Origin of the sequence: Microcoleus sp. Pol10D4 (genome assembly GCF_036701555.1) — a bacterium.
In the GTDB taxonomy this organism is placed as follows: Bacteria; Cyanobacteriota; Cyanobacteriia; order Cyanobacteriales; family Microcoleaceae; genus Microcoleus.
In genome coordinates this window covers 1-42,162 of the sequence record NZ_JAUBRA010000062.1, presented here as the reverse complement: position 1 = coordinate 42,162, position 42,162 = coordinate 1, and the positions used below count along the sequence as shown (strand labels likewise).

The 42,162-nt window shown below is 44.7% G+C and carries 36 protein-coding genes; 11 read left to right on the top strand and 25 right to left on the bottom strand.

What is annotated here, in order from left to right:
* Positions 1-92: 92 nt before the first annotated feature.
* Positions 93-674, bottom strand: coding sequence for a 5-formyltetrahydrofolate cyclo-ligase (locus QUA36_RS24560; protein WP_333459387.1), 582 nt, complete (start codon positions 672-674; stop codon positions 93-95).
* A 190-nt stretch (positions 675-864) separates the two neighbouring features.
* Positions 865-2,262: an NB-ARC domain-containing protein gene (locus QUA36_RS24555; protein ID WP_333459386.1), complete on the bottom strand. Its 1,398-nt coding sequence runs from the start codon at positions 2,260-2,262 to the stop codon at positions 865-867.
* 226 nt (positions 2,263-2,488) lie between these two features.
* Here QUA36_RS24555 and QUA36_RS24550 point away from each other — a divergent pair, with 226 nt between their 5' ends.
* Both QUA36_RS24550 and QUA36_RS24545 read left to right on the top strand, forming a co-directional pair.
* Positions 2,489-2,617 carry a hypothetical protein gene (locus tag QUA36_RS24550; RefSeq protein WP_333459385.1) on the top strand — a complete coding sequence of 43 codons (129 nt, stop codon included), beginning with the start codon at positions 2,489-2,491 and terminating at the stop codon, positions 2,615-2,617.
* A gap of 150 nt (positions 2,618-2,767) precedes the next feature.
* Positions 2,768-3,085 (top strand): hypothetical protein, encoded by a 318-nt coding sequence (locus tag QUA36_RS24545; protein WP_333459384.1) that lies wholly within the window; start codon positions 2,768-2,770, stop codon positions 3,083-3,085.
* A 209-nt stretch (positions 3,086-3,294) separates the two neighbouring features.
* Here the strand turns inward: QUA36_RS24545 and QUA36_RS24540 are convergent, their stop codons facing one another.
* A complete protein-coding gene (locus tag QUA36_RS24540; RefSeq protein WP_333167378.1) occupies positions 3,295-3,897 on the bottom strand; it encodes a thioredoxin family protein in 603 nt (200 codons plus the stop codon).
* 178 nt (positions 3,898-4,075) lie between these two features.
* On the opposite strand from QUA36_RS24540, the gene QUA36_RS24535 reads away from it, so the two are divergent.
* Complete coding sequence (locus tag QUA36_RS24535; protein ID WP_190741019.1) at positions 4,076-4,480, top strand: NIL domain-containing protein; 405 nt, start codon at positions 4,076-4,078, stop codon at positions 4,478-4,480.
* A 65-nt stretch (positions 4,481-4,545) separates the two neighbouring features.
* A complete protein-coding gene (locus QUA36_RS24530) occupies positions 4,546-4,989 on the top strand; it encodes a hypothetical protein (protein WP_333167376.1) in 444 nt (147 codons plus the stop codon).
* A gap of 101 nt (positions 4,990-5,090) precedes the next feature.
* On the opposite strand, the gene QUA36_RS24525 is transcribed toward QUA36_RS24530, so the two are convergent.
* The 6 genes from QUA36_RS24525 to QUA36_RS24500 form a co-directional block, all read right to left on the bottom strand.
* Positions 5,091-5,222, bottom strand: coding sequence for a hypothetical protein (locus QUA36_RS24525; protein ID WP_333453840.1), 132 nt, complete (start codon positions 5,220-5,222; stop codon positions 5,091-5,093).
* A 725-nt stretch (positions 5,223-5,947) separates the two neighbouring features.
* The gene (locus QUA36_RS24520) at positions 5,948-6,499 is read right to left on the bottom strand and encodes a shikimate kinase (RefSeq protein ID WP_333167372.1); all 552 of its coding nucleotides are present in this window, start codon (positions 6,497-6,499) and stop codon (positions 5,948-5,950) included.
* Between the two features lie 22 nt (positions 6,500-6,521).
* A complete protein-coding gene (locus QUA36_RS24515) occupies positions 6,522-7,406 on the bottom strand; it encodes a LapA family protein (RefSeq protein ID WP_333459383.1) in 885 nt (294 codons plus the stop codon).
* A 115-nt stretch (positions 7,407-7,521) separates the two neighbouring features.
* A complete protein-coding gene (locus tag QUA36_RS24510; protein ID WP_333167368.1) occupies positions 7,522-8,145 on the bottom strand; it encodes a flavin prenyltransferase UbiX in 624 nt (207 codons plus the stop codon).
* Positions 8,146-8,566: 421 nt separating this feature from the next.
* Positions 8,567-10,933 carry a ribonuclease R family protein gene (locus QUA36_RS24505; RefSeq protein ID WP_333459382.1) on the bottom strand — a complete coding sequence of 789 codons (2,367 nt, stop codon included), beginning with the start codon at positions 10,931-10,933 and terminating at the stop codon, positions 8,567-8,569.
* A 245-nt stretch (positions 10,934-11,178) separates the two neighbouring features.
* On the bottom strand, positions 11,179-11,427 hold the full coding sequence (locus tag QUA36_RS24500; RefSeq protein WP_242718600.1) for a hypothetical protein: 249 nt from the start codon (positions 11,425-11,427) through the stop codon (positions 11,179-11,181).
* 385 nt (positions 11,428-11,812) lie between these two features.
* Here QUA36_RS24500 and QUA36_RS24495 point away from each other — a divergent pair, with 385 nt between their 5' ends.
* Complete coding sequence (locus QUA36_RS24495; protein ID WP_333459381.1) at positions 11,813-12,811, top strand: hypothetical protein; 999 nt, start codon at positions 11,813-11,815, stop codon at positions 12,809-12,811.
* Between the two features lie 214 nt (positions 12,812-13,025).
* Here the strand turns inward: QUA36_RS24495 and clpP are convergent, their stop codons facing one another.
* From clpP to QUA36_RS24455, 8 genes are all read right to left on the bottom strand, one after another.
* Entirely contained in the window at positions 13,026-13,658 is a 633-nt protein-coding gene (gene clpP, locus QUA36_RS24490; RefSeq protein ID WP_333077590.1) for an ATP-dependent Clp endopeptidase proteolytic subunit ClpP, read from the bottom strand.
* A gap of 36 nt (positions 13,659-13,694) precedes the next feature.
* Entirely contained in the window at positions 13,695-13,835 is a 141-nt protein-coding gene (locus QUA36_RS24485) for a hypothetical protein (RefSeq protein ID WP_333459380.1), read from the bottom strand.
* A gap of 9 nt (positions 13,836-13,844) precedes the next feature.
* Positions 13,845-14,132 (bottom strand): DUF433 domain-containing protein, encoded by a 288-nt coding sequence (locus tag QUA36_RS24480; RefSeq protein WP_333459379.1) that lies wholly within the window; start codon positions 14,130-14,132, stop codon positions 13,845-13,847.
* Between the two features lie 45 nt (positions 14,133-14,177).
* Positions 14,178-14,513, bottom strand: coding sequence for a hypothetical protein (locus QUA36_RS24475; protein WP_333057897.1), 336 nt, complete (start codon positions 14,511-14,513; stop codon positions 14,178-14,180).
* A gap of 18 nt (positions 14,514-14,531) precedes the next feature.
* A complete protein-coding gene (locus tag QUA36_RS24470; RefSeq protein ID WP_333108395.1) occupies positions 14,532-14,906 on the bottom strand; it encodes a hypothetical protein in 375 nt (124 codons plus the stop codon).
* Between the two features lie 109 nt (positions 14,907-15,015).
* Positions 15,016-16,236, bottom strand: a complete 1,221-nt coding sequence (locus QUA36_RS24465) for a heparan-alpha-glucosaminide N-acetyltransferase domain-containing protein (RefSeq protein WP_333459388.1) — start codon at positions 16,234-16,236, stop codon at positions 15,016-15,018.
* A gap of 82 nt (positions 16,237-16,318) precedes the next feature.
* Positions 16,319-17,731, bottom strand: a complete 1,413-nt coding sequence (locus QUA36_RS24460) for an adenylate/guanylate cyclase domain-containing protein (protein ID WP_333459378.1) — start codon at positions 17,729-17,731, stop codon at positions 16,319-16,321.
* A gap of 48 nt (positions 17,732-17,779) precedes the next feature.
* Positions 17,780-23,308: an ATP-binding sensor histidine kinase gene (locus QUA36_RS24455; protein ID WP_333459377.1), complete on the bottom strand. Its 5,529-nt coding sequence runs from the start codon at positions 23,306-23,308 to the stop codon at positions 17,780-17,782.
* A 366-nt stretch (positions 23,309-23,674) separates the two neighbouring features.
* Between QUA36_RS24455 and QUA36_RS24450 the strand changes: the two genes are divergently transcribed.
* Positions 23,675-24,556 (top strand): Cof-type HAD-IIB family hydrolase, encoded by an 882-nt coding sequence (locus QUA36_RS24450; protein ID WP_333459376.1) that lies wholly within the window; start codon positions 23,675-23,677, stop codon positions 24,554-24,556.
* A 606-nt stretch (positions 24,557-25,162) separates the two neighbouring features.
* Here QUA36_RS24450 and QUA36_RS24445 read toward each other — a convergent pair.
* The 4 genes from QUA36_RS24445 to QUA36_RS24430 all read right to left on the bottom strand — a co-directional run bounded on the left by QUA36_RS24445 (position 25,163) and on the right by QUA36_RS24430 (position 34,322).
* Positions 25,163-26,053 (bottom strand): alpha/beta fold hydrolase, encoded by an 891-nt coding sequence (locus tag QUA36_RS24445; protein WP_333362746.1) that lies wholly within the window; start codon positions 26,051-26,053, stop codon positions 25,163-25,165.
* A gap of 214 nt (positions 26,054-26,267) precedes the next feature.
* Positions 26,268-28,295, bottom strand: coding sequence for an adenylate/guanylate cyclase domain-containing protein (locus tag QUA36_RS24440; RefSeq protein ID WP_333459375.1), 2,028 nt, complete (start codon positions 28,293-28,295; stop codon positions 26,268-26,270).
* Positions 28,261-32,961 carry a response regulator gene (locus QUA36_RS24435; RefSeq protein WP_333459374.1) on the bottom strand — a complete coding sequence of 1,567 codons (4,701 nt, stop codon included), beginning with the start codon at positions 32,959-32,961 and terminating at the stop codon, positions 28,261-28,263. Before QUA36_RS24435 ends, QUA36_RS24440 begins: the two co-directional genes overlap by 35 nt.
* Before the next feature lie 851 nt (positions 32,962-33,812).
* Entirely contained in the window at positions 33,813-34,322 is a 510-nt protein-coding gene (locus tag QUA36_RS24430; RefSeq protein WP_333459373.1) for a hypothetical protein, read from the bottom strand.
* Positions 34,323-34,399: 77 nt separating this feature from the next.
* Here QUA36_RS24430 and QUA36_RS24425 point away from each other — a divergent pair, with 77 nt between their 5' ends.
* Positions 34,400-35,317, top strand: a complete 918-nt coding sequence (locus tag QUA36_RS24425) for a histone deacetylase (RefSeq protein WP_333459372.1) — start codon at positions 34,400-34,402, stop codon at positions 35,315-35,317.
* 34 nt (positions 35,318-35,351) lie between these two features.
* On the opposite strand, the gene QUA36_RS31435 is transcribed toward QUA36_RS24425, so the two are convergent.
* From QUA36_RS31435 to QUA36_RS24415, 3 genes are read right to left on the bottom strand one after another with little or no spacing between them, the layout of a single operon-like run.
* Positions 35,352-35,612: a transposase gene (locus QUA36_RS31435; RefSeq protein ID WP_445301452.1), complete on the bottom strand. Its 261-nt coding sequence runs from the start codon at positions 35,610-35,612 to the stop codon at positions 35,352-35,354.
* Complete coding sequence (locus tag QUA36_RS24420; RefSeq protein WP_333459371.1) at positions 35,608-35,949, bottom strand: transposase; 342 nt, start codon at positions 35,947-35,949, stop codon at positions 35,608-35,610. The genes QUA36_RS31435 and QUA36_RS24420 overlap by 5 nt, the downstream gene beginning before the upstream one ends.
* The gene (locus QUA36_RS24415; protein WP_333459370.1) at positions 35,946-36,299 is read right to left on the bottom strand and encodes an IS630 transposase-related protein; all 354 of its coding nucleotides are present in this window, start codon (positions 36,297-36,299) and stop codon (positions 35,946-35,948) included. The genes QUA36_RS24420 and QUA36_RS24415 overlap by 4 nt, the downstream gene beginning before the upstream one ends.
* 342 nt (positions 36,300-36,641) lie before the next feature.
* Between QUA36_RS24415 and QUA36_RS24410 the strand changes: the two genes are divergently transcribed.
* From QUA36_RS24410 to QUA36_RS24395, 4 genes are all read left to right on the top strand, one after another.
* Positions 36,642-37,925, top strand: a complete 1,284-nt coding sequence (locus QUA36_RS24410; protein ID WP_333459369.1) for a glycosyltransferase — start codon at positions 36,642-36,644, stop codon at positions 37,923-37,925.
* A gap of 213 nt (positions 37,926-38,138) precedes the next feature.
* Positions 38,139-39,149: a glycosyltransferase family 2 protein gene (locus tag QUA36_RS24405; RefSeq protein WP_333459368.1), complete on the top strand. Its 1,011-nt coding sequence runs from the start codon at positions 38,139-38,141 to the stop codon at positions 39,147-39,149.
* A gap of 195 nt (positions 39,150-39,344) precedes the next feature.
* Positions 39,345-39,926, top strand: coding sequence for a serine acetyltransferase (locus tag QUA36_RS24400; protein ID WP_333459367.1), 582 nt, complete (start codon positions 39,345-39,347; stop codon positions 39,924-39,926).
* Between the two features lie 144 nt (positions 39,927-40,070).
* Entirely contained in the window at positions 40,071-40,586 is a 516-nt protein-coding gene (locus QUA36_RS24395) for a serine acetyltransferase (protein ID WP_333164677.1), read from the top strand.
* A 187-nt stretch (positions 40,587-40,773) separates the two neighbouring features.
* Here the strand turns inward: QUA36_RS24395 and QUA36_RS24390 are convergent, their stop codons facing one another.
* Positions 40,774-41,493 carry a glycosyltransferase family 4 protein gene (locus QUA36_RS24390; RefSeq protein ID WP_333459366.1) on the bottom strand — a complete coding sequence of 240 codons (720 nt, stop codon included), beginning with the start codon at positions 41,491-41,493 and terminating at the stop codon, positions 40,774-40,776.
* Positions 41,494-42,162 lie beyond the last annotated feature (669 nt).

Here is a 42,162-nt window from a genome sequence, read left to right as displayed (position 1 = left end):
CCTGGCACATCTCTTGATGAAATTATTCGTGCTTATTGTGCAGTCTAGTGTCTCATACTTATTTGAAATGACTATAATTTCTCGATCGACCTTTAAGATTTTTGCTGTATTATTTCTAAACCGTTCTCTGTGCAAATTCCGTGCAGCGGTTTGTCCCAGGAGTCAACTGGTAGCTGGGCGAGCAAGGCAAATTCAAAGATAATGCCGATCGCAATTTTTGATTCCCACTCAGCTAAACTGAGCATTCGATCGTAATAGCCGCCGCCGTAGCCCAAGCGATAGCCGCGAACATCGCAGCCTACTGAGGGTACGAGCATTAAATCTACTTCTGAGTGGTCTATTTTAGGAGCATCGGGCAGGGGTTCGAGTATGCCATAAGCTCCAGTATGTAAAGCATCTCCTGGCTGCCAGATGTGCCAGGATAGCTCTTTGCCGACACAGCGGGGAAATCCCCATTTGCGGGGAGTTACAAATAGGGGACTTAAATCTGGTTCTTGGCGACAACAGAAGTAGGCGAGGATTGTTTTTGCTTGGGTGAATAAGGGCGACTTTTGCAGGTGATTGCAGATGCGATCGCTCTTTTGTCTCCATTCTTGTGCTGATAGGGATTTGCGGGTGTTGAGGAGCGATTTTCTTAATTCGGTTTTAGTTAATGAAGGTTCAGCAGTATTCATATTTGCGATCGAATCTATCGTTTGAGTTCCAGTCCGACAGAGGTTTTCAACCGCTGTCTCACAGCGAAAGTCCTCTAAAAGAGGACTACAATTAATTGCGTTTTCATCACATTCTGTAGTCGTTTTAACCGACTTTAGCTTTGAGGCAGGGGTTGAAACCCCTGCCGGACTGCCGGACTGTCGGAAAGTATCAACAAACTGGATTTGATATTACATATTGTCTCACCACAGGACAAACGCTGAATAGCGTTTCATTTTCCTGTTCTTCTATTTCAACTAGCGATCGCCTCCCCAAAGATTGCAGCCCATTGAATAAGTCGGAGGGCGATAAATCGGCATCTTGTAGCAATTGCTCTATTGAAACTGAATTTGCTTCGCGACTGAGGCGGCTGATGAGTTTTTTCTCTAATTCTGACAAACGATTTATCTGCGGGTGCAATGTTGCTGCCAATTCTTCCCCTAAGAAGAGCATATCATATTTCAAAAATTCTGCAACCCTACCTCGGAATATTTCTTGAATGGTGGTGGCGACTATTTTCAACCACAATGGATTGCCTTGATAGGAGTTAATTAGGTTTTCCCATGTTTCGGGATTGAGTAAACTTTTTTGTCGGAAAATTTCGGCGGCTGCTGTACCTATGCCTTTGAGTTGTAAGCTGCGAACTGGTGATTTTTCTCCTTTTAAGGCGGTAATTTCTCTGGGTGGTTCCCAACTATTGAGGATTAAACAACTGTTGTGGGTTGTTTCTCCGATTTGTCTGAATAGGATGCTGTAATTTTCGCATTCTGGGCGGTAATTTCCTGCTAATTGTCCGCTGCTGAGAATGGTTTGCACGTCGTCGATGATAATGAGACAGCGGTTTTTTCGCAGAAATTCCATTAACAGGGAAAGTCGATCGGGAATGCTGGTAGGGAGTTCGATTTCGGGTTTATTTGAGAGAAATTCTAGGAGATTTTTTAGGGTAGTTTCTAAGGGTGGGGAGTGGCGGAGACTTCGCCAGATGACGTATTCAAAGTTATGCTGAATTTTTTGGATGAGGTGGAGGGAAAGTGCGGTTTTGCCAATACCGCTAATTCCTAATATTGCTGCGAGGGTGCACTTTTCTTGGACGATCCATTTTTCCAGGGTGGCGAGTTCGGATGTGCGATCGCACAAGGATGAAATATGAGGTGCGTCTGTTAAGTCTAGTCGGGTTTGGGGTTGGGAGGTGTCTGAGGTGGGGGTTGAGGGCGATCGGGTTTTGGGCCTTTCTGAAGCTTGGGTATCTGTACAAACATTGACGTTACCAATGTGTAGAAAATCATTCCCAAAATTTGATGATACGATGAATAATTGCCGTCTCTCAAGTGCCGCTCGTAAATTCGATGGAGTAACTTCTTCACCTAATACATTTGATAAACGCTTCCATAATTTTGAAGCTACATTCCTGACGTGACCTTCGCTACAATGGGATGTTTCTGCGATTTGAGAGTATTTTTGACCTTCCCATACACCCCCCAAGATAGCTTCTTGCAGATCCTCCAAATGTTCTCCCGTCTTAGCGAAAACCAGGTCATCGGCAAATCTCAAGACTTCTTTAACGTCCATCGGTGACTTAAGTTTAGGGGTTTGGCCTATTATACCTGCTATTTTATGACATTTTATGACATGGATGGCAACATTTGACTTTTTTTGAGAGTTAGCGTCAGGTACAACAACTTACATTGTCTGACGTTTTATGACTGGACATCGCTGTGAATATAATGATATTATTCAAAGATAAGCGATAATTTTCCGCTAATAAACTATAGCAAAACATTAGATTATTAAGCTCATGGCTAACGAATCCAAAAAAGAACCCAAGCTGAAATGTTCGCTGTCGCAAGAACAAAAGGAGATAGTCAAAGAGGTTGCTGATGTCATTGATAAGCATCGAAGAATTGTGAGAAAAATAACGGGTTAAAGCTAATAAATAGTTGTTTTTTTGCCTCGTATCGATATGAGAAATGATTTGAGTGGGTTGGAAATAATCCGACTATTTTTTGAACTGCTTTTTCAGCTAGTTGACTAAGAGTATTGATTTGTAGATATTTGATCCTAAAAGGAAAGAATCATGGATGCACTCGTAGCAGCAATCACACAAATTTTAGATTACATTCACACCCAAGGCCCAGACGCGATCGCGCAGCTAACGGCACTACTCGAAGCTCTCAAAGTGGGATCTGTTTCTGTTGCGGCTCTGTTTGGCTTAATTGCTAACGGACCCGCTGTTATTGAATTTCTTAGCCAGGTGATAGCTTTAATCAGTTCAGGTGCTGGTGTTACGGAAATAGCCACAGCGATCGGCTCCTTGGCAGGCTCACTGGGATTATCTATTGAGGCTGTCATCCATATCTTACAAATGATCGGCGCTTTCTTGCTGGCATTTTAAATATATCAAAAGCGATCGCCCTTCCTTAACTGAGGCGCGATCGCTCTCGGCGTTGCTTAATCAGGATATCAAAAAAATAAGTTGAAAATCCCCAAGCTTTGTCGATACTGGTTTCTATGACTGGCATAATTAGCATTTCATACCGTAAATCAGCAACGCCTCTTATTCCTACTGACTACTGACTAATGACTACTGACTAATGACTTCATTTACTGTACTTGAGAGCCGTGGGCGCGGGGGTCGGAGCTACTTGTTTTCACAGGCCCTGTGGGGGGAGTAAAATTAGAAACTTGACCACCAGCTTGGGCGTGTGGCAGAGGTTTTCCTGCAATTAAAGCTTCTAAGTTAGCTTCCATAATACTGCGCGGCATTTCGCCCATCGTTTCCGCAACGGCGCTGCCTTTATCGTTCAAATAGACAAAGTGCGGAATGCCATCTACTCGATATTTGGTGATTTCTGGCAGCCATTTGTCATTGTCTACATTCAGCATCACAAAATTCATCGGTTCGGCATATTTCTGTTTGATTTCGCTCAGATCCTTAGCCATTGCCTGACAGCTACCGCACCAATTAGCATAAAATTCCATGAGTGTCGGTTTGCCGTTTACCAAAGCTGTTTCTAATGGCGTTGAAGCTTTTGCCATGTCGGTGAGACTGCTTGACGGCGTTTGGGTTTGCAGCCCGAAGAAGATGGATATTGAAAGGGCGATCGCAGTTAACACGATCAATAAGTTTCTGAGGCGCGTGGCGACTTTTGTTTCAGGATTTTTGGCGGCGGGGGCGACAGTTGATTTGGGTGAATTCTGGGTCATAAAATAAATTGCGCTTTGATGTCTATGTTTTTATTTTAAATAATAGATTCAGATTATACCACATTTTGAGATAATCAGACCCATCTCATAAAAATTTGTGCTAAAGGCAGTAATTAGATTAAGTGCGCTAAAACAGAAGATAACAAAGATTGTTTGTAAATTACCGAGGACTTGCAGGGTGAAAAAACGGGTAACACTGACGTTTCCCCAACGATCGATCCAAATGCCTGTCACCTATCGACTGGCAAAGGATTTTAATGTTGCAGCGAACATTATCCGTGCTCAGGTGGCTCCCAATCAAGTGGGCAAACTGGTGCTAGAGTTATCAGGGGACATCGACCAACTAGAAGCGGCGATCGACTGGATGCGATCGCAAAACATAGGCGTTTCCCTAGCCAGTCGGGAAATACTCATAGACGAAGATATCTGCGTTGACTGCGGTTTGTGTACGGGGGTTTGTCCGACAGAAGCCTTGACCCTTGACCCAGAAAGCTTTAAACTAAGTTTTGCTCGATCGCGGTGTATCGTTTGCGAGCAGTGCATCCCTACCTGTCCGGTGCAAGCTATTTCTACTAACCTCTAGCCCCTGTACAAACTCCTCTGGATCATGATCTTTTTTTTGCAGGATTCTCCTAATTTTGCCATTGGATGAAAAAAAACTCTTGGGTTTCCCTAATTCTACTTTTTGTTACTTATTTCACTTTGGGCTGGAAATTATCTGAGTTTGATGTTCCCCCGCACCTGACTTGGTTTCTAGCCATAGCTTCAATTTTAGTGTTGGCTGTCGCCTTATCGTTCCCTTTGAGAGACATAAAAGCCTTAATTGTGCGGTGGTTTTCAAGTGATATCGGTGCTTTTCTTTCTATTATTGTAGGAGCTTTTGTGGCAGTGGTAGTTTTTACCTGGATGCACCTTTTTGCTACTTGTTTACTCTTGATTTCAGCCGGAGCTTTGGCAAGACTCGATATTCAAATATCTGGTTGGAAAGATTGGCGGGCTTTTGCGCTATTAGCTACCATTTCTTTAGCAGGTGTGGGACTGGGTGGAGCGATAGAGTTTTGGTCAAAGACAGGCAGGCTCGTATTCTCTTAATTGAGAACGGGAAATTCATCCAACCAAATTCTATAATTCGCAACGGATATTTAGCCGAAAACTATCAGATCGCCCATCAATGAAATACAGCTTATTTTTGTTCAATCCCCCACCCCCGGATTAATGCCCCGTTCCGCGCCGTAATCATAGCAGTTTTCCAGCCTCGTGAGGTACAGCATCTCAATTGCCGATTCCCCGTTGCGCGTTACTAATTCCCAATTACTAATTACCAATTACCACTTACCGACAAACCTGGAGTAGAAGTGAAAACCCCTAGGGCAGTATTGAACTGTAGCGACTGTTGCTCAAAATGTTATTGCCAAGAGCCCGCAAGTCCCGCAGCCAAAAACTTATCGCAATAAAAAAGCAGCTTTAGGGAGCTGCTAGTCAGAATGCATGAGGTATTGTTTTTAGAATAGGACAGGTTGAATTAGATCGGTGCTGGGTTACATTTTTTGATACGGGAGAGTTGATGAGTGAATGGACGATCGTAAAATCGTCACATAGCAGGGTAGCATTTATGCTAAATTTCCCGACAATCAAGTTAGCGTTTAACTGTCCTTGCGCCCTACAGCCCTTCAGCGGTGGGGCCATTTTATTTTTAGGGAGAACTCAATAGTCGGCTTTAACGCATCAGATGAGTCTGCCATTAGTTCTTGTATAAAATCTCCGCATCGCCACATCCTCATAATTATAAAAGTTACGCATCACATCCAGTCAAACCCGGTGGATTGCAAAATATTCGGTGGTTAAACGGACACACTTAGACAAAAACCAGTATTTTCACCGAAGTCCTACGATTTTAGATTTTAGATTTTAGATTTTAGATTTTAGATTTTGGGAATGAGTGATGAAGCTTGTGGTTTGGATCTTGCGTAGGGTCGCATTATTTTTGGGAACTTGTATCAAAAGTCCTCACAAACCTGTTATTTTCTCAGCAACTCGGTTTCTGAATGTATCAATTGAGCTCAGGCCCGGTTTCTGGTTTGATAACTTTTTGGATTTCCTCGATCGCCCTATTCGCCACTGTTTCAGGCCTTTCACCCACACCAGCATACACTCGGACATCTGCTTGAGTGTAGAAACGCTCTCGCTCTTTAAAAAGGCTTTGCAGCTTAGATTTGATCTCGCCCTCCTGCAGAAGGGGTCGAGCGGTGTCCGAACGCAGTCGATCGTACAGTTGATCTACAGGCACATCCAGCCAAACTACTACACCGTAGTGCAAGTAACCCCAATTCATCGATCGCGTCACAATGCCGCCGCCCGTAGCCACGACCGAATTTTGATACGCAGACAACTCACCGAGGACTTTAGTTTCTAGTTCCCGAAAAGCCTCTTCCCCTTCTCGATCGAAAATCTCAGCAATTGACTGATTAGCAACTCGAACAATTAGTTCATCAGTATCAAAAAAACGGTATTTTAATTTTCTTGCCAAAATCCGCCCCACCGTTGTTTTTCCCGCACCCATCATCCCGACAAGATAGATATTTACTCCCCTCAACCCATCCACTGCCACATCCTCCGATATTTTTCTATTTTTTCAGGTTAATCGAGCCGTCACTGGGGCTATCCTCGTCATCAAACTCATCACCCTCATCCAATCCCCAATCATCCTCTGCTTCTGCCAGAGGATTTATTGGTGGTTCATCAGCGGGTTTAGGAATCTCCCCTCCCAGAGGAACCAGCACTCGATACTCCGCATCGTATACAGACTCAGTTTGCCCCACCCCAGACTGGCTCGGATCTCGATAGCCGTAAGAGTATACTGAGCCAGCCCAAGACTTGCTTTTCGGTTCCTGCTGAGCTTCGTAAGCCCTCGGATTTGCCGCTGGAACATCATTTACCTGCGGTTGATCGGGAAAATCGCGATCGTCCCCCCAATCGTCATCACCCCCTTGAGAGCCGGATTTTGAGCCATCTGAGACCCAATCATCCTCATCGTCTGCCGCTGCATAAGTCCCCGGTTGAGCGTAATTCTTCCCCCCATCAGGGTTCGGAGTTTCTTGTAGGAAAGTCCGGGTACTGTAATCCGCCGACGTGCCGTACTCAGTTCGGTAGGAACCAGCAGCCTGAGTTTGGCTATTTTCCCTATTTAGATCGGGGTCAATTTCCAGCTTTCTAGGAGGTGGAGGCGGCGTGTAAGGCGTTCTCATGTCCTCTGGGAAAGTATCGGGACGGCTGCGACTGGATCGGCCGGTGCGGTCTCGCCTTGGAGATAGATAATTTGAAAAAGCGAGCAAACCAGAAATCAATAAAGACGTGATAGCTCCCACCGCCATGCTCAGCAGAATCCAGATAGATAAAGGCAAAGCAGGCGATCGAACACCCAAAAACACCAGCGATAAAGCCGGCTCCACATTTTGCAGGGCAAAAATAGTTAGCCCTACCACAATTACTAGCAAAAATACAGGTCGCATATTAAAAATATTGGTAATTGGTAATTGCTAATTGCTAATTGGGAATTGCTAATTCAAACTAACAAATCATCAATAACAAATAACAAACTGTCAACTGTCAACTGTCAACTGTCAACTAACTCCCTTCTTCTTCCTTCCAGCGTTTGAGAGGAACGCAATCAATCCCCAACTGGTCTAAAGCGCGAGCCACCACAAAGTCTACCAAATCTTCAATAGTTTGCGGATTGTGATACCAAGCAGGAATCGCTGGTACAATTCTAGCTCCAGCTTCCGCCAAGGTAGTCAAATTCCGCAGGTGAATCAAGCTAAAAGGCGTTTCGCGAGGCACGAGTACCAATTTTCGCCCTTCCTTGAGCTGAACGTCGGCCGCCCTTTCGAGCAAATCCGAGCTCAAGCCAGCCGCCAACTTGCCTAGTGTACTCATGCTACAGGGAATAATCATCATCCCTTGGGTACGAAAGGAGCCACTAGCAATATTAGCACCGACATCTTGCCAGGGATGGCATCGGAGTTTACCCATTGTGGGTACTCCTGCTTGTTCCCGCCAGAATTCCTCTTGTAGCGTCGGTTCTGCGGGCATTCGAGTGTTCTGTTCGCTTTGCCAAACCATGTAAGTAGATTTCGATGCTACCAGTTCGATCGCGCGATCGGCTTCCAACAAATATTTCAATGTTCGCACCGCATAAATCAGTCCCGATGCTCCAGTAACTCCTACGATTAGGGGGTAGTTATTCGTCATTAGTTATTTGTTAGTTGTGGGTTGACTGTTGACTGTTGACTGTTGTTAGTAATTAGTTGTTATATCAAATTTGTTAGCATCAGAATTCTTCCTATATCTCTTTTCGACCTCTGCGTGAATCATCGTCAATCCATTGTTATCTGCGGTTAATACATTCTCTTTTTTTTACCGCAGATATAGGCAAGCAAATTAACACAGATTCACGCAGATAAGTTATATAAATTCTGGTTGCACCGTCCGTGATTGTTGACTGTTGGCTGGATTTGACGCCCGACGATGCTATCGGATTTGATATTAGTCCTTAATTATTAATTGATGATTGCTGAGTATAGTTTCCCGCCCACTTCTTAATACTTAGTTGCTAGACAATGACAACTAAGTATTGATAAAAGTTAACAGTCAACTGTCAACTGTCAACAAATTATTCATCATCATCAAAAGCTTGGCTGCCGCCACCAACTGCAACTAAATCAATTTGCTGGCGGTAGTAGTCAACACTTTTGACTTGAACTTCTACCCGATCGCCCAAACGGTACTGATTGCGGTTTTTGCGGCCCACCAGAGTTTGCTGGCGCGATCGATATTCGTACCAGTCATCCTTGAGCGAAGAAACGTGTACCAATCCCTCAACTCGCAGGATGTCGCTCTCCGGTGGCCGCACCTCTATTTCCACAAAGAAACCGTAAGACTGCACGCCTGTAATCAAACCCTGGAAAGTTTGCCCGGTGCGTTCTTTCATCAATCCGGTTTTCTTCAATCCCTGCAAATCGCTTTCGGCATCCTCAGCAACTCTTTCGCGTTCGGTTAGGTGTACTACTACCGATGCAAACTCTGTCTCAAATTCGTGGTGCAAATCTGGGGGGAGAACATTCCAAGTAATTTGACCGTGACAGGAAGAATGGTGCAAGTCAACTTTTTCCTTAGCCCGTGTTGTGCGGCTGCTGCGGCCTTGCTCGAACACCGCTTGCAACACCCGCAGCACCAGCAAATCGGCGTAGCGCGAAAGCGGCGAAGTGCAGCGCGTGTAACCCTCTGACAGCCCCAAACCGAAGTGCGGTTTGGGAGTTGTGCTGTAAACAGCGGGCTTCATGGTGTCTTCAAGCAGGTAGGTGAGAACTCTTTCAGACTTCAGGCCGGCAAACTGCTGGGTAAATCGCTGAAAGTCCAAGGGCAAAACTTCTTCTTCGGTTTCGAGATACAGTTCGCCTCCGAGGTTGTTGGAGAGTTTGATGAACTCTTGAATGTCTGCCGGGTCGGGCATCGGCTGGACGCGGTAAATTGCTGGGACTCCCAAGGCTTGCAGGTGGGTGGCGACAGCTTGGTTGGCGAGTACGACCAACTCGGAGACAGCCGACTGAGCGGGGGGAGCCGTTGCAAAAGCTCCTAATTCGCCTTCGTCGTCGAAGTGAGAGTTAGCATCGGGCAAATTTAGTTCAAAAGCTCCTCGCTTGAGCCTTGTCTGTCTGGCAGCCTGTGAGGCGGCACCGAGTTGATCTAGGAAAGGACGGAGGGCGGAGGATAAAGGGTGCTCTTCGGCATCGCCTGGTTCGAGAATTGCTTGAGCTTGCTCGTAGGTGAGGTGGTAGTCAATTTGAATGACGCTGGCTTGAATCTCGTATTCTAGGAGTTCTCCTGATTCATCTAGGGTGAGCAGTATGCTGAAGGCCAGCCGTTCGCTGTCAGGCAGCAGGGAGCAGCGCTCGTTGAGGGTTTCTGGCAGTACGGCGATGATTTTTTCTCCCAGATGGGCGGCGGTTCCTCGCTTGCGGGCTTCGCGGTCGATCGGGGTTTCTGGCTGCACGTACTCGGCGGCGTCGCTGATGTGGATTCCTATTTGCCAGCGGCCGGGCTTCAGGGTTTCGATCGACAAAGCGCGTTCCACGGGCGGATCGGACAGGAATGATGTCGGATCAAACTCGTTTTCGCCTCCTCCTTCGGAGAGATTTTCCTCCGGGGCTTGAGTGGCATCCTTTTCGCTGTTGCTTGTTCCCGGTTCGTTTTTGCTGAAGCTAACAGTCAGAATGTTACGCAAATCTAGGCGTTTTTTGATGTCGGTTTTTTTGACTTTGCTCGGCAAATTTTCGGCTGCTTTGATGACGGCGGCGGGGAACGATCGCGGCAAGTCGTGTTTGCAGCATACGATGTCGAGGTCGTCAGCGGCTTCGGCGTCGGAACCGAGTACCTGTACTACTTTGCCGACTGGGCGATGGGTGCCGAGGGGGTAGCGTTTGACTTCGACGTGTACTAGGTGGTCGATCGCCTCTTGGAGATTTGTGCCGTTTGCGAGCAAGTCTAGTTCAAACAACAGGCGATCGTCCAGGGGGATTGCTCTGTAGCTGACGCGGCCGGTGGGGGTGGCGGTTTGCTTGACTCGCGCTAGTACCGAGGGGTTGGCGCGTTCGAGGATGAGCATGACTTCGCCTTCGGGCGATCGGCGGCGACTACCTTCTTTGATAATTTTGACTAAGACTCGATCGCCATTCCAAGCTGTCGAGAGATGACTTTCCCGCACATAAACGTCTTCTGAGCCTTCGGCGTCTTGAATTGCAAAGCAAAATCCTTTGCTCGAACAGCGCAGTTTTGCTTCTACTACGTCGTCTTCAGCTACTCGGCGATAGCGGCCTTTGTCTTTGACTAATATGCCAATTTTCTCTAGGGCTTCTAATGCGATTTGAAGTTTGAGTTGACTGGTGGCGTCGTTGCAGTCGAGTTTTTTCTCCAATGCTTTAGGAGCCACTAATTTGTCTTCTGTAAAATTTGCCAGCAGTGCAGCGATAGAAAATTCCATGTAGCGATCGATCCTCTTGTTTCCAGCAATTAGTCTAAATTTTGGCGAAATCAGCCGCGCCCCCTCGGGCACTCGTAGTGCCTGCTTCCCAACAAATGCGCGGGTTGATAGGTGGAGACGCGAGCACAGCCACCTTGTTTCATCGCGAGGTTTTTTTGAGATTCTCTCCCGACACCGGCTTGGTGCTAATTGTCTGCTGTCTGTCTTTAACTGACTGCTGACGGTGCAGACAACTGTCCCGCACGCTATTCCCCAATACAATTTTTTAGCGTTGGTTTGTTTGCTTTTAGGTCAGCAGCGCCGAGCACTTCGCGAATTAGAAAGCCCCTGTCTGTTCTTAAAAGATGGCTCGATACTGAAAGCGACGGCTTGAGTCGAGGATGAGCCGATGGAGGGATGGAGAGGGATAAAATTTGCATTTCTTCCTTCTGCCTTGTTCCTTCTGCCTTGTTCCTTCTTCCTTTTGAAGTGCCTCTTGCTTCTTGCTTTAGCAAAGAATTTACCGGATCTTTAAGGCAAAATTGCTAGTAGCTCGCTGCTGCGATGCCCCTGTTTTTTTGCACGCTATCTGTCCTTGCGGACAGAGGTGCAACGAGCGGGTCGGGAGCAATCTGTGCTGTAGAAAGTGCAGGTACGCAAACCGGAGACTTTTACTACTTTTGCTTAGTTGCTGTGTCATCTCCTATAGGTAGAAATGACGCCCGATGCTTGTTAGCTTAAACCGCTGGATGTGGGATGGGGTTTAGTGGCGTGAAAGGTTGCGCGGATGACTCACCTTTAATTTATTGTATGTTGAATAGGTGCTTTCAGAAAATTGTTTTCTCAGGGCTGTACTACACTTAAGTCATAAGCCCCTTCTGGTTTCGGGGTCAAAAAATTATGTTTGCTGAATTTCGCGCCCTTTATCCCGCTGGACAGTTAATTTGTGAGTTGCTGACTGTTCATCACGGTAAGTTTGTTGTTCGCTGTCTGGTTCAGGTTGACGGCAAAACTCTGGCTACGGCTATGTCGGCTGCTGAGTCTGTTGAGGATGCCGAAGACCGCGCCCGGTTGCGAGCGATCGCTGTCCTTGGATCTGCTGCGCCCGATCGTGCGATCGCGACTGTTGATCCGGCTCCGGTTGCTCCGGTTGCTCCGGTTGCTTCGGTTGCTGCTGTTCCCCCTCCTCCTGCCGTTTCCCCGGCTGCTGCTGTTCCCCCTCCCCCTCCTCCTGCGGTTCCGGTTCCTGTTGGGCCGACAAGTGTTCCTCTTCCGGTTCTAGAAATGCCTGTTGCCGACGAAGTGCCTGATACACATCAAAGCAATTTTGTCAAGACTGAAGCGAAATTAAATGAAGAGCCGATCGCACCTGTACCGGAACCGTTGCCGCCAACGGTCGATCGGACGGAGGCTACTGGATTTGTACCGAAGCAGTTAGACTCGGACGCTTGGCTTTCTTCTAGCTACGGCGAACCGATCACTGAACTGGAGATGCCGACTTCTAGCCAAAGTGAACTGCTACAGGGTGCCGCCGAAGTCAGGGAATTGCAACCGATCGCAGTGGGAATCCCCAGCGATTCGATCGAGGATAATTCTGATACGATCGCCCAAATAGACGCCATCCTCAAACGGCTGCGATGGAAAAAACCACAGGAAACCCAGTGTCTGGAACACAATTACGGCAAGTCGTCGCAGAGAGAGCTTTCTAGCGAAGAGTTAGTAGATTTCCTAGAATATCTGGAAATCTATAGCAGAACCACTGAGGAAATCCAGCGGCTGGGCTGGACTGCCAACCAAGGAAAAGATCATCTCAAACAAGCTTATGGCAAAGAAGCGCGCCATTTCTTAAATCAAGTAGAATTGCTCGACTTCCTGCAATATCTCGAATCTTTGCCCTAGTAATTATGTAGGGTTTCTAGGTGTGATGTTTTTGGAGAAAAAGCTAAATATAGCAGTTTTCAATTGTATGAAATACAGTAAGGACTTAACTATGACGCCGTATCATGCGCCCCAGCCTCTGTAATTCCCTCCACTGAAAACTGCTATATGAATGTTAAAAATTAAAAATCAAAGATGAAGAATATTTCCTCATTTTTGATTTTTAACTTTTTATTTAGACGACAGCGGCGATCGGGCGGCTGGCGGAAGGACGGCGATCGATCACTTGATCGACTAATCCGTAGTCCTTGGCTTCTTCAGCGGACATGAAGAAATCCCGTTCGGTATCTTCTTCAATGCGGGAAAGCGGCTGACCGGTATGGTTGGCAAGATGTTCGTTCAGGCGGCGTTTGTGGTACAAAATCTCTTTGGCCTGAATTTCAATATCGGTTGCTTGTCCTTGAGCTCCGCCTAGAGGTTGGTGGATCATAATCCGGGAGTGAGGCAAACTCATCCGCTTGCCTTTAGCGCCGGCACTCAACAGAAAAGCGCCCATGCTGGCTGCCAAACCGAGACAAATAGTGCAAATGTCGGGGCGGATGTGGTTCATCGTGTCAAAAATGCCCATACCTGCTGTTACCGAACCCCCTGGGGAGTTGATATAGAGGTAAATATCTTTCTCCGGGTCTTCGGCGTCTAAAAATAGCAATTGGGCAACGATCAGGTTAGCCAAGTCTGAGTCAACCTGTTGGCCCAAGAAGACGATGCGATCGCGCAGTAGTCGCGAGTAAATGTCAAAGGCGCGTTCGCCGCGACCGGATTGTTCTATAACTGTTGGGATCATTGACCGGGCCTGCCTATTACGTATCTTTTTTTAATTTTAGCGATTAGGGCTCAGTTATAGTTAGCGATCGGTGGCGGGCGATCGAGAAATCGGCAAAATCCTTGAACTGGGCGGGGTTGGGGCGTTAATTTGTGGAAGTTGTGGCGGGGGTGCGATCGGATTTCCGATCCTGCAGGCGATCGATGTTGAGGAAGCGGACATCAATAAACGTTAAATGTTGTTATGTGGCGATCGTATCGTTGCGAGAACTGAAATCGCTCGATCGTCGCTGACACTAGGAAAATGGTCTAAAAATTCATCGACCGAATCACCAGCTTCAAGATAATCAAGTAGAGTCTCGATCGGGACGCGAGCACCAATAAAGACAGGAGTTCCACCTAAAATATCGTGGTCGCTATGAAAGATAGTAGCTGCGTATTGCAAAGAAAAGGCTGTGACATCAAGACAATCTTCTTCACTCCAGGTATCACTTTGCTCGAACGATCTGTTAGTTTCCATCGCTAAATCCCCACTGGATTTTTATAGATTATATCTTTGCTAGGATTACTGGTAGCGGGATTTCTTTGATTTAATCACCTCAATTACATTGTCGTGTCTTTGCCCTTCAATAATATCCTTGAGATGAATCTGTCCGTTGACGTACTGAACGTGGATGCGCCAGCCTGAGACTTTATCAATATCAGCACGATAAACTGCCTGCTTCACACCCTTAACTTTATGCAGTCTCGTTTTGGGAAATTGTCTCGTCCTGTGACATTCCTGGTCTTCAAGTTCTGCTAAAGCTTCCAGAAAACTAATCTTTAGCTCGTCATCTGGCAAAATTTTCATAGCTTCGTAAATAATGCCATATTCATCACAGAGAATAAGGTTTTGCGCCATAACTTAAGCTGATTATATCTAGGCAGTTTCTCGATCGCGCTGAAGTAGGTCTTGATACAAAGACTCTGCTACACCCTTATACGCTCGATCGAGTTCGTCGTGTTGAATTGCTCGAAAAAGAGTAAAAATAGCTTGCCCAAAAATTGGGTCTTCGTCAACCGCCAAAACCACTCTTAGTTTTTGAGAAATTCGTAGCGTATAAAGCGAAGACTCGTAACCATTCAGGTCTGACGATAGCGGGAGACGACGCAGCTTGCGATACACATTTGATTTTTGAGTAGGAAAAAGGCTGGCACAATAATTAATTTTTTGAATTACTTCGGCTTTCTCATCTTCATTTAGCAGCGCAATATCTTTCTCAAATTCCCTTGTTGACTCAATTAGAATATCCACGTCAAAAACCCTAAAAAAATATATAAACATTATACTAAAAAAAGCTTTTAATTGTCAAGCCCCTTGCTCACCACTTACCAGCAAACGCGCTTGTTTAACAACCCACCATTCAAATTTTAATCGCCCAACCACGGCGGTACATTCCATACAAAACTAACCACCAAAATAATACCGCAGTCACGGCAAATGCTAGAGAACCATTCAGCGGCCCCGCCCACGGCACAAACCAGTTTTCATAAATCCAACTGTAAGTTGTTGGAGCATTTGCACCAGTACCGATATGAGTTTTCAACAGGATTCTGGCGACAATACCGGAAGCAACAAACAGGAAAATAGCATTCAATCCCATGATTTCAAACGGCCTCCCCCATTTCCAATCCCGCACTTCAATTGTTTCGTAGCAAGTTGCTAGCAATAGCAAGGCCCAACCACCAGTAAAAACTACATAAGAACTTGTCCAGAGTTGTTTGTTGATGGGAAAGGAAAATCCCCACAAGTGGCCGATTACCACGCAACAAAGGCCGCAGATTGCTAAGTTGATACTGGTGCGGGTTTTGATGGGCTGTACGCGCAGCCATTCTCCGGTAAAGTAGCCTGTGAGGACTGTGACAACTGCGGGTAAGGTACTCAACAATCCTTCGGGGTCGAAGGGGCCGCCTTTGTACAGGTGTTGGCTACCGAGAATTAGCCGATCGATATATCCCCCTAAATTTCCTTCTGGCGTGAGTTCGCCGGCAGTGTACCCCCCTACAGCAAATACGGTTAGTGCGCCCCAATAGCCCAAAAGTACGGCAACAGCGAGCAGTTTTTGATTGCGGGGGGAAAGATTGAGAATGGCGATCGCACTGATAAAGTAAGCTAAGCCGATGCGCTGCAATACTCCCATGATGCGGATTTTACCGAAGTTTTCCACTGGGGCGTTGTTGAGAAGTACGTCAAGGGCGATCGAAGATGTATTTAGCAGCAATCCTAATAGAAATAGAATCGCGGCGCGGCGCGCAATTCGCCAGTAAATATTTGAATAAGGAAGAAGGGATAAGGAAGAAGGAAGAGGATTTTTGGCGGATTCTAATTTTTCCTTTGTTTGTGTGATTTTTGAGGTTTGTATTCCGGTTTTTGGATAATTTTGAAGATATTTAGACAGCGAGAAAGACATCGCGCAGCCAACGATGAACAGGAAAAAGGGAAATACTAAGTCTGTCGGCGTACAGCCGTGCCATTCTGCGTGATCTAGCGGCGGATACACCTGTTCCCAACTACCGGGGTTGTTGACTAGAATCATCGAGGCGATCGCAATTCCGCGAAAAACATCAAGGGATTTGAAGCGCATGGGGAAGAAGGGAGAAGGAAGAGGCAAGAGAGAACAAAGAAAAACTACTAATTACAATTACCAAGTACCCATTACCCATTAGCTAAATTTCAATACCTTCCAGAGTCATAATGACTGCATTTTTCATCAACATATCGCAGCGTTCTGCATAAAAAGCTGCTGCCTTATCATACTTATTGATTTGCAAAACGCGCAGAAACATTTGCCTTGCTTGCGCGAATTGCTGCTGGTAGTGAAAAAAAATTCCCTGTTCAAAATAAGTTTGAGTTTGTGCTTTTAGTTCGATCATTGTCGGCGAGTCGCCATCGTAAATTTCAAATACAGCAACAGGTGTTTGTTTTCCTTTTACTTGAACGCGATCGAGAAACCGACACTTGTAATGTTGAGGATCGTCTATCCGGCAAAGGGTTTGGACGCTAGCTACAATAGCAACTCCATAAAGCTTTGTCAATCCTTCCACGCGGGAAGCTAAATTAACCGCATCAGAAATCACCGTACTTTCCATTCGTTCCGCTTCGCCAATCGTACCTAACATTAAAGTCCCCGTATGCAAACCAATCCCTATCGAAATAGGTTGATAGCCACTGTTTTGCCTGTGTCTGTTATAAATTTTCACTTGATGCTGCATCTCAATTGCTGCTTGCACAGCATCTTCAGCCCTGTTAGGAAACAAAGCCATAATTCCGTCACCAATATATTTATCTATAAAACCGTTGTACTCGCGGATAACTGGGCCAACTCGGCTTAAGTAAGAGTTAAGAAATTCAAAGTTTTCTCGGGGAGACATACTTTCTGACAGACTTGTAAATGAGCGAATGTCGGCAAACATAATCGTCATTTCTGCTTGTACAGAGTCTCCTAGTCTGGCATCAACGATGCTTTCTCTTTTGAGAAACTTTAAAAATTCACGGGGTACAAAACGGGCTGATGCGGCTGCAATTTTTTCGAGTTCGCTTTTGCTGGATTCGATTTGATTGAGTGATCTAAATGCTCTCAGTGCGGTGACTACTGTGGTAAATAATTTTTTGTTAGTAAGTTCTGTTTTGGTTTTATAATCATTGATATCGTAGCTGACAATTACTACATCTTCTGGTACTTGTCCGGGCTGTCCAGTGCGTAAAATAATTCGCACAATTTGATTATTTAAAATATCGCGGATGTATTTAACTACTTCCAAGCCTGCTTCTTCTGTTTCCATAACTACATCGAGTAAAATCAATGCTATGTCGTAGTTATTCTGGATTATTTCTTTAGCTTCTTTTCCTGAGTAAGCGCTGATAAATGTTATACTCTTACCTTCAAATTTAAAATCGTTTAAGGCTAGTTTAGTAATATTATGAATTTCTATTTCATCATCTACAATTAAGATTTTCCAACTTTCTTCTAGCGGTTTTTCTTCCGCCTCCTCTTCCTCGGCAAATATTAATTCATCGTCCCCCGCCACGATTAATTCGTCATCGCCTGCAGCCAACAGGTTTTTACTAGCTTCTGACATATATCGTTCTCCTATATAAAACTTATATCCATGTTGGCGGTCTAATAACTAACTGCTCATTTTAGCGGGAAATTCAATCATAAATCTTGTGCCTTTATTTACTTGACTTGTGCAGCTAATTGTGCCTTTTAGTTTTTGAGTAACAAGGTTATAAATAATGTGCAGTCCCAATCCCGTGCCTCCCTGACCTCTTTTGGTGGTAAAAAACGGTTCAAAAATTTTACTGAGATTTTCTGGATCAATTCCTTTGCCGTTATCGGCATATTCAAATATTAGCCGATCGCCATCTAGTTTGAAATCAAAAGCCAGAACTCCTTCGTCTTCTCCATCGTAAGCGTGAATTAGGGAATTTAACACCAGATTTGTCACAATTTGACACACTACGCCGGGGTAACTGTCCACTACAATATTTTCATCACACTTAATCTCTATTTTGTGCTTAGTTCTTTTTAGTTTGGCGGTTAAGGATGTCAAAATTTCCTCTAGATAGTTTTTAACATTAAACGTGCGTTTTAACTCGCTCGACTGATCTACAGCTACTTCTTTAAAACTGTGAATCAAGTCCGCTGCTCGCGTGAGGTTAGATAAGATCATATTACTGCTTTGCACGGCGGTATCCAGAAACTTTTCTAACTCAGAACGTTTGATTTGACCGTTACTGTAAACCTCAAAAAACTTTGTGGCTTTTTCAGCAAGCAAGGAGGCGGCGGTGATGCCGATGCCGATTGGAGTATTGATTTCGTGGGCAACACCTGCAACCAACCCTCCGAGGGCAGCCATTTTTTCCGATTCTACCAGTTTATTTTGAGCCGATTTTAAGTCTTCTAAAGTTTGGGAGAGCTCGGAGGTACGCTGCTGTACTAAATCTTCAAGATTCTGATTGAATTCGTGCAAGTTGGCGTAAAGTTGGGCATTTTCGATGGAGATAGAAATTTGAGAAGACAGCAGTTTTAATATTTCTAACCTGTCTTGTGTAAAAGCGCCTGTAGTCAGATTGTTTTCTAAATATAGAATGGCAGTGAGTTGGCCTTGATTAATTAACGGAGTGCAAAGAATTGATTTAGGTTGAACGGCTATTATATAGGGTGTGCGAGTAAATTGTCCTTCGCGGCTGGCATCGTTTAAAACTATACTTTCCTGGGTGCGGGCGACGTAATTCACAACTGCAACTGCCAGCAAAGTTACTTCTCGATCGTTGGCTACAAAATCTATCGGAATTGATTGCATGACAGTCACGCGATCGACATCTACAGATCCTGATGCTTCAATCACCCATTCACCGTCTTTTTCTAATATTAAAAAGCCTCTTTGCCCCCCGGCATTTTCAATAACAATTTTCATCATTTTTGCCAGCAGTTTGTCTAGAACTATTTCGCCGGCTAAGGTTTGCGATGCTTTAACTGCGGTAGTCAAGTCTAGCACGCCTGCACTGTCGTTCGTAGTGGAAGCGCTGCTGGTAGATTTGTGAGTTTCAATATTAGTTGAAATCGAGCCTGAAGTTAGCAAGTGCGAGTATTTCGATTCTAAATGCGCTGCTTTGGCTGTTGCTCCCCAGCGCTGATAGCAATAACGCGCTTCTGTCAAGTAAGTTTTAGAATTTTTTTCTCGTCCTATGGATAGATAAAATGCTCCTGCCAATTCTGCTGCTAGTGCTTGTACTTGTATATATCCGTTTTCTTCGGCTCCTTCAATTGCGCGATCGTAATATTCCATTGCTCTCACCACATTGCCCAAAACGCGCGCTTTTTCTGCCGTAAGTAAGTCGCATTTGTGCTGAATATTCATGGGTGCATAAAGCGCTTTTTGTTGCAGTTTTTTCCGGTTACTGACAGCGTAAAAAATATGCTCTTCTTGTTCCTCCTCTGTTGCCGATGGATAGGCTGCTAGGCGGGCTAGAGAATCGTAAAACTGGTATTCAGAAACATTAATAAAGCCTGCAACTCCGTCTAAATATACTTCGGCTTGCGCTGCATTTTCTAGCGCTGTAGCGGTATCTCCAAATAAATACGCTAGTATTAATTTTTGCAAATAAAAGTGCTGTAGTCCCACCCGATCGTTAGCTTTTAACAGCAGCGACAACAATTTTTCTTCGCTGTATGCTTCACCTAATACAAGGTGTGGACTTTCCAATTTTCCCATCAATTGCAAAATAGTTTGCCGATATATTTGATTCCAAGTCAATACAGTTTCTTGCTTGAGTTGAAACAGCAAATGGTTGTAACTTACCATTTTCCGTTCCAGTTGTGGCAATTCTTGACCGATGAAATACAAAGACTGACAAATATTTACGGCTGAATATCCGACACATTCTAAATCCCCATTTTCTAGCGCGCTTTGATAGGCGTCCTCTAATAGTGGCAAAGAGTCTTTAACGTGATGCTTGCCATTCATCAAAATGAATGCTACTAAATTAAGCGTTTTGCTTTTAAATTCTAACGCATTTAATCTATCGCTCAAATTTAAAGCTAATTGACCAAACCGATCGCCAGATTCAATATCTCTAACTATTCCTTTTAAAACTGCTCCGTAATTAGCATAACCGAAGGCAGAAAAAGTAGAGTTTCCGTAATTAATAGATAAATTCACTTGCTCGCACACAATCAGCGGCAACAGCACAGGTTCAACTATAAATGTAGCTGACAACATACTGGAAAGCACGCGCATAGTTGCTAATTTGTGCGGATTTGTCATAATCGGCAAGTCAATTAAATCTTCTATTTTTTTTTCGGTTAAATAAGCTGCAGTTTTAGCCATGGCTTGCTGAATGTGGAGGGGAATCGGCGATTCGGGAAAGTTGATTCCTAACATTTTTAGTGCTTCCCGACCAATTTTTACCGATTCTTGGAGTTTGGTTTGCATCGCACAAGCTATGATTCTGATTTCAAACACTTTGATTTTGTCTAGTTCATTTGTTGCGTGTTGCAGGACAATTCTCGCCCATTTTTCCATTGGTTCAAAGTCGGTATTGAGGTAAGCCGCTTCTGCTGCTGACTCGTAGAGTGCAAGAGTCAAGTCGTAGTCAGTTTGCCAACTTTCCGGGGGGAGCAATTCAATACCTGCGGTTAAATATTTGAGGGCAAGTTCGTAAGCTGCACTTGCTTTTGCTTTGCGGCCTGCAATTAAATTTAATTGGCATAATTGAAATTGTTCTAATTGGTTGCTGATGATTCCTTTGGCAGAGTTGAGTTGGTTTACGGTATCAAAAATATGGTCTTCTAATTGCTCAGGCGGTGCATTTTGTAGTAAAAAATTGCCTATTCTTAGATGAATTTCTTGTTTTTGATAATCGGATATTAAAGCATAAGCCGCTTGCTGCACTCGCTCATGCAAAAATTTGTAATTGGCGCTCGAAACATCAGCCACTGGTAGGGAAAATTTATCGGTAAAGTCTTTAGATATTGTGTCTGTTACTTCTGTGCTTGCTGCTAGTGCGATCGGAATTTTGTAGGCGTTATTCACGAGCAAAATCAGACCGGACTGAAGTGCCTCACCGAGGTCTGTTTCTGCGGACGCCACAGGTTTTTCGGCGATTGTCGAGAGAGTTTTTAAATCAAATTTGTTCCCGATACAAGCGGCTAATTTAAGCAGTTCTTGGGTATTCTCTGAAAGTTTCTGAATGTTATCTATCATTAATTCTACAACATTGTCAGTTATTCCCATTTCTTGTATTTGTTCTATATCCCACTGCCATTCGCCTGTGATATGGCATTTTTTCACAATTTGCTCTGATATTGGTTGCGCTAATCCCGACAGGTTAGGTTCAGCTAGAGCGGTCACATTATTGGAGGGTAAAAATTTAAATTTAATCAATTTTTTTGAGTAAACAAATTTTATTAATTGAGTTAAAAAGAATGGGTTTCCAGCGGTTTTTCGCAAAAGCAATTCTGCTAAACTTAGGGATTTTTCTGGGGCGCAGTTCAAAGTATCGGCAACGAATTGGTTGACGCTGCTTATATCTAAAGGCGAAAGGGCGATCGCCCTCACAGTACCGCCTGCTTTTTTAATTGCTTCGGTGGTCAGCATTAGAGGATGATTTGTATCTACTTCCTGCTCTCTATAAGCTCCAATTATCAATAAATATTGAGTTCCCAGGTCAGTTGCTAGCAGTTCTATTAACTTGAGAGATGCTGAATCGACCCACTGCAAGTCGTCCAGAAAAATTACTAGGGGGTGTTCTTTTTGAGCAAAGACGCGAATGAAGTTTTGAAATACTAAATTAAAGCGATTTTGAGATTCATTTGCTCCTAAATCTGGCACGGGGGGCTGTGGCCCGACAATCAGTTCTACTTCGGGAATAGCTTCAATAATTACTTGGCAGTTGCCACCGAGTGCTTTTAAAATTTTTTGTTTCCAAACATGGATTTCTGCGGCATTTTCTGTGAAAACTTGCCGCAACAAATCTTGAAAAGCTTGGAGCAAAAAAGCGTAGGGAATATCGCGCTTAAATTGCTCAAATTTGCTGTCAATAAAATACCCATTTTCCCGCCGAATCGGCTTGTAAACTTCATATACTAATGACGATTTGCCCACGCCTGCTAAACCCGAAATCAGCACAATTTCTGTATTGCCCCGCCTCATCCGCTGGAAGATACTGAGAAGCATATTAACTTCTGCTTCTCGCCCGTAAAATTTTTGGGAAATTTGCAGGTGATTTGACTGATCTTGCTCGCCGAGGGTTATGTGGGAAATTTCGCCTGTAGTTTGCAGTTGAACGAGACAATTTTCCAAGTCGTACAAAAGTCCGAAAGCACTTTGATACCTGTCTTCGGCGGTTTTTGCTAAGAGTTTTATGACGATATCGGAAACGACTTGAGGAATCTCCTTGGTTCCTACTTGATTGATTCTGCTTTTGATGCTTTTACTTTCTACTTTTTGCTTTCTGTTTTCACAAGGAGAAACTGGCGTTTTGGCAATATGGCAGTGTACTAATTCTATAGGATCGATCGCCTGAAAAGGCAATTCGCCACAAAGCATCTCATAAAAGGTGACGCCTAAAGAATAAAAATCGGTGCGGTAGTCGATCGCCCGATTCATGCGTCCCGTTTGTTCAGGAGACATATAGGCGAGAGTGCCTTCGAGTAAATGGGGGTGGCTGGGGGCGGGGTTTTCGCCCGGTAGCAGGGAGGCGATCGCAAAATCAGCAATCTTGACATCTCCTGTCTCGATATTGACAATAATATTGCTGGGTTTAATATCCTTATGGATGATGTGGTGTTCGTGGAGTTGCCCAATAGTTTCTGCTAGTTTGATGCCAATATGCAGAAATTGTTGTAACTCAAGCTGGTTGTTGCTGAGAAAGTCTTTTAAGGAAATCCCACCAAAATCTTCCAAAACCAAAACAGGAAAGTGATTGTAGGTTTCTATTTTGTAAAGCTTGACTATTCCGGGTAAATTCAAATTTTTAAGAATTTCGGATTCATGCAGCACTTGGGATATTTGCGCTGGGCTAGGGTATGGCGGCGTGAGAGTTTTGAGGATAACGGGTTTTTGTTCCTCAAGCTGCAGACCTCGATAAATAACTGTGTGAGAGTTTGTATAAAGTTCTCCGTCAATGCGGTATCCCGGAATAGAAATCATGATAGTTGGGGGTAATTTCAAAGATGCGGTTATACAATTTTAGATTTTAGATTTTAGATTGGGAATGATTGATGATATAAGGGTTTGGCTCGCGCGCTGAGAGTTGCATTCTTTTTAACCACAAGTATTATTAAGTAAGTGGAAATACATATCGTCTGTCGAGTGCGGTTTTTACGGCAGTAAACTGGCTACTATTCTATAGCTTAACTAAATCCATCCCGAAAGAGTCCTCCTAGATACTTTTTTTGTCGCTTATTTAGTTATCTATATTTTAGTCTTCAAAAAATCAGAAGTCGCACTTTGCTATCCCGCCAGTGCCAAAATAAACGGGTGCGTGCAAATCAACAGCTAAAATCTAAAAAAATCATGCAGAATATAACTGCCTCAAATCCAGCTAATGCGACCGATCGCGCTTTTGGCACCGCAGACATTCAATTGCTGGTAGTGGATATAGACGGCACGATCGCAGGTTTGTCAAATACCATCCGAGAACCAGTCAAGCAGGCAATTTTGGCTGCCGAGTCGCGGGGAGTGAAAGTAGCCGTCGCTACGGGCAGGATGTACCGCTCAGCTTTGCGTTTTCACCGCGACATCGGCTCAACATTGCCACTGATTTGCTACCAGGGTGCATGGATTCAAGATCACGCTACTCAAAAACGGCTGCGGCACTTGCCGCTGTCGAAACAAACTGCTCTGCAACTGTTAGACCATTTTGAAGAAGCGCATTTGCGATCGCTCCTTTCGATCCATTTCTACATTGAGGATCAACTTTACGTGCCGGAAATTACCGCAGCTACCCGAATTTATGCCGAAAGATCGGGCATTGAACCAATTGTGATTAAAGATTTGCGGCGAGATCTTCCGGGGGAACCGACGAAAGTTTTGGCATTGTGCGAGAATCCGGGGGTACTCGACGGCTTGCTCAGCAGTATGCGGCAGCGCTACACGCCTGCGGAGCTTTATTTGACTCAATCGGTTGCTACTTTTTTTGAAGCTACGCATCCTTCGGCGAATAAGGGAGATGCCGTGCAGTATTTAGCGGAGGAACTTTTGGGTTTGCAGGCGGCGAACGTGATGGCGATCGGCGACAATTTCAATGATGTGGAAATGATTGCCTACGCGGGCGTGGGCGTGGCGATGGGCAATGCTCCTGATGGCGTGAAGGCTGCTGCTGATTGGGTGGCGCCGGATGTGGAGGAAGATGGGGTGGCGGCTGCGATCGAACAATTTGTTTTGGGCGATCGTTGATATTTGTAGCACCAATACCGCAGGGGCGGGTTTAGCGACATTTGGAAAAAATGTATATCAACCCGCCCCGACCCAGCGACAATTTATTATTATATAACTCTCTAGTTTTGAGTTCTATGCAATCAAGTTTTGATGATCAAAAACAATCCACATTTTCGGATTTTTCGAGATCAAGTGCAGTCAATTACTTTTTTTGCAACATCGAATATTTATTTAACGAACCGCGAAGACGCTAAGAACGCGTTCGGCGAAGCCGTTCCCATTCCCCGCAGGGGTTCCCGAAGGGTAGGGTAGGAAGAAATGAAGAAAGCGGGGCGGGCTTACAGATCTTCGGGATGTGAATTATAAATAATTTCAAACTCTTAAAAACGGGTTTCAACAGAAAAAGCACCGACGACTGGCCGTGTTTCGTCTCGGTGCTTCTTCTGGTTCGCTCCTCACACGTCCATCAATATAGCTGACTCAGTAAATTGTGTCAATACTTTTTCCAAAAATAGTTTTTTGAGTCGGCTGCTACCGGGGGGGCGGCGCGGTGGAGCGAGGCAAAACTCTTGCAATGCAAGGGTTTGACTCGATCGCCCAAGGGTGGCCTTGAGCAGAAAAATTTTATTTCACTTCTACCAGCCAGTCCAAAATCAGAGCGTTGACTTCACTGGGCCGCTCGTCGTGGGGACAGTGGCCTGTGTTGGGAATGGAAACAAATTTCACTGGTTTATCGTTGGCGGCCAATTGTTGATAAATCTGGCTGCCGGCGATCGGCGTCCAGGGGTCGTCTGCGCCCCAAAGTACCAATAACGGACGATCGACTTTGGGCAGCAATTCTGACGGTTGAGGGCCTGGAGGGGCTGTCAGAATCGAGGCGAACACTTGTTGAGCTCCGGGCTCGCAGGAGGGGGCGTGCAGGAGTTCTACGAGTTCGTCGGTGATGGCTTCGCGGTTCCCGTAGACTTGGCGCAGGGTGTTGCGGATGCGGTGTTTTTGGCGGATGTTGTTGAACATAAACGGGCCGATCAGGGGCGATCGAACTAATTTAGTAAAAGTCCCCATCACTACTCGCAGCGGGAAATTCAGTTCGTCCGGTCTGTGGTTGAGCCCGCCGGCACAGTTGATTAAAACTCCGCCTGCTGATATTTCTGGATGGTTGGCGACTACCATCAAACTCAGCAAAGCGCCGATCGAATTCCCGACAAATACCGCCGGTTCTAGTACCATATCCGCCCAGAAATCAGTCAGCAATTCTTCCCACAATTCCAGAGTGTAATCTAGGGCTGGTTTGGCGGAAGCACCGAATCCCAGCAAGTCCAGAGCAAATACGCGATAGCCGCCGGCCGCTAGTACGGGGATATTTTGCCGCCAATGTCCGATCGAAGCCCCAAATCCATGAATCAAGATCAGAGGGCGGCCGGTTCCTTGGACGGTATATTGGATTTTGTGACCTTTCCAAGTCCAAATTAATTTTTCAAAGCTGGTTGCAGATACTAATTGTTGTGCAGTCACGGCTATTATGTAAAGTTTCGTTAACTACTTTCATCATAGCAGAAGTCAGTAGTCAGTAGTCAGTAGTCAGTAGTCAGTAGTCATGAATTATTGGTTATTGGTTATGTGTTATTGGTTATGTGTTATTGGTTATATGTTATTTGTTGTAATACCCCATGCCCAATTCCCCATGCCCAATTCCCCATGCCCAATTCCCAATTCCCAATTCCCATTTTTACTTTTTTCCTAGCAACCAATAAGTCATCATATCCCCCTTACCTTTTACCGGAATCACGCCTCGCCTCTCAAACAAATACTTATCTTTCAAAAGCTCATAAGTAACATCAGTAACTTGAATGCTGCCAGCAAAACCCGTAGCTTCCATCCTCGCCGCTACATTCACCGTATCTCCCCATAAATCATAAGTGAACTTGCTAACACCAATTACTCCCGCAACCACCGGCCCGGAATTGATGCCAACGCGAATTGCCAGTTTTTCCCCTGTCTCGGCGCACAACTTTGCTATTTTTGCCTGCATTCCCAGGGCCATTTGGGCGATCGCCTCGGCGTGATCCTGTGTCGGCGTAGGCAACCCCCCGACTACCATGTAAGCATCGCCAATAGTCTTAATTTTCTCCACACCGTACTTTTCAGCTAACTGGTCGAAGTGGGAAAAAATTACGTTCAAGCGCTTTACCAACTCGGTCGGAGACATTCTAGCAGACAACTCAGTAAAGCCAACAATATCAGCAAATAAAACACTTACTTGGGCAAAACTATCGGCGATCGTGCTTTGCTCTGCCTTCAAGCGTTCTGCGATTGGTTTGGGTAAAATATTTAACAGCAACTTCTCGCTTTGTTCTTGTTGAACTTTTAGCGCTTCTTGCGCTAATTTGCGCTCTGTAATGTCAGAAACAGTACCCTCATAGTAGAGCAGCTCACCTTTTGAATCTCGAACAGCCCGAACATTTTCTGATACCCAAATCCGGCGCCCGTCTTTGCGGCATACCATAGATTCAAACCCCGAAACGGCATTTTCAGCATCCATAGCAGCCACGAATTCGAGGCGGCGTTCCGGGTCAACGTACAGTTGCTGAGCAATATTGTTAATCTCTGACATAAGTTCTTCGGGCGAGTCGTAACCGTACAATTTTGCCAAAGCTGGATTAGCGCTGATATAGACTCCTGAAGGCGTGCTTTGAAAAATACCTTCCATCGCATTTTCTACAATGCTGTGATATTTTTCTTGAGCAATACGCAGCAATTCTTCTGCTTGTTTGCGCTGAATCAAAGAACCTAATTGGGTGCCGACCGCATTAAAAACGTCTATAAATCTGGCGTCTTTCCCACCAGACGAAATTTTAAAGAAAACTAGCACTGCCAATACTTCATCGCCTACCAAAATCGGCACGCCAAAACCCGCTTTGAATCCGAGTTCTAGTGCTATTTGACTTCGGAAAAAATGCGGGTAGCCCCGGGAAAGATCTTCTACCCATTCCGGTTGCTTGGATGCCCAAACTCGTCCCGGCAGCCCTATATTCATGGCAAATGTCAGTTGTTCGCTTTGCTTGCGGAACGCATCCATCCTCGCGTTGCTCGCATACCAGCCCCGGGCAGATTGCAGCACAGTTCCTTCTGCATCGGGAATCCAAGCTTCTCCTACATCCCATCCGATTGTTTCGCCAACTTGGTGCAAAATTACTTCTAAAGCTGAGTGAAAGTCTACAGCTTCGCCGATCGCCCGCGTAGTTTCCAGCAAAAACCGGATTGATTCTTCAGCCCGCTGCCGTTCTGCGATTTCTTCCTGCAATCTAGAATTGCGATCGTGCAGTTCCTTAGCTTGCAGTTGCAGTTTGGATTGCAGCGAACGAAGGGAAAGCTGGTTTTGGACGCGGGCTAAGACTTCTTCTACTTGAAACGGTTTAGTAATATAATCCACTCCTCCTACTTGAAAAGCTTTAACTTTTTCCAGCACGTCATCTAGCGCACTAATAAAAATTACCGGAATATCTTTAGTTTTTTCGCTTAACTTTAACTGCTCGCAAACTTCATACCCGTTCATTTGTGGCATATTAATATCTAATAAAATTAGATCGGGAGGAGATATTTGTGCCCCTTGCAAAGCCAAGTGTCCGTTAATAGCCTTCCTGACATGATACCCGTGAGATGTCAGCATAGTGGATAAAAGTCGCAAATTATCCGGCATATCGTCAACGATCAGAATGTCTTTAGGAGTCGCTGGTAAGGGATGGTCGTTCATCATAATATAATTGAGTTAAATCGATAATGATATCTATCCGAAAATTATCGACTAAATCTGTTAAAGCGTTAGCGAGATTTGCCTCAGTTTCGGGAATTTCCTCGATCAGTTCGAGGATGCGGTTGTCGTCAACACAAAGTGCTGCTTGGTGCAACTCGACCACCCAGTCTGTGGGCATTACACTCAAATCCTCGGTGGTCAAACTTTTAAGCAGCGTCGGTGTTGAAAAAGAAGTAGATAAGTTTTCTTTCTCATAAATATAACGCAGGTTGAGATGATGCGCTATCTTTTCAAAGAGTACCTCTTCCCGAAATGGTTTACATATCAAATCGTTACAACCAGCAGACAAAATTATTTGCCGCTGCTCGTCAAAAGCACTAGCCGTTAAGGCAATAATTATTGTTTCTTTACCTTCGAGAGTTTTCTTAATCTCTCTTGTCGCTTCATACCCATCCATCACGGGCATCAGCATATCCATTAATATCAAATGCGGCTTCCAAGTTGAATGCAAAGCAATTGCTTCTTGACCGTTAGTTGCTTCCCGGACTTCAAATCCCAGGGGTACCAGCAGCTTAAGCAGCAGTTGGCGATTTTCCGCTACATCTTCAACTATTAGTATCCGATAAGTGTCTTGTCCGGCTTCTAAAGCAATAACTTGTTTAATCGGCGGTTTTTCTTGTTCATCACTTTCTGTTACTAGGTTAACCCAGATATTAAAGCTAAAAATTGTGCCTTGGTCGAGTTTGCTTGCAACAGCAATATCACCTCCCATGATTCGGACAAACTGTTGGCTAATCGGCAACCCCAGACCAGTTCCCTGCATGGATTTTCTACCAGTTTCGGTTTGTACAAATGGCTTAAATAATGTGGAAATTTCTGAGGGAGAAATGCCGGGTCCCGTGTCGGCAATTTCAAAACACAATTGGGATTTTTCTTCTTCTGTGGCGTCTTTTTCAGCTTGCCTGCTGACGCGCAAAGTAACGGTTCCCTGCTGAGTGAATTTAATCGCATTGCCGAGGAGGTTAATTAAAACTTGCCGCAATTTAGCTTCGTCTGTTTGAATGTACTGCGGCAAATCCTCGGCATTTTCAAAGATTAGGTGCAAACCTTTTGAGTTGGCTTTTAGTTGCAGCATTTCTTTGAGACTGTTGAGAAGGTTGTAGAGATTGAAGCGGCTGGGATTGATCGTAATTTGACCTGCTTCTATTTTGGACATTGACAAAACATCATTAATGAGTTCTAGCAAATGTTCGCCACTGCGGTTAATAATTTCTATGTATTCTTTTTGTTCTTCCGTGATAGAACTGTTGCGGGCCATGACTTGGGAAAAACCGAGAATGGCGTTGAGAGGTGTGCGGAGTTCGTGGCTCATGGAAGCTAGAAATTGGCTTTTGGCGCGGTTGGCAACTTCGGCGTTTTCTTTGGATTTAATCAGTTCCATGGACTGTCTTTGAGTGCGGGCGAGCAATTCCGCTTGCTGTAATGCTACTCCTAGCTGAGTACCTACATCAACTGCAACGTTGATTTCAGCTTCACTCCACTGGCGGGGAGCAGAATTTTGATAGGATGCTAATAATCCCCAGAGCTTTTTTCCAGAGAAAATTGGTACAATAATGTAGGATTTAGCTTGAAATCTTTCTAGCAAGTGGACGTAACAATTATCGAAACCTTGCTTGTAAATATCTGGGACACAAAGGTAAGTTTTACCTCGGCTGTAGGCTCCGCCTTGGGTTTGTTGCAAATAGGTATCGTGGACTTCGGGTGAGATACTATCTAATTTTTGAACGAGGCAAAGTTCGCTGTCTAAAGCCCCTTCAGTAAGATTAGAATCGGTCTCCTGTGCTTGGATGAAAGAAACCCACTTGCGGTCAAGGGATTCCGCTACAAATTCGCCACTCCAGTCTGGATTGAAACGGTAAATAGCGACTCGATCGCACTTCATGGTTTGGCGCAATTCTCGGGTTGTGGCGTGAAAAATTTCTCTGATATCTAAAGTTTGCCGCATTCTTTCAATGATGCGGGCGATCGCTCTTTGTCGTAAAGCACTTTCTTGCAGTTCGGTTTCTGCTTGCTTGCGTTCGGTAATATCTACAGCCATTAAAGCAATGCCGATTGCTGTACCGTTATCGTCAATTAGCTGAGTATTGTACCACTCGCAGATGATAATTCTGCCGTCTTTAGTCAGATTTTCGGTAGTGCCGCTGGATTTGGCATTCAACTCGTGATTGAACATCTCAGATAATTGCGGGTGGTAGCTTTCAGGTACGATCAAATCGGAGGCGACACGACCAATCGCTTCTTGCTCACTGTAGCCAAAAATAGCTACGGCTGCAGGATTCCAAGTGATAATTTCTAAATTGAGGTTTAACTCGATAACTGCGATCGGCGTTTGCTGCAATAAAAATGAGATTCTTTGCTGCGATGCTAGCAGTTTTTCTTCGGCTAATTTGCGGTCTGTGATGTCATTAGCAGTGCCGAGAATTTGTTTGGGTTTACCATCGGCTGTTCTGAGAAATACTGTATCCCAACTGTGCATCCACCGCCATTCACCGTTTTTGTGTTTCATTCGGTATTGACATTCAATGACATCACCGTCTTGGGCTTGCTCCACTTTTTTGACGCTTTCCAAAAACTCTGGCAAATCATCGGGATTGAGCAATTTTGGCATCATTGCTGTACCCATATCTTGTATTTCTTGGGCGGTATATCCGAGCATCGTAGAAATTTGTCGGTTGGTATAAACATTCCGCTGTTCAATTACATCGTAAACGTACAATAGGTTGGGATTGGAATCGGCGATCGCTTGAATGAAGTGTTGGCTCTTTCTGAGTGCGGATTCTGTTTGTTTGCGAACGCTAATATCTCGCGCCACAATAATCACTGAATCTGGAGTCAGCGGAGAAACTTTAGCGTCGAGGCAAACGTTGCGCTCTCCGACTTTAAAGCTATATTCAACATTGATGGTTTGCTTCGTTTTTAGAGCTTGTTGGATCGCATTTAATACTAAATCTGCTATAGGTTTCGGCAAGACTTCGTGAGCTGTTTTGTTAATCATTTCGCTTGGAGGTTTCACCAAATTTGTTGATGCTGTCGGGGCGATTTTGATGCAGCGCCCTTCTGCATTTCTCACTAAAACTGTGTCAGTCATGGCGGCAAAAATCGCCCGCAATTCTGTTTCCGATTCTTGCAGAGCTTGCTCGGCACGGACGCGGGTGCGAATTTCTGCTTGCAGCACTTTATTTTGCCGATCGAGCTGCTGAATTCGGTTTTTTTCTCGTTCGATTAGTTTAGCTTGAGCGATAGCGAGTCCTACTTGAGCCGCCACAGCTTCTAATAAGTCGATTTCCTCGGAAGTCCATTCCCGGTAACGATCGCACTGGTGCAAACAGATAGCACCGTTTGCCCTGCCTTGGTAAGAAGTGCGAATTGCCAGCATCGATTTTAACCCAACCTTCTGGCAAATCGGTTGAACAGCTTGCAACAGAGGGTCTGAATAAACATTGTTGGAGGCGATCGCCAGATCTTGTATCATCATTTGTATGATGTGAGGATTGCCCCAAATTGGAACAGGTACATTCCGAATAGATTCACACTCCGGTTCGAGATACTCTGCCGCCAGAGGAATATCGACTTGGGGAGTAGTAACGTAAGTATGAATCAAACAGCGATTGACGCAGAATGCCAGACCGATTTGAGTTGCAGCTATTTGAAATATTTGTTCTGGCTGCAAGCTTGAGCGAATTTCTTGAGTTATTTTTGCAATCAGCAATTCTCGCTGAATTTGCCGTTCTAAAGCAGCTTTAGCTCCTGCCATTTCTATTTCTGCGTGCTTGCGATCGGTGATATCAAAAAGTACGCCATACCAAACAATATCGCCATTATCGCGCATTTCTGGTCGAGAATTAGATTGCAGCCATTTGAGTTTATCCGACGGTGTAATAATCCGCCATTCACAGGCAAAAGGTTCTAAAGTTTGGGCGCTAGTAGCAATTTGTTTTACCAGATATTCGTGGTCATCTGGATGATTTTGATCGAAGCAAAAATCGGGATTTTTTAATATTTCCTCACTTTCTAATTCGTAAATCTCCCGACAAGCATAACTAATATATTCAAACTTAAAACTTCCATCGGGCTTCTTGATAAATTGATAAAGAACTCCCGGTATATTGACCGCCAATTTCTGCAACCGCGCTTTGCTTTCCCGGAGTGATTGTTCTGTTAGCTTGCGAAATTCTACCTCTTGTTGCAGTTGGGCATTCTGCTGTTTTAATTGTTTTGATAGCTGTTGTATAGTCAATTGACTCTCGATCCGCACTAAAACTTCTTCCACTTGAAAAGGCTTAGTAATGTAGTCAACACCGCCGACTTCAAAAGCTTTGACTTTGTGAAAAATTTCCTCAAAAACACTCAAAAAAATAACCGGAATTTCCCTCGTTTTCTCGTTGGATTTCAGTCTAGCACATACTTCATATCCGTTCATTTTGGGCATGGCAATATCTAGCAAAATTAAGTCCGGGAGAACGGTTAAATTAGCATTGACCGCCATTTCTCCCGAAATCGCCCGCTGAACTTTATACCCTTCTTTCGTCAATATGTTTGATATAAACCGCAGGTTGTGGGGCTGATCATCAATAATTAAAATGTGAATACTTTCTTTGTCAAATATCATTTTTTTTTCGGGTCATTGTGATGTTTTTAGTGCTAAAAGCAGATTGATTATTTAATAAATTTAGCGATTGCTTCCGATCATCATCATTATTTATTAAATATTTTCAAACTCAGCAAATAGAGGATTAACTTTAGATATTAGCCATCAACTAACGCACCTTCTTTTTTTTAAACTTATTGGTTGCTTGTCTTAAGTTTTCACTCAAATTAACCCTACAATACTTCGGACAGTTTTATATCTAATCGAGTGTCCGAAACCCAGACTGGCTATATGGTGGACTATTATTTCAAGGTTTAAGTCCAGCCCTAAGTTTCCTAAAATGCGTTAAAAATGGCAGGGCTTTCTCTGTAAGGCTTACAGGGCCGTTAAAAAACTGTCCGAAGTATTGACCCTACTTAACCACAGTTTATTGTCAAAACAAATCGCCTTTTTTGCGGTACAAATTAAGTATGCCGAAAAACAATCATCGCTTGGGCACTCCAGACCAAAGCAAGCGGGTTTTTTAACTTTGTTCAAAAGCTAGGACAAAGTATTTTCGTTCAACCCGGTTGATGCGGGCAGGACAGTTTTTTGCTTGACTTTAGCATTAAAAGTCCCAGGAGGATAACGCAAGTTTCTGGACATTATGCTGCCACATTCAAAGGGTTTTAGCAGAGATAAACACCTGGACATACCGCGAGGGGAAGAAACAGTTTTTTTTACTCTTTTCGCTGCAACAAAGTATGGCTGTGAAAAACCTCGGTTTTGACCCACCCGCCCATCAGTCTTAAGATATTTATAGGTAACTAAGAGTATATAGCAATCCACCCCGCACCCAAAGCCTACCATATAAACTATTTTCTCGGTCTTTTCTATGCCAGCAATTCCTTAAGTTTAGCAATATTTTCACTGCTAAAGTAAATTTTAATTTCTAGTTCTTGGTCAGATTCCCACAGCAGCAGCAGATTATCTTGGCCCAAGGCGATTTCGGGATTGTTTAATTCAAGTGTTTGATATTTAACTTCGGGAATTCCTACGCGAATTACCAGTTCCGTTTCCAACTGAGGATAGATGTACAATTGCTGTTGCAAGTTGTCAAGTTCTAGTTTGTCAACAGTGTTGTTACGTTGGACAGGGGAATCGGGTTTGTACCAATAGAGAGTTTCCTCCCGAATTTCGGGATTGACTATCACAAATGTTTCGTCAAAACGCTGGGGGTGCCAGTGAATTTCGCTCAGACCGCCGATTTGCGGAATCAGTCGCTCTACCCAGCTAATTTCTTTGCCGTTCAGGTTTGCCCACCACTGACTAATATTATCGAGATTTTCAGCATTTTCGGGGTCGGTGCTGCCGGACTGCCAGACTGTTTTTAGTTGTTGCATATACAGGTTCTCCAGCGAATTTAAATTTGAGATTGCAGGTGTTCAATTGGAGATTCATTCGTTATACAATAATTTTAATGGACTTACCAATTATTTACCACGAAGATTACGTTGCACCTCTGCCACCGGATCACCGCTTCCCGATGGCAAAGTTTCGGATGCTTTACCAGATGCTGCTGGCGGACGGGGTAGCAGATAAATCGCAATTTCACGCTCCCGAACTTCCCCCTCAAGAATGGATTGAATTAGTCCACGACCACTCCTATGTTCAAGCTTACTGCAACGGGACGCTGGATAACAAAGCGACTCGGCGAATTGGTCTGCCTTGGAGTCGGGCCCTGGCCAACCGCACTTGCACTGCGGTTGCAGGAACTGTACTAACTGCCAAACTCGCTTTAGACTACGGTTTGGCTTGCAATACTGCGGGCGGAACTCATCACGCCTTCCCTGCTTTTGGGTCTGGTTTTTGTATTTTTAATGATTTGGCGATCGCCTCTCGCGTCTTACAAAAAAATGGTTTAGTTCGCAAAGTTTTAATTGTCGATTTAGATGTCCACCAAGGAGACGGAACCGCCGTAATTTTCCAAGATGACAGCAGCGTTTTTACTTTCTCGATGCACTGCGAAGTCAATTTTCCCGGCACTAAACAAAAGGGCGATTTAGATGTACCTTTGCCTGTCGGTATGGAGGACGACGAATATTTACAAACCTTGGATAAATTCCTACCAGATTTGCTTTCAAATGTCAAGCCAGATTTAGTTTTGTACGATGCTGGAGTAGACCCTCATCACGGTGACAAACTGGGAAAATTAGCTTTAACTGATACGGGCTTATTTCGCCGGGAAATGCAAGTTTTGATGGCGTGTTTGGCTGGTGGCTATCCCGTTGCCTGCGTGATTGGCGGAGGCTATTGCGATGACGCTAAGGGGTTAGTTTATCGGCATTCGCTGCTGCACCGAGCTGCCAGTCAAGCCTATAGGCAGTATCGACTTTGATCCAGAGCGGCGAGATTTACAGCACTTCCGGATGTTATGAGGTACAGTAGCAGCAATTAGTAAACCAGTTTTTAAGATGTTTCGGATTAATTAAGTCAAGAGCCACAGCAATTATGGTGTCAACCATTTTAGTGGTGGTTGGTGAAAACTGGATCAATAAAGATTTGAGTTGCGACCACCATAATTCAATTGGATTAAAATCAGGAGAGTAGGGGGACAAACACAAGATAGAAGCACCCACCGCTTCAATCATGGGCTTAATTGAATCTACTTTATGCGCTGGTAAGTTATCAATTCACGTCTACTGCTCCCGACCACAATTGTGGCACTAAGCATTTGTCGATAAACACCTCAAATGCTTGGCTATCCATCGAGTTGTCTATGGTCATTAATGCCACTACTCGCTGGAAACTAATTGCACCAATTACTGCGACTTTCTTGCCCCGATAAAAAGGTTTGACTGCATAGGCTCTCGTTCCTCGTTGGGAACGTGCATGAGTTCTGGTTAAACCTAGCAATACCCCAGTCTCATCTAAAAAGACTAGATTTTTGGGGTCGATATGCTTGACTTTTTCCCAATACTCTAACCTTAATTTCATGACTCTTTCAGTGCCGGCTTGGCTACTTCTCACTGTTTTATTTTACGATTTAATCCCAACTTTTGTAAGGCGTTACACATGGCTGTTCTACCCACCCAATTTCCCGTCTTCTGGGCAAATAACTCACACAATTCTAGTAAGGTTGCATCGGGATGTGCTGCCACTATTTCTCTCAAAGAAGCTGTGGAATTATTCAAATGACTGTATCTCGGTTTCCCCCTGGGTTTCGGCTGTAAATTTACCTCTGTTTTTTGTTGCTTGACCAGTTTCTGAACTAAGCTTTTACTGACGGAAAATATCGCTGCTGTTTTTCTGATCGACAGCTTCTGATCTTGATGGGCTGCTACTATTTTTGTCCGCAAATCTACTGAATATGCTTTCATTGATGTATTTTTTTAATCTATTCTTATTGTACCTCATAACACCCGGAAGTGCTGTAAAATTCACTTCAGTATTGTTTGGCGATATTGCGTGTTTAAGGTATAAATTTTTACTAAAAACTGGCTAAAGTGGCATTACAAGAGACTGTTTGCGAATCAATAAAGGGCTTGACCCCTCACCCATAAAAATAGTGAGTCTAGAGTAAATGTCTAATTGACCATATAGCTATTAACTACCAATAGCGAACGAAAATGCTGCGTTCCAGAGGTGAGGGGTAACACCCCCTGCGGATTCGCCAACAGTCTCTTACAATAGATATATGGCGTTCAATCGTAGTGTATTTTATGGAATCAAACTCGTTAAGTATCAGAGAAGATGGGGCCAAAGAACCGACTTTGATGCCCATAGACAAGCGCTACCTGCTCGTCATCAACATCAAATCCTTCTACGATTCCAAAGGCAGCAGGTATATCGATTTAATGTGGGCTAAAGACCTAACCCAACACTTCAAGTATTTGAAAAACTTCACGCTAGCATCTCCGGGCGTGCGACAAACTCCCCCACAAAATACAATACAGGTGGATTCGGAAACATCATTTGCTGATGCTAAATTTATTGACCTTCCCTCCGCAGATAGCTTGGCAAAAGCAATATTGCTGCTGCCGGCAACGGTTGCCCAGCTTTGGGACGCGATCGCATCTTCCGATATCGTACATAGTGGCGGCGTATCAGGCTGGCCGATTCCGATGGCATGGTTAGTGACGCCAATAGTCCTGATACAGCGGAAACCATACCTGCTCATAGTCGAGTCCGCACCGTGGCGGCTGCTACCGGGCACCCCTGCCAGCATTAAAGCCAAAATTAAAGCTTACATATACGAAACATTGAGTCGCTGGTGCGTCAACAACGCCGACTTGACAATTTTTACACAGGCAGAATATCGGCAAAGTTTATTAACCAAACGACACAAACAAAGTCAGATAATTCATGCTTCGTGGATAGATGAAGAAAATATTATTTCGGAAGCAGACGCGACAAAAATATGGCACGAAAAACTGTCTGCCTCGCCCAAACAACTAAAAATTCTATTTGCGGGCAGATTGATTGCAGGGAAAGGCCTGTTAGTTCTCCTAGAAGCAATGAAAATCTTGGACGAGGAAAACATTGCCGTCAAGCTGGACATACTAGGTGAAGGCGAACTGTTAAGCAACTGCCAAGCAGCCAGCAAGGCGATGCAAAAATCGGTACAGATCGAACTTTTGGGAACTATTCCTTACGGCCGAGAATTCTTCAGCCGGCTGCAACAATATCATGCTGTTGTGGTTCCCAGCACCTCAGACGAACAGCCCAGAATAGTATACGATGCTTATTCCCAGGCTGTATCGGTACTGGCAAACAACACAGCCGGACTCCGCGACTGCATCGAAAACGGCATCACAGGCTTGATCGGTAATTGCAATGACCCCGTTGCTTTAGCAAACTTGCTCAAACACTCGGGAGAAAACTTGAGCCTACTTCAAAATATGGGCATGGCAGGCCTGAAATATTCTCGCAGCCTGACTCACGAAGAAATGCACCGGCAGCGGTGGCAGCTTTTGTTAATGATGTTGGAGCAATCAAAAAAGTAAGTAGGTAGGCGCAAATAAACCTGGCTGTGTAACCGAATGTAAAGCTGCCATAACCTTTGGGATTGCTTCGTTTCACGGAGTGACCCTCGCTTTTGACTACTTGTGTATTTTCCCACTCATCTACTTAGGCAATACCTGCAGGAGGGCGATCGCTCCAGCTTGCCAGATGGGTACAACTTGAGCTAAAAAGTTGTTAAACAAACAACGGTACTTATGTCGAAGGCCAGCGAGTCCAATCACCCCTATCCACTGCTGGTTGTCATTGTTAACTACCGAACCTCTAGTTTGACAATTGACTGCTTGCGCTCTCTAGTTAGCGAAGTTCAATCGCTGCCCGGTATGCGAGTTGTAGTTGGCGACAATGCTTCAGGCGATCGCTCCGTCGAAGAAATTAGTAGTGCGATCGCCTCAGAAGGCTGGAATGAATGGGCATCCTTCGTTCCCCTAGACCGCAACGGCGGATTTGCCTTCGGCAACAACGCCCTGATCCGTCCCGCCCTCCAATCCACCAATCCCCCCCCTTACTTCCTGCTGCTCAACCCAGACACCATTGTTCGCCCCGGTGCCTTAAAAGCCCTCGTCGATTTCATGGACTCCCACCCCGAAGCCGGCATCGCCGGCAGCCGCTTGGAAGACCCCGACGGTACCCCCCAGGAGTCAGCTTTTCGGTTTCACAACCTCTTGACCGAACTCGATTTTGGTTGGCGCACAGGCTTTATATCCAAGTTATTAGCCAACTGGGCCGCAGCGCCTCCTATTTCCCAAGAAACCTGTCAAACTGATTGGGTAGCTGGAGCCAGCATGATCGTCCGTCGCGAAGTATTTGAAAAGATTGGCTTGATGGATGAAGCTTATTTCATGTACTGCGAAGAAATGGACTTTTGTCTGCAAGCGAACAAAGCTGGCTGGAGTTGCTGGTACGTACCCGAAAGTCGCGTTGTCCACTTAGTCGGCCAAAGCTCAGGCGTCACTGACACCAAAAAGCCCGCCAAGCGGCTGCCTACCTATTGGTTTGATTCCCGGCGTAGGTACTTTATCAAAAATTACGGCTTGGTTTACACAGCATTAACTGATGTATCCTGGGCTTCGGGTTTTGCAGCCTGGAGGGTGCGCCGCGTACTTCAAGGCAAACCAGATGGCGATCCACCACAATTACTGAGGGATTTTGTATTAAATAGTGTATTTTTAAAGGGGGGTAAGATTGAAAAATCCAAAAACTTTTAAAGGGAGTTGGTAAATCGGTCAAAGCCAACTAAACGAGGTTAACCTAGGCAAGCAAAATATTTTATGATGCAGCAGAGAAATTAGTATTCTTGATCGATAAAACCGGATTGCTCCTTCCTCAAAAACCTGATATACCCATTAATATCGTCGGCATCTAGCAATAGAGTAAACAAGAAATAGTGTGAATTATAGCTTATGGTCACTGAGCAAAACTTAATCACCAGTGAAAATCAAGTAGAAGACCCCGGCCTGGGACTGTGGCAGCAAATTAAAGAAGACTGGATTGCTCATGGTCGAGATTGGACAAAACCGGGATTTCGGGCCGTAGCAGTGCAGCGTTTTGGCGTCTGGAGAATGCAGGTAGAACCTAAATTACTGCGAGCTCCTTTGAGCATTATTTATCGAGCACTCTACCGAAAAGTCCGCAATAGTTACGGGATAGACTTGCCTTACACTGTGAAGCTCGGTCGTCGCGTGGTGATTGAACATCAAAACGCTATTATTATTCACGGATATTGTAAAATCGGCGACGACTGCATTATCCGCCAAGGTGTAACGTTGGGAAACCGCTATTTGGACAAACCGCTAGAATCCCCTCAATTGGGCGATCGGGTTAACGTCGGCGCCGGTGCAAAAATCCTCGGAAAAGTAAACTTGGGAGACGACGTAAATATCGGTGCCAATGCTGTAGTTTTATCAGATATTCCAGCCGGTCAAACTGCCGTTGGTATCCCAGCCAAAATTATCAAATCCCGCCCTGCTGAAAACAATACTTAAATCATTGTCTTTCTTGTGCCTTTTTCTTCCTCCTATAACTCTGCGGAGATTCAATCAATCTAGCTACTCAAGTTAGAGATGCCTGTTAAGCTAAACTTCACAAATAGGCACAATTGTCAACATCATCAAAATATTCCACAAACAATGGTTGAGTCAATCACTAAGCCAATCGTTTCTGCTACAGAAGCAGACTGGAGCCGCGAAAAATCTAGCAAGTGGTGGGAACCCAGTCGCCAACTGCTCAAATCTATCCGCAACTATCAAAAGTGGCAGAAGCAGGGTGGGGTTTTAGGCTATTTTTTATGCCGTTTGAACATCATCGAGTATCGATTCTGGAGCGTTGTAACTGCAACAGACATCCCTTTAAATTGCCAAATACAAGGAGGACTGCTGCTGCCTCATCCTAATGGCATTGTCATTCATCCCAGTGCTTCCATTGGCCCTAACTGTCTGATTCTTCAACAGGTGACAATTGTTGCTGATGTCAAAATCGGCGGTCACGTCGATATTGGTGCAGGAGCGAAAATTATTCGCTCCGTAACGATCGGCGATCATGCTTTGATTGGTGCGAATGCTGTGGTGATTTGTGACGTGCCACCAGGTGCAACCGCAGTGGGAATTCCCGCAAAAATTATCGAAAAAAAGACCCCTAAAGTCTGATAAAAATTATAGAAGTCGCAGAAAAAACAGCAAATTAGCTCGATTTTTATTAAATTACAAGAACTACTCAGTAGTTGAATTCAATAAGTAAAAATTGAAAAAAATTGGAGTGGTTGCCAACAGCTAAGATTTGGGATTCAAAAATTAACAAAAACCCGCGGCTTTCAGTCGCCGGAGATCCAAAACCTCAAGTTTTCCCCCTCACTTTTCCAGCGGGTTTCAATCTTTCGAGTACCAACTCAGCGCGCCTCCGTGCAACTTTTTCCCACGTAAATTCCTGTGCCCGCGATCGGGCAGAGTCACTCATCCGAAGCCGCAACTCGGCACAACCTGCTAATTGTTGCAAGCCCGTCACTAGCGCTTCTTCATCATAGGGCGAAACAATTATGCCCTCTTTGCCATCTCGGACAACGCCACCCGCTCCCATAGGGGACGTTAGAACTGGCAAACCGTTAGCCATCGCTTCATAAGTAACCAGCGGACTACCTTCCTCGATACTGGGAAAGGCAAAAAAGTCAGCTTCGCGATAAGCAAGGGCAATATCGCTGGTGTAATCCCTATGAATTACATCTGAGCGTGCTAAAATTCTGCTGCAAGTTTCAGCAATTCCTGGCTCCATACTTCCGCAAAGCAGTAGTCTGCCTTTAATTACCGCTTTTTCCCAAGCCCGCAACAGCAAATGAGCTCCTTTTCTGACGCAAACACTGCCCACAAAGATAACAGTAATCGTGTCTGACAGTGGCTTGTCGGTCGAAAAATTCGGGAAGCGCTTGGGAGACCACCCGTAACTGGTAAGGATCAGTTTATGTTCGGGAACTCTCGCTCCCATAAAAGATTTTTTGACCTCGGGACTCGGACAAAAAATGAAATCAGCCAAATTAATTTCTTCCTCCTCTTGCTGAATCATATCAGCAGTAATTTTGTGTTGGGGAGCGGGCGTTGCTGATTCACGGTATGAATAAACTTTTCACTTGATGTTACAAAACTCACTCTACTTGGCTTATAGCCATTCCGAAAACTTAAATTCATACTTCTATTCAGCAACGCCAGGGAGCGATTCCCAAGCGGCTGGAAGCATCATCAATAATAAATTTTGCCTGCTTTGTATAGCAGTTGATCCGCTCCCAAAAAATGGGTTTTCTCTGTTGCTTCACTTTCCTAAAGGTTTCGATCGAAGTGTTAGACTACAAGTAAACTGCATCAAAATTCTTGAGATCTCTGAGAAAAAGCTTTTCTGTACAATCTCTAGGTCCGTCAGCGTTGCGGTAATATAGCGATTTGAGGTATCTGGGTACAGATTCTACAAGATTCGGTCTGCGACATGACGGCTCGCAATTCGGAACAACCATGCGGACTTTACAGTCAGGGTAATTCCACTGTTCGCAGAGTAAAAAAATGTATGGCTGGCTCCTCGATCCGTACAGTAAAGTGTGAAGAAAGAAGGTAATTGCTCAACTAGGGGAAAAAAGGGAGCCATCAATAGAGAGAGCTTGTTGAATCCCACATTCCGCAGTTCTGGCTTTAATGACTAAGGATTATCATACATTCAGTGTAGGAAAAATATCTGTGCCTACCT

Coding starts and splice junctions, on each gene's coding strand:
- QUA36_RS24530 (WP_333167376.1), top strand. CDS start 4,546: ATGAAAAAAAACTCTTGGGTTTCCCTAATTCTACTTTTTGTTACTTAT.
- QUA36_RS24390 (WP_333459366.1), bottom strand. CDS start 41,493: ATGATTCAGCAAGAGGAGGAAGAAATTAATTTGGCTGATTTCATTTTT.
- QUA36_RS24555 (WP_333459386.1), bottom strand. CDS start 2,262: ATGGACGTTAAAGAAGTCTTGAGATTTGCCGATGACCTGGTTTTCGCT.
- QUA36_RS24485 (WP_333459380.1), bottom strand. CDS start 13,835: ATGTCCGCTTCCTCAACATCGATCGCCTGCAGGATCGGAAATCCGATC.
- QUA36_RS24480 (WP_333459379.1), bottom strand. CDS start 14,132: ATGGAAACTAACAGATCGTTCGAGCAAAGTGATACCTGGAGTGAAGAA.
- QUA36_RS24430 (WP_333459373.1), bottom strand. CDS start 34,322: ATGCAACAACTAAAAACAGTCTGGCAGTCCGGCAGCACCGACCCCGAA.
- QUA36_RS24550 (WP_333459385.1), top strand. CDS start 2,489: ATGGCTAACGAATCCAAAAAAGAACCCAAGCTGAAATGTTCGCTGTCG.
- QUA36_RS24415 (WP_333459370.1), bottom strand. CDS start 36,299: ATGAAAGCATATTCAGTAGATTTGCGGACAAAAATAGTAGCAGCCCAT.
- QUA36_RS24435 (WP_333459374.1), bottom strand. CDS start 32,961: ATGATATTTGACAAAGAAAGTATTCACATTTTAATTATTGATGATCAG.
- QUA36_RS24405 (WP_333459368.1), top strand. CDS start 38,139: ATGTCGAAGGCCAGCGAGTCCAATCACCCCTATCCACTGCTGGTTGTC.
- QUA36_RS24505 (WP_333459382.1), bottom strand. CDS start 10,933: ATGGAATTTTCTATCGCTGCACTGCTGGCAAATTTTACAGAAGACAAA.
- QUA36_RS24450 (WP_333459376.1), top strand. CDS start 23,675: ATGCAGAATATAACTGCCTCAAATCCAGCTAATGCGACCGATCGCGCT.
- QUA36_RS24455 (WP_333459377.1), bottom strand. CDS start 23,308: ATGATTTCTATTCCGGGATACCGCATTGACGGAGAACTTTATACAAAC.
- QUA36_RS24465 (WP_333459388.1), bottom strand. CDS start 16,236: ATGCGCTTCAAATCCCTTGATGTTTTTCGCGGAATTGCGATCGCCTCG.
- QUA36_RS24495 (WP_333459381.1), top strand. CDS start 11,813: ATGTTTGCTGAATTTCGCGCCCTTTATCCCGCTGGACAGTTAATTTGT.
- QUA36_RS24475 (WP_333057897.1), bottom strand. CDS start 14,513: ATGGCGCAAAACCTTATTCTCTGTGATGAATATGGCATTATTTACGAA.
- QUA36_RS24460 (WP_333459378.1), bottom strand. CDS start 17,731: ATGTCAGAAGCTAGTAAAAACCTGTTGGCTGCAGGCGATGACGAATTA.
- QUA36_RS24400 (WP_333459367.1), top strand. CDS start 39,345: ATGGTCACTGAGCAAAACTTAATCACCAGTGAAAATCAAGTAGAAGAC.
- QUA36_RS24410 (WP_333459369.1), top strand. CDS start 36,642: ATGGAATCAAACTCGTTAAGTATCAGAGAAGATGGGGCCAAAGAACCG.
- QUA36_RS24395 (WP_333164677.1), top strand. CDS start 40,071: ATGGTTGAGTCAATCACTAAGCCAATCGTTTCTGCTACAGAAGCAGAC.
- QUA36_RS24425 (WP_333459372.1), top strand. CDS start 34,400: ATGGACTTACCAATTATTTACCACGAAGATTACGTTGCACCTCTGCCA.
- QUA36_RS24560 (WP_333459387.1), bottom strand. CDS start 674: ATGAATACTGCTGAACCTTCATTAACTAAAACCGAATTAAGAAAATCG.
- QUA36_RS24540 (WP_333167378.1), bottom strand. CDS start 3,897: ATGACCCAGAATTCACCCAAATCAACTGTCGCCCCCGCCGCCAAAAAT.
- QUA36_RS24440 (WP_333459375.1), bottom strand. CDS start 28,295: ATGATGAACGACCATCCCTTACCAGCGACTCCTAAAGACATTCTGATC.
- QUA36_RS24510 (WP_333167368.1), bottom strand. CDS start 8,145: ATGACGAATAACTACCCCCTAATCGTAGGAGTTACTGGAGCATCGGGA.
- QUA36_RS24545 (WP_333459384.1), top strand. CDS start 2,768: ATGGATGCACTCGTAGCAGCAATCACACAAATTTTAGATTACATTCAC.
- QUA36_RS24515 (WP_333459383.1), bottom strand. CDS start 7,406: ATGCGACCTGTATTTTTGCTAGTAATTGTGGTAGGGCTAACTATTTTT.